Consider the following 57,671-nt stretch of genomic DNA (forward strand, 5'->3'; position numbering starts at 1 on the left):
CCGCCGATGCGCCCGCGCCCGCCCCGGAAGCCGCCGACGGCCCGGCCGGCGAGGTGGTGCACACCACCGACGACGCCGGCAACGCCATCGACGTGCACTACGACGAAGCCGGTGAGGTGGTCCTGGTCGAGGCCGACACCGATGGTGACGGCCAGATCGACACCGCGGCGGCACCGACCGCCGACGGCGGCGCGGTCATCGCCAGCGACCTCGACAGCGACGGCGTGGTTGACGAGGTCGCCCACCTCAACGCCGACGGCGGCCTCACCCAGGTCGATTCCTACGAAGACGGGCAACTGGTCACCCAGACCCTCGACACCGACGCCGACGGCGCACCCGACACCGTGCTGACCGACACCGACCGCGACGGCGCACCCGACACCCTGCTCGTCGACACCAACGCCGACGGGGCCATCGACGCCGTCGCTGTCGACACTGACCGCGACGGGCAATTCGACGCTGTCGCGCTCGACACCGACTTCGACGGCCAGGCCGATGTCTACGGCCAGGACACCGACGGTGACGGCGAACTCGACCTCTACAGCGACGAGACCGGCACCTACAGCGACACCCCGGACTCCCCCGAAGACACCACCCCCGGCGGCCACGACAGCGACGCCCTCGTCTGACCCCCGCCCGAGGTCAACCACAGCGATGCCCGACCCTCAGCTGGGGGTCGGGCATCGCTGTGTATGGGCTTGACGGCCTCGACGTCAGAATCCGCGGAAGATGCCGTCGGCGTCGGCGGCGCCGACGAACTCGGCGAAGTCCATGTTGGCCAGCGCGAGGTTGTTCTCGATCGACCACATCGCAGCGGGCACGACCCGCACGCTCCGATTCGAAGTGTCCTCGCCGTCGAGATTGATGGCCAGGATCGGGTGGTCGGGGTCGGACAGAGTCTGGGTATCGCACAGGAACACGTAGAACGGCGGCGGCTCCCCGATCGCGTGCGCCAGCTCGTCGACGGTGATGTTGTCGTAGGTGGGGTCATCGACCAGGGTGAGATCGGCAGAGAACCCATCGACAGGATCGGGAGCCAGCGCCGCATTCACCACCATCGTCCACGCCTCGGGATCGCTGAAATCACCACGAATCAACAGCGACAGGTTGGCCAAATGGTCGGCGTCGAGCGGCCCAGACACCGAGGTCGCAGAGTCGGCCGCCACGGCGGCGTCGATGCGCTCTCGCACCTCGGCGGGCTGGGCCGGGGCGTGTGACGCGGCCGGAGTGTTGCGGCCGGTCGGCGTGTAGCGGATGACCTCGAGGCCGGCCGGCCCGGGGATCTGCCAGATGTCGACACGCACCTGCACGGCGGGATCGGAGGGTCGCCGGTCCCGGCAGGACACGCGAACCATGTTCCAAGGACCAAAAATCGTCTGCACCAGAGGCTTGATGCGCTCGTGTTCGCTCGGCGACGACCACACCAGAGGCTGCATCGTCACAGGCAGGTAGCCGAATTCGGCGCCACCTTGCTCGACATGGACCCAGCCGTCGGCAGCATCCAACAGGGTCGGCTCAGCGTCGTGAGTGATGAGGTCGACGACCACCGGGGCCGGCGCATTAGGGATCAGGAACGTCAACTCGGGAAGCCGCGGCGGGTCGAACCCCGGCTTACCAGGTTCGTAGCTGAGCGTGTACTCCTTGGTGTCCTGAATGCCGATACTCAACCGATGCTGGCCGGTGTACCAGCTCTGATAATGCTCTGGCTCGAATGATGCGAATGCGCCAGTGAGAGCGATGAAATCAGCCGTCCGGTGTTCGTACTGCACGTGCTCCAGCTCCACAACCACTCCTCGTTACTGTCGACCCCCACAGCACGCTCTTCCAGCGGCTGCCCCAGCCGACACCCTAGGGCCGAACGGGCGGCGGTCACGCTGACGACACACCCGCCCAGCTGGTTGGCGTCAACAGGAGTCGTGCAGTCGGGAACATTCTCTGTGCCGCACCGCAACCAATCCTCAGTTGCTCACGCAGAGCACATTTCTCGCCCCGATGAACCGAGGCGGGACTGCCAGCAAGGGCGCGGCGATTCGCTGCGACAGGACCAGAGGACACACCGATGAACAAGACCGCCATGACCATTGCCGTTGCCGCCGTGTCGATGGGCGCCGTCGCGAGCGGGTTCGCCGCCGGTACCGCCGAGGCCCAGCCGGGGCATCAGCGCAGCTGGGTCACCGACGACGGCTGGAAGGCCTCGATCGCCTCCACCCACGAGAAAGTGCAGAAAGTCGCCCCGCTGTCCTCGGTGCCGACGTCGCGGGAAGCGTTCATGTCGATGCGGGCGGTGTCCACGCTGGCGCCACCGGCCGGGCAGGCCGGGTCGCCGATCACCGGTGAACTCGAGGCCGGGTACATGATCGGATGCGCGGTGCAGCTGGAATCGGTGACCGGCAGCGTCGGGGCGAGCCTGGGCATCGGCGGTAGCGGCGGCGGCGGCGTCAGCGCGACCGGACCCAGCGGCAACCTGTCGATCAGTCCGCAGGCACTGCTGCAACCGAGCCTGTCGGTGACGATGTCACCGGGCAAGATCACCACCATCGCCTTCGACAAGAAGGCCGTCGGCGCCGGACGTGCGTCGACCACCACCCGCGAAGGCCACATCAGCATCGACGGATGCGCCGGCCCGGTCGCGGTCCGCTCCTACGCCATCCTCAAGACCAGCACCCCGAAAGCCAACGACGGCAACGCCGTCTACGGCCGCGTCGTCTACCTGTAAACCAATCGGCCGGAATGTGCTGCCCGGCAGGAACATTTCACCACCCCGAGGGCAACCCATCTGTGGACGCACCACCGGCGGTGCGCCGCGCACGGTCTGCGACCGCAGACGTGCAGAACACCGAAGTCCAGTCGAGTGGCTGGCATGACGAAAGGAACACTCAGATGCGAGTACGTAAGACGATCGGTTCCACCGTGGCGGCCGTCGCCGCGGCCGGTGCGCTGTCGCTGCTGGGCGGCGGGCTGGCCTCGGCCGCCCCGATCGAGCTGCAGCACGGCGACGACGGGCTGACGACCTACGACTTCGGTGTCGACGGCCAGGACGTCATCGTCGGCGGCACAGGCAACTTCACCTGGCCCTGACAGTCAGCTCGGCTGCGCTGAACCGATCACTGCGGGTGGGCGTTCTTCGTCCACCCGCAGTCTTCGTTCAGTCGGTCGTCACCGCCCAGTGTCCGGCATTCGGGTGCCGGGACGGCAGCGGCGAACCGAGACGGGCTGCAGCGTCGGCGAGGATTGGCCACGGCTCGACGAGCTCGCACTGCCAGCATTCCCACGGCACCGGACCCGGTCCGAGAACATCGCCGAGCAGCGGGTGGCGGCTACGCGCAATGCTGTCGGCGGCCTTCTCCACGGCGGCCACGAGGTCCCATCTGGTCACGTCGGCGACATAGCTGGGCAGCTCGGCCGTAGCCTCTGCGACGGCGTCGGCCGAGCTGGGCTCGGTGGCCAGGATGTCGGCGGCACGCGAAGCAATCACCTGAGGGCGCGGCTCAACGGCCGCACAGACCGGGTGGATTGCTCGGTTAGCTCAGTGAAATCTGACCGCGATCGTGCGTACCCACGCAGCAAGAGTGTCGACGTCCCTCTGCGATAGGGCGACGACTCACCTCGAAGGACGGTCGACAGGTACGACAGTGGTCAATAGGTACGACCGTGCGGCACCTTTCCCCCGTTCGGACGAATCCAGGCTTGGGATTTGTCGCCTTTAAACCTCCTGTGCCATAGTTGCGACCGCTTCATTCTTGTGAATTGTCTACGTAGCGGTGTCGGGGGACATCGCCCTATTGGGCGTGCTACCGCTGACATCGCCAGGCTCCCCGGCCAATCCGGGGATGAGGGCGAGGATTCTGCGTGTCGAATCGGGTCGGGTTCCGGATCATTGCGGCGTTGGTGGCTATAGGCTCCTTGGCAGCCGCGGCGGGTGCAGCTGACGCTACGCCGACGCCACTGTCGTCGAAGTACGATCGGCTGGTCACCGATGATGGGTGGACGGTAACGCTCAAAGCTACTGAGCTGGTTGTCAATCCCATGTCCAATATTGCCAACGTAGCAACGTCGCGCGAGGGTTGGATCTCCTCCAAAGTGGATGCCTCGATTACCGGCAAGGGACGCCAGCCGATTCAGTCGGCGGTTCTGGAGCAGTTTCTCGTTATTGGTTGCCAGATCGACGTTTCTGACGGCGCAACCCTCGGTCTTGCTACTAGCTTCGGCCCTAGCGTCGGCGTGACGATCAGCGGCATCCCGGCGGGGAACCTCGGCGCAAGCGCGTCGGTGAGCCCATCAATCTCGACTAAGATCCGACCCGGACGAATCAACGAGATCTCGCTTGGCAAGAAGACCCTACAGACCGATCGGGCCTCGATCCGCGCTAAGCGGGTGCGTGTTGGGGTCGATGGATGCCTGGGACCCACGACCGTGCGGATCATCGCACGTCTGTCAGTGTCTTCCCCGACAGCCGACGACACCATCAATATCTTCTCTAGCCGCACGTGGCTCTGAGACATGCGCGTCCAGAAGGAAGTTTCAGTCTTTTACACACGCAGTCGATCTCAGATGGCGGGCCTGGCGGTCACAGTGGTGACGCTTCTCGCGACTCTCTGCGCGCTCGCCTCCCTAGCAGTAGGCCAGGGCGTTGCCTACGCCGAGACACCAGCAGAGCGTTGCGAGCGCGAGACCAACGCGTACAACAACGCCTGGAAGCAGGGTTGGGCTGCAAGCAACCCCGGTAAGAGTCCCAACGACGCCCCCCCACCCCCGGTGCCTTACGTCTGCCGTGACCCTCAAGCTACGCCTGAGAACACTCCCACCACACCTTCAGTGGTGGCTCCCAGCCTGCCGGGCGCGACTACGCCCACCACCCCTGGCACTGGGCCGAACATGACCGCCCACGCCCCTACCGACATTCCGCCACCAGGTCGTACACCCATCGTTCCGGTTCCGGAAACGCGGACTGTTCAACCTCCGGTCTCCAACACCGCGGTGCCTACCGCACCGACAGCTTCGCTCGGTGACGCTGTGGAGAGTTTGCGCCGTAACGCTGATAACAGCGGTTTGCCTCCGTACCGCGCATGCGGATCGTCTGCCGAGCGGAAGACCATCGGCGAGTACGACGTTGCCGGGGATCGGCGGGCATTCATGGTGTGCGGCAATCGTGAGTACGGATTCGAACACATCAAGGGTCGTCATATGGATGACTGGGCGAACAAGGCAATGATCACTGGTGACAAGTGGATGGACCTCATGGACTACACCATTGAGGCCACGTTGCGACACCCAGAAGCCACCTCGCAACGAGACGGCAAGACTTGCTATGCGCGCAAAATCTGGATGTATGACAAGCGCAACGGAGAGGTGACGGGCAAGTTCTTCTGGAGCCACGTCATCGTCAAAGACTCCAATGGAGACATCATCACAGCCTATCCGACCGGCTCAGGGGACCACCGATGCACGTCATAACGCGAGCCCGAACAATGACTGCCGCTGTGATCGCTCTCGCGCTATGCTTCTGCGCTGTCGCCTGCACTAGCGACGACGATAGCCCCAGCGTTTCCTCACTCAACGGAGCTTCGGTGTCAGAGACAACTTCGCCACCCAGTGGCGCCGACCTGACCGCACTACGGCGGCCCGGCACGCTCGATGAGGCGTTACCCGCCGCGTTGGACGGCTTGCATCCGGTGCTCCTGGAGGAGCCCGAACCCGCCCGATTCTTCACGACGATGTACACCCCCTCAACCACTTCCAACGATGTAAGAGCCAGCATCCTCGTCAGCACCCGGGAAAGCCCAGTCACCGCCGACACGGCGCGTACTGATGCGGAGCTATACCCAAGTCCTGCGTATACCTACACACCAGTTCCCAGCGATCGTCGTGCCTCATTTGGCCATCACTCCTTCGTCGCAGCCTCGCATGACGACCTGGATGAGTGGGCACTAACCGCCGACACGTTGTTCATCAAGGTCAAGTATCAGCCCGGATCTGTGTCCGAGACCGAACTGTGGACGCTGGCCGAGAGCATCCTGCGCGCTACGGACAGCACCAGGTAGACACCCACCCATCGACTGTTCGCCAGGGCGCCGGTTCAACGATCGGTGAGTCATTGCTCTAGAGCGGACCGACCGAAGTCTGCACGCTGAGGAGGAAATAGCAGAGATGGTTGGCGCGCCCTTCCCTAACCTCACAGAACCCGACTTAGAGAGCGACCCCGACGGCGGGTTCCCCGTCTACGACATTGTGTTTGAAGACAGGGTCGGCCGGTTGTGGGAAGACCCGAGCCACACGTCCGAAGACTCGCGGGTTGATCCGGCCAGCTGGGCGGCCCAGCATTCGGTCCCCGCGGGCCGGATCGGACCGGTCGGTCCGGGGATCGCGCCGGAGCAGTGGCCGCGCGATCCGACGACGGGGATGCCGATGATGCACGTCATCACCCTGTGGCTCCCCGAGCATTTCCGTCGGCGCGGCCCGGACCTCCCAGGGTTCGCGCTTTTTCAGGGAGCAGGCGAGGCTTTCATGCCGCTACCCGACAACCCGGATCCGGCCGATCCGTTCGTCATCGACCTGCACCACCATCGCCCCCACCCCCAACAGATTCTCCTCACCGACATCCTTGATCTCTACTTTGCAGCCATTTGGCTCACCGCCGAGGAACTCACCCGGATCGGCTCACCCCCGGCAGACCGCCGACGTCCCGGAGAACACAACCACGACGGACTACCCCGCCATGCGTGGAACCACGACGACCCCCCGCTGCTCGTGCGCCTCACGCCGCGCCGCCACGACCCCAACGCCGGCATCGCCCCCGTCGAACGTGACGCCACCACAGACACTCCGTACCTCAGCACGTGGGGCGACGGCGACCACCACGATTGGGCCAACAAACTCCAATGGTGGAATCACCTCGGCGGCACAATCTTTCCCTCCCAGTGGATTCCCGACGGACTCACCCCGTACTACCTCGACCTGATCGAACTTCCCGGGATGAACATCGGCACCGGCACCCTTCAGTACGACCTCGAATCGAACGTATTCGACTGGGCCTGTGGGTAACTGATGTTCCAGATTCACAGAATGCCGTCGAAGACCAGGCCTACCCAGATGCAATCGGCCGCCAGGCCGAAGGTCAGCCCCGCCCAGAGCGCGATCTTCTCTGCTGGTTTAGCACCAGCGATAGCGGCCACGAGGATGCCGAAAGCGACGAGCCCCAGCGGGAATACGACCACGATGAGGTAGTCGGGAAGCAGGAGCGCGCAGGCGGCGAGAACCAGTCCGGCGGTCGTGTAGACGGCGTAGCGCGGCCCGTCATCGAGCTGGGCGATCCGAGTGGCGACCGCACGGGCGATCGCGCGCTCGAGCGACTTCGTCATGCCAGTCCTTCACGGTGGGGTTGCCCGATCACGTCGACACCTCTACGCACTCAGTTGATGAGGCCGGAGCGGGTGAGGAAGGTGCGGGCATTCTCTACCGACGACAGTTCGGTGACCCTGAGGACCAGCCCGGTACCGGTGTTGGCGTACCAGATGGTGTATTCGTTGTCGCTGAGACTCGGGGTGATCTCGGCGGCGGCCTGGCGGTTGGTGTCTTCGACGACGGTGCCCTTGCCGGCACTGTAGACCCCGTTACGCAGGTTGCGGATCTCGCGGGTGGCTTCGTTGTCGTCGACGTTGATGTCGATCCGCAGTGAGTCCGATAGGCCGCCCTCGATTTTGAGGCCACTCAGGGTGCCGGCCTCGTTGAGGGTGCAGTCCAGTGTGAGGGCGCCGTTGTCGGTGAAGCTGCCGTTGGTGCAGTCGGTGATCTGGGATTGCAGGGCGCCGGGGAGTTGCTGGCGGATTTGGTCGGGGTCGGTGAGGATCGGCCCGCCGTCTTCGCCGGTGGGGCCGGCGGGGGTGGTGTCGGCGCCCAGGGTTTGGGTGGCCTGGGATGCATCGGTGGGGTCGTCGTCGCTGCCGCTGGCGGTGGTGACGATGGTGGTCACGATCGCGGCGGCGGCGGTGACGGCGACCGCCGCGGCGCCGATGCGCAACCAGCGTCGCCGCGTCGAGGCGGGCTGGGCTGGTGAGCCCAAGGTGCGGGGTTGGGTGTGCCAGGTCGGCATGAGGTCGGCGGCTTCGGGGATGCCGCGGGGCTGGGTGGGCGCCGAGTCCGCCAGCACGGTGAGCAGTGCACCTTGGGCGACAACGGTTTTGGGGTCGTCGAGGGTGGCGACGGGGCCGAGTTCGCCGAGGCGTTGCTGGATGAGGGGGATGCGGGAGGACCCGCCGGTGAGGTAGAGGGCGGTGRGTTGGTCGGGGTGGGTGAGGCCGGCGTCGGCGAGGGTGGTTCGGGTGAGGTGGACGGCGGCGTCGACGGCGGGGGTGATGAGTTCGTCGAACTCGTCGCGGGTGATCTGCAGGGTGGTGCGTTCATTCGGGCCGGGCACGGTGATGGTGGCCGACGGCGTTTCGGACAGCAGCTCTTTGGCCTGCTGGATGGAGTCCTGCAAGGACTGGATGGCGTCGATGGGGGCGGCGCGGCGCAGCCAGGCGGCGTGGTCGGGGTCGCGGTCGGCGAGGCGATCCTCGACCCAGCGTTGCAGCAGGGCGTCGAAGTTCTTGCCGCCCAGTCCGTTGTCGCCGCGGGCGGCGATGACCTGGAAGGTGTTGGTGGGGGTGACCTCGAGGACGGCGATGTCGAGGGTGCCGCCGCCGAAGTCGAACACCGCAATCCTGGTGCCGTGTTGCAGGGCGTGGGAGCGGGAGTAGTGCCCGGCCGCGGCGCGGGGTTCGGAGATCGTGGTGATCCGCTCGGCCGGGATGCCGGCGGCCCTTGCGGCGTCGGTGAGAACCTGAATCTGTTGGGGCGCCCACGCTTCGGGGTGGGTGAGCACGACCCGGTCGGGCATGGTGCCGGCGTGTGCGGCGACCCCGCGGCCGATGATGGTACGCATCACGGCGGCGACGAGGGCATAGATCGGCAGGGTGTGCCCGTTGGCTGCGACGGCCGGTTGCGCGCCGATGAGGCGTTTGGGTGAGGCGATGAACCCGGCCGGGTTCTGTGCGGCGGAGTTGAGGGCGGCACCCCCGACGAGGACGGTGCCTGCGGTGTCGACGAACACCGCCGAGGGCATCAGGTTGCTGGTGTGGGTCAGCGAGAGCGCTTCGATGCTGCGGCTGGTGGCGCCCGAATGCGCGGCCGCCGAGTTTGAGGTGCCGAAGTCGATGGCCAGAGACCAGGCATGGGTGGCAGATGTCTGGGTGGCAGATGTCATGGTGTCGGATCGTCCTGTGCGGGAGGGGGTGTCAGTGGCCGGCGGCCAGAGCGGTGTAGGTGCGGATGAGGGTGACCAGGGCGGCGTCCTCGGCCGCCGACCGGGTGGCCAGGGTGCGTTGCTGGGCGGCGGCCAGGCGGCGGTGGGCTTCGGCGGTGACGGCGGCCGGTGGTGAGTGGCCGTCGAGGCCGACGCGGCCGGCGGGGGTGGTGGCGGTGAGGATGGTGCGCAGTTCGTCGGTGACCGCGGCGTCGGGGTCGACGTCGAGCATGCGTTGGTAGTCCTCGAGCACGGTCACCGCGGCCAGGGCCGGGTCGGCGCGCAATCCGGCGGTCAGGGTGCGGATGTGGTCGCGGGCGGGATGGGTGAAGGCCAGTTGATCGAGGCGGGCCAGGATGCGGTGGGCGCGGTGCAGCATGGCGAACCGGCCGGTGGCCGCGGTCAGGGCGTGGCGCAGGGCGGCGATCCCGGATCGTTCGGCCAGCCAAGTGTTGAGCGCTGCGGCTCCGTCGGCGGCGATACGGCGGCCGTTGAGTACGCCGTACTCGCCGAGCAGGGCGAGGAGTTCACGCCGTTCGGCCGGCGGTACTCCCCCGCTGGTGGGGTCTTCGGAGTCGAAGATCCGCAGCACTTCTAGCGGCGCGATGTCGCGGAGCTGGGCGAGCAGCGCGGCGTGGCGTTCGGTCAGCATGCCGGTGTGGCTGGTTTGCGCCATCAGCCCGGACACCGGGACGATCGCGTGGACGATCCCGGCCAGCGGGCCGGCCATGGTGGCGGCGTGGGCGGCGGCGTGGGTGAGTGGGTCGCGGCGGCCGAAGGCGCCTTCGCCGAAGGAGTCGGCGCGCGAGAGCACCCCGAGCATGGTCAACGGGGTGAACGGCAGCCGGTGCAGGAACTCGATCTCATCGACGCGGGGTGCGGCGTCGAAGAGGAATACCGCGGCATCGGCATCGATGGAGGCGGTGCGGGTTTGTTCGAAGCCGTCGATCATCACTCGGCGGGTGGCGGCGTCGTTGGCGGCGGTCAGCGTCGACAGGCCGGGGGTGTCGATGAGGGTGAGTTCGCGCAGCGCCGCTGAGGGCAGCCACCGGTCGACGTAGGCGACCTCGGCTGACGGGATCGGTAACTCGATCCCTGCGCCCGGGCGCAGCGCGGCGCGGTGGCGGGTGCTGTCGAGGGCGAGGACCTCAGCCCGGGACGGGGACCCGTCGCGGTAGACGGTGACGACGTTGGTGGCCTCCAGGGCGGCGGTCTCGGCGACCGGGGCGCCGATCAGCGCATTAACCAGCGTGGATTTGCCCGCTTTGAGTCGGCCGACCACCACGACGCGCGGCGGTGACCACAAGATGGTGCCGATCGCATTGGCGTGATCGATGCAGTCCCCACCGAGCGCGGCCAGCTGGTGCAGCCCGCGGTCGAGCGTGGTGTGCACCGAATCTGGTGTCGCGCTACTCATGTCGGGTCTCCGTCGAGCAGTGCTTGGGCGGCGGTGATGCGTTTGTCGACGATGGCCAGGTTCGAGGTGAGGCGTTGGGTGGACTTTTCGCGGGTGGCGGCGTCGGCGGCCGCGGCCTCCTGGACGTGGGTGATGGTGGTTTGAAGCTGGTCGATGCTGGCGCGCAGGTGATCTCGGTAGCGGATGACGATGTCGGGGCGGGCTTGGGCGACGGCGCTGTCGAGGAGTCGGCCGGTGGCGGTCTTGGTGGCGGCCAACGTTTCTCGCAGCCAGGCCAGCAGGTTGGTTTTGCCGGCGCGGATCGCCCGGAAGCTCAAGTTCACTCCGACCCACACCGCGCCGATGACGGCGCCGACACCCATCAGCGCCGACAGCCCGACAAGGCCACCGAGGGTGGAGGACCCGACCACACCCATGGTCAGCAACGTCGGGTCGAGCAGCCCTTGGCGTTTGCTGGTGACCTGGTGGGTTTCGATCTTCTTGTCCTGCATCGAGGCGACGATGCGGTCGCTGATCTGTTCCCACACCGCGGGGTCGTCGGCGAAGCGTGGGGTGATGATCGTGTCGTGCAGCTCCTGCAGGAACCCGGCGAGGGTTTCGGCCATCGCCATCTGCAGATCGACCTGCATGTCGGCGGTGAACTTCTGTTCGCTGCGCCGCAACACGGCCATGCCGTTGCTGTTGATGTAGGTGGTCCACTTCTCGCGCACCCCATCGAGGCGGCGTTCGAGGTCATCGACCGCCGATTGCCGCAACAAGGTCAAGTCCCGGGCGAGGTATTGCTCCCATTGGCGTGACTGGGCCTGCAGGTCGGTGAGCCGGTCGCGTTCGGCGGTCAGATCCGGCAACGCTTTCGCTCCAGCAGCCAGCGCGGCGAGCTCGTCGGCGATGGTCGTGCGCACGGTGCGCAGCCCGTCCAGACAGGTGCGGACCGCATCCAGGTGCGGGGCCGCCGCGGCGGCGTCAAGTCGGTCGGTGATCGCCGCGCGCAGGGCGGCGATCCCGGCGTCGGCCTCGAGGCGGTGACGCGCCTGCGGGTCGGGGGTCTCGGCGGCCAGGACGGCGAGGAGGCTCGACACCCCGATCACCGGCACCGTACGCCCCAGGTGCTCGGCGATCAGGCGCTGGTTCTCGGCGACGATCGCCCGCCAGCGTCCCAGGTGTTTGTCGGTTTTCGTCACGGCCACAACAACGGCATCGACACCAGCGCTGGCCTCGCGGACGAAGGCCATCTCCGGGGCCGTGATCGGGGCAGAAGCATCACAGACCAGCACCAGCACGCACGCCTGCTGCGTGGACTGCGACGCCAGTTTCGCCAAACCGGGGTCCAGACCGCCGACACCGGGGGTGTCGATGAGGGTCATATCGCCCACCGCCGCCTCACGCAGCGCGATCGCCGCCGCAGTGGGCAGCTCCTCAACGCTGCGATCACACACCATCCGCCCGCCAGTGGTCACCCAGTCGGCCAGCTCGCCGATCTCAGCCGGCCGCGGGCCGGAGGGAAAGAACAACTCGGCGGCGTGGGCGGCGGGTAGATCACCGGTGGTGGTGACCGACACCGCAACCGAGGAGGTGACATCAACCCCCACCGGGCACAGGTCGCGGTAGCCGACCAGGGCGTTGACCAGCGAACTTTTGCCGCGCTGCACCTCGCCGGCCACCACCACGGTGCGCTGCGGCGCCCGATGCAGTTTCGTCTCGGCGAGGTCGGCGACGGCGTCGTGTTTGTAGGCGCGCAGCACCTTTCCCGCCTCAGCCACGACCGCCGCCGCGGCCGCATCGACCCCTGTCTGGGGTGCTGCGGGCGCGTTCACGCCGACCATCGTCTCGTAGCAGTGCCGCCGTTCCCCCGACCGGTCATGGAAAGCATGCTGGTCGAAGCGGCAGGGCAAACGCAAAACGGTGGGCGTCAGGCGCCGGCGGTGCAGGCCCAGATGATCGTGCGGGACCCCGGCCCGGACTCATTCGCCGCGGCTACCTCAGCGGACCGTTCGCCCGCGATGGCAGACCCGACTGTGTGGGCGCGAGGGTGGGCGCACTATTCTGCAGCCGAACAAGAGGATCGTGCAGATCCGGGTTTCGGGGGAACCGTTCGGGGTTCGCGCAGCAACTCACTGAGCAACACCAGTGTGTGCGGCGCTGGCCCGGGTGAGGTCGTTGGTCCTCCGCGGCAGGGGCTGCAGGAGAGAAACGAGACCCTGATGAAGCGTTGGTACCCACTCGCGGCCGCAGCCGCGGTCACCGCGGGCATGCTGGCCGCATGCTCCACCGGCGGCGAACCCGCCCCCGAATCCTCGACGCCCGGTAGCGCCGAGCCGACGGTCGATCTGACCGCGCTTGATCCGGGCGCCTACCCCACCGAACCTCGCCCACCGTTCGGTGTTGCCGACGACTCGCAACTGGTGCAGGTCGAAAGCCAGCGGATGGCGCAGTTCATCGTGGTGCCCTTCGAGGTCGACCCGGACCTGACCGCCCCGGACAAATCAAACGCACCGATCACCAGCCGCCGCAACCTGGTGCCACACATCAACGCCGACGCGGCGACGATCCCGGCCAACGACGCACTGCTTGGCGGTTTCTCGTCACTGTTCACCACCGCGCCGACCGAACGGGACAACCCGCGTGGCCTGCACAACATGGTGCTGCGCTACGAAACCGCCGCTGATGCCCGCGCCGCCGCACAGCAACTCGCCCAGGTCAGCGCCCGCCAGCAGAACAGCCCGGTCACCAGCCTGCCGGGGGTGGAGGGCGCCTGGGCCCTCGAGACCACCCGCAACGACAAGAGCTACTTCACGACCTACACCCCGCACGGGGTGTACGTAATCTACGAGTTCGCCTCCTCCCTGGCGGCCCACTCCGACCAGCTCGAGCCGATGGCCCGCAAAGCAATCACGTTACAGTCGGCGTTGATCGACCAATTCCCACGCACCCCCACGGCTGCGGAGAACGCCGCCCGCGGCAACGGCGAAGGTTTTCAGCCGCCGAAGATGGATGAGAACAGCATCCTCATCTACGCCCTGCCCTACACCGACACCGAGATGGAAAACGGCATCACCGGCCGGCCGCAGCAGAGCATGCGCGCGGTGTACGGGCCGCGCGGCTTGTCGCATTTCTCCAGCGACCCGGCCGGCATCTTCAACGACCTTCGTGCGGCCGGATCTACCGCGAACGCGATCGAGCGTTCCATCGTCTACCGCGCCGACACCGAGGAGCAGGCCGCCACGCTGGCCGCTACGAGCGAAGCCGACGATCAGAAGATCGACGCACCGCCCGGGCTGCCGGCCGCCAACTGCTCTGCCCAATCCAGCGCCGACGGCAAGTACACGATCTATCACTGCAAGGTGCAGGTCGGCCGCTACGTCGGAGAAGTGCAGTCGCCCAATAAGACTGACGTCTACCAGCAAGCCGCGGCTCAATATCTGATCCTCACCAAGGCCGACCAGAACGCCAAGTAGACGGGACGAAAGGCGACGATGACGCGCAGCTACCTCGGTCGCTCCATCGCCGCGGCCGCGGCGGTGACCGCAGTGCTGGCCGGCTGCACTGTCGACGGTCAGCCCAGCTCGGCAACATTCACCGACCCTGCCGTGCAGGTTGATGCCCTCGACACCGGCGACTACCCCACCCGGGCGCGAGCCCCGTTCGGGCGCGCGGTCACCGACCCCGAGCGGGTCGAGGCGACCCGGATGGCGCAGTTCGTGCTGGCGCCGTTCGAGGTCAATCCCGATCTCACACATGGGCAATGGCCTGTCGGCGAGCTCGACGACGCTGCCGGGATCGGTCGCGCGGTCGTCCCGGGCGCGGCCGACATTCCGGCCAACGCGGAGTTCGTCACCGGATTTGTCACCACCGCCGACAACGGGGATGCCAACGTCGGGGCTGCTCGTCACCTGCTGCGGCATGCGGTCCTGAAGTATCGCAGCCCTGCCGACGCCTCGGCCGCCGCTGAGCAAATGAGTGCCGCGGTCGCCGAAATCGACAACAAGCCCATCGTGCCGCTCGACGGGGCGCCGGACACTCGAACTGTCATCCAAGATTTCGGTGCGTCCACAGCGATCCTGGCTGTCACCGCTCACGACTCGTATGTGTTCTTCGATCGGTACTACGGCCCCACGACGCAGTTCCGCAGCGGAGAGTCGTTGGTGCGTATGGCCAACGCGATCACTCAGCAGAAGATTTTCATCGACGAGTTCACGCCCACCCCCGACGGTGAAACTCCGCTGATCGACCCCGACGCCATCCTCATCTACGCGCTGCCGTTCACCGCGGCCTACCTCCGGGCGAACCCCGACTCCCCTGACCGCGGAGCGGTGTACGGGCCCCGCGGCATCGCCCACACCAGCACCGACCCCGTCACCGACTTCCAGGTGCTGACCAGGATTGGCTCGGATGCCAACGCAGTGGAGAACTCGGCGGTCTTCCGCGCGGACACCGCCGAAGGCGCGCGCACCTATCTCGACAGCTTCCTCGGGTCCAACCGCACCCGCGGCTGGACCGGCGCCGACAGCCCACCAGGCTTGCCCACCGCCACCTGCCAAAAGCACCCGACAAGCCAAGCACACAGCTGCGCACTGACGGTCGGGCGATACGGCGCCCAGGTCATCGGCAACACCAAAACCGATGCTCACCAACAAGCCTCGGCCCAATACCTGATCCTGACGACCGCCGACCAACGAGCACACTGACCGACGACATCGCGCACGTCGTCATCTCCCCGCAGACAGAGGTGCCCGGACCCGCCACTGCGGGTCCGGGCACCGAACTCACCCCGGATGTCAGGGGCGGAAAACCTTCAGCTGCCCAGCGTCACCGATCGGATCACCGTAGCCACGACGGGTGAAGTCGTCGTTGCCAACTGGATCGCCGTACTCCGCACCGAATGTGAAGGTGAAGGGCTCCTGACTTTCGGTGGCACCCCCATGCACTTGGTGGATTCCGAAGTCCGAAACGAACGGGCCCGTCGCCGCGGTCGCGACACCCGCTCCAAGGCCGGCCAGCCCCGCAGCGAGCACAGCGCCGGCGAGCAGACGAGTCGAAGTTATTGCCATGAGAGTTGTTCTCCGTTCGAAGGAATGGGGCGGCCGCTGTTGCGACCCTTGCACCCCATCTGTTGCTACCGCACCACAGAAAGGTTCCCAGGCACATCTTCGAGTTCGCGGACTAACGCCGACCTATCGCGCGACGGCCCGTCGTCGATTATTGAGGTCGCGGCTCGGGGGCGGACGTCGCGCGAGCGATCCCCCACTGCTTCCACGACCTATCCATATCTGGCGTGCTGTGCATTGCCGGTCGCGGCCGCTGGTTCCATGAGGCTTTGCTTTCATTCCGACACGTCAGACTTGACCTTGACCCTGTAGGCGAGCTGGTCGGGATGAGCACGACATATCACCCGAATGGCGATAGTTGGGGTCGGGACCTGGGTGGCACGATTTAGATGGCGACGCGGCCACTTCTTGGATCGGAGCCCTGCCGCAGTTTGCCCGGACTAGTCACTGTTGCAGGTGTGGGCACTGATAATCGATTGCAAGGCGGCCCACGCTGGACGTCATTTGCAAACGATCCACAAGGCTTTCGGGTGAAGCAGCGAGGATCTTCTCGCGCTTCGCCGCAGCTAACTCTCGCCTCAGTCCAGGCGAATCGTCGATTTGGGCAAGCAAAGACTGCTTATACTGCGCGGGGTCGGCGCGAGCTTCGAACACTTCGGCGTCAAGAGTAGCCTGCGCTTCGATCCAATCCGCCCCGCCCTGCTCTGCAGCACTACATTCGTGGCGACCGATTCCACGAAGTAGGTGAGGGGTTCGTCCAAAGACTTCGCTGCCAGGAACTCCAAACCCTGTGGATAGCGTCAGGAAGCTGCCGTTAATCAGGTCGGGTGCCCATCCCCTCATCTGACAAAACGCGCGGGCAAAAGCTGCGTCGCCTCCTGATGGAACATCACGAAAGACTTGCTGAACTACCTGATCCAGCACAACAGCGTACTGACCATCGCCGACAATCTGGTCGGACACCCGCTGCTGCCGCATCGAAGCGAGATCAAAGATCGGCGCGTTGAGTGCCGCCTCGGCTATTTCCTCCGGTGTTGAGTTTACTCCCCGAGCATCAACACAGTCTTCGAATGAATCTCCAAGTACGACATCGACGGCCTCACTTGAGTCCGAGCTAGAAGAACAACCCGCAATCCAGATTACCGCCAATATCGCAAGAAGCAGCCCGAACCACGGAGTCCTAAAGCCTCTCCAATACCCCATACCCCACCCCGTTTCTAACCGCCCGAATCCGCAGTCACGGCGGTCTTGTATACCTGTCAGTCAATACCAGGGCCCCGTATATGCACCCCCACCGACACCAGCAGCGATGTACTCATTAGCTATTGGGTGCACACTTTGTCCACGAGTGCACGTTGTCCAGTACACGTTGATGCAGATGCCACTCGCCATGAGCGAGTGATTTTCGGATTCATGACCTACCCTGAGGAGCGCCCAACCCTCAGCGAGTTTGAAAACTGGGCGCAATGCCCAGTCCGTAGCAACCTCCTCTTTCGTTTGATAATCGACGACAGACCTTTGGTCCGACTTTGTCAGATACAGATAACGATCGCCAAGGAACGCTTCCTTTAACCGTAGACCCGCAACCTTAGTGCGATCGAGGTCGAAGACGACCTGCCCGCTCCCCAAGTCGACAATCGAGACATATTGCCCTTCCGAAGTGCTCGTGCCCCGCAGCAAGATTAGATCACCGTAGGTGTACCGGGAAGCTTGAGACCAGGTATTGAATGAACTGTCACCGAAATCGGAGTACGGCGCAATCGGTCCAACCAAGGTCTTGTTGCGAAAATCGAAATAGAAAACGCCCGGCCTACGTTCCTCGGGAATCGCATCTGTCCGCGGGCGGTGCTCCATCAAGATTCCAAACTGCGTAACCATGTAGGGTCCGACATTCCGGAACTCCCCAACTTCCGCACCGTCGCTGTCATAGAAGTGCATGTCTTTGACGTATCCCACACCGACCTGCCTGGACGTCGTGAGACTATACCCGCCGTAGTTCACACCCTGCGGTCCTGTATCAACGCCATCGTACGGTTTGTCATCTGGCCGAGTCTGACTTTTCAGAGAAAGAGTAGACGCGTCAAAAAAGGCCACATGATCGAGTGAAAAGCCAGCAGGATTGGCAGTAATGAGAGAAAACGCCCCCCCCAGAGGCGGGATGCAATGACCAATTGACACTATCCCCAACCGGCCATTCGAATTCTCTAGAATCTCTCAATTCGGCGCGCACGATATCGTATGACGACAATTCTGTGCGGATCACTTCTGGTTCGAGACCATGAGACGGCGTTCTCGTCTTGGTGAGATATATGGCTAGCGGTTTCCCGCTGGAGTCTTCTGTGACAACACAGGCCTGCTCTATGATCGTATCGCCCGACTTGGGCGTGGGGTTTGGCATGTCAACATTCCGCCCCTTTGAGATGTCAAAAAACTCACGATTGCTATTTCGCGGATCGGGTTCTTCCATTTCAGGGACGCATCCACTGTATACAGCGGTTCCACTGAAGTACAGATTGCTACCTTGCGGTAATGGGAACTTGGTCTCTTTAGTTGGTTTCAGCGTAGTAATTGTAGACTCGGCAGCGGCAGTCCTAGGCCCCGCTGTTTGTGGTTCGGCCACCTGAGTCGAACTGCAGGCACCCGCGGAGACCACCGCTACGACGATGAGCAACCGAACCGGAAGCGCGGATCGGAGCGATCGTTGTGCCGTAGGGTTGCCGCTTCCTGATGATCGACGAGACGAACCCGGCCGAATTACTCGCCCCGCCAACTGTGAGCGCTCTCGGAGCACTTTTAACTCCCTTTGGACACCGAATACAAGGGCCACACAGGGCCTTATGTGAGTGACCCGTGAACCCCGCTCCAAGATGACGATGCATGAGCACTTCGCTACACGCTCATGAGTCGCACGGTGGTCGGAAAGCAGAACACCCCACCCCTCAGGAGCGGCGATCTACTCCTGGCCCCTTTGTCAGTCGATCTGTTCGGTCGAAGACTTGACGACGTCGGCCCTCGAGAAACTAGCGCCTCGAGTTCCGTAGAAGTCAACCGACGACTATCGAACGTCTCTTCTCCCCTCGGCCAGGATGAGCAAGGCGCGCGGTTCGTCTACTGCAAATAGGCCGCGTAATGTGCGGATAGATGGGCTAGGTAGATCTAGATGCCGCCCCCTTTTCGGTAGGTGTTACTCCCCGACCGACGACCACTATTGTGTCATAGCTCACACCAGGGCCGGGGCCTGTCCGAGACATTGGGCACTGCAAAAGCTCGGATTGGACCACTTCGATGGGTGCGGTCACTGCTGGTAGGCAGCTACTAGCCAGCGGGTGAGTGGTCTTGCCAGAAAATTGAACCCGGTGTGCCAGCAGCGTCGCTGCGAGATCGCCAGTATGGTCGCGGCGATTGCGTCCAGATCATCCGTCGATCGCATGCCGGACGGCCGCCCGGTCAGCGTCAGCTCGCCCATGGTGACGCGGCCTGGTTTGGGGTGCGACACGGTTGGTGGAGCCGACGGCGCTTCAGGCCACGACCCCGACCACGCGGTCGTCGACGTCGTGACCCGCACCGAGATCACTGCCGAGAAAACTGACAGTTTCTTGAGCCGGCGCGAGAGATCCGGCGCCGATCCTGACGACCGCCGACCAACGAGCACACAGACCGGCGGAGTCCAGCTACGCGCCGGTCGTCGTCTTCTTGGTGCAGACACAGCGGTTTCCGGACCCGGCAGTCGGGTCCGGGCACCTACTAACCCTGCCGTCAGGGGCGGAAGATCTTCGGCTGCCCGGCGTCACCGATCGGGTCGCCGTAACCACGACGGGTGAACTCATCGTCGTTGTTGACCGGACCTCGGAAACCGGTAGGGATTTCGAGGGTGCAGGGCTCCTGGCTTTCGGTGGCACTGCCGTGCACCTGATGAACTCCGAAGTCCGAAACGAACGAATGGGCCCGTCGCCGCGGTCGCGACGCCGCTCCGAGGCCGGCCAATCCCGCAGCGGGCACAGCGCCGGCGGTCCAGACAGTCGAGGTTGTTGCCTTAGGTGGTTCTCCGATCGGGTGTAAGGTTCGCCGCTGCGGCGACCCTTACACCCGTCAGTTGCTGTGTAGTCACCTAAAGGTTCCCGAGTTTCGACGCCCGACACCCGACACCCGGCCGATCATCAACGGCCCGCCAACGGAGGTGCCAGCGTGAGCAGGCGTTCAATCCAGCCCAGCACTATCTCCTCGAACCACGCGGGAACTTCGGTGTGGCGTGACGTTGGACTGTCACGCGCAGTCCTGATGATCGCGGTGACACCTAAGCAGCCTCACTTGTCTGCATGTGACTACGCACCAACGAACGAGCCGACGGATAGTCGACCTTGCCGTTGGGCCGCGTCGGGAACCGCCCATACCGTGTCCGCGAGGGCGCTGCGATTGGCAGTGCGATCGCTTGCGGATCCGTTGCCACTCTGCCCGGACCCCGATACCTTCGCTTCCCTCTTTGCTTTCGCCAGCGAAGTTCTTCATCCCACCAGTCCCGAACCAGTCGATCGACAAGATGGCTCTGTGCCCGTCGGACCATTGCGCCGTAAGATCCGAATGCGACGGCTACTTCGTCCCACCTATTTCTGGATGGAGTCAGTAGGTTCAGCTCCCTGAAGTAGCGAAGCCACGCACGGACGCACCGGCTGGAGTAACCCGTGGCACTCACAAGACCGATCACGGATACGTGACCACCCTGCCAGGCTGCGTGGATCCTCTCGGCGATTCCGCCTAAACCTTCTCGCCAAACCCAGATGTCGTGGTGGGCATGGTGGAGTCGCAGGGTGGAGCTGGCAAACGGGGGGCGTGTTTCCCCTTGTGTTGCAGCTGTGTCATGCGGAACATGTGCGAGCTCCCAAGTTGCCGACTCTGTCCCCTGCGCCTCAGCGACTCGTCTGATCCAGCCTTCTGCCTGGAGGCGGTGAAGTGCCCTCGATGCTGTTGCAGCGTGAACGTTAGCGGCTTCGGCTAGCCGGCGAACGTCGATGTTCACGGTCGTTGTGTGCGCCTCAGCGCACACAACGAGGAGGCTGTGCAGGACCCGTTCAGCACTGGCCCACCCCTTTCGTGCCCAAGTTGCGGGATCTGAGTTCGCTGCAGCGAAGACAGCCTCGATGTGGGTGCGGACTGGGTCGTCGACGGTGTGGTCGCCTTGCGCTCGTGGCCACGCTGTCTCGGCAGCAGTGCGCAGTGCTTTGTGCCATTGCGTGAGGGCGTGCGCCTCGTTCTGGCGGAGGTCTTCGCGCAAGCGGACTAGTCCAGGCTTGTGCAGATGTTGAAGCACATCAGTCCAGCACCAACCGCTGGCGGCCATCCCGAGCATGATCGACCACGCGTGTGCCGAGCGATCGTCGGCGGCTGTGAGCCGCCTGACTAGGCGCTCAGCCGTAGTTGAGGATAGTTCGGTTCGCGCGCGATCAACCCGTGTGGCAGGCCCCTGCCCGACCAGACGTAGGCCGATAGTCGTAGTTCGCTGCCTGGAGTTTTGCCGCGCGGTTGTTGGGAACCTCGCTATCAGCCACTCAGCTAGGTCGGGTGGCGCCGGCCGAGCCTGCATGTCCCTGACGGCGTTGCCCAGTTCCCGTCCGGTCAATAGTGGGCTCGCGTTTCCGCCCGACCGGTGCACAGACCCGGGGATCCGAACTGCGCCCGACACGGGGTTGGTAAGCGGAGAGATGTCGAGGGTTGGAAGATGCGCGCGCAGCCTACGAGCAAGGTCGGCGACTTTCTCCGCGGGTATCCCTGGGTCAATGACGCGCACCCAGATGTGCCGCCCTCCTGAGGGCCCCGACTGCACTTGCAGGTGGCTCACACCCAAGTCGGTTAGGACGCCGGTAAGTACGTTGGCATCCACAGCAACGGCCTCGGGACCGTACGGTCCTGCATCCAGGTCGAATGCGAGCAGCGTGTACCGGGAATGGCGGTCCGCTAGATACGTCGCGATAGGCACCGGTGGCATTCGTTCTGGCCATGGTGCTGATCGGTATCTGTGTTCATTTGTTGCGTCGACACGCACTGTGGAGCGGGGCGACCACTGCCTCCATTCACTCAGCATGTCCACCCACTAGTGGGTGAGTGCTGCGGACGAATGCAGTCGATTCCCCGCGTGTGGTTGTGCGACACGCGGAGCACAGGGATTGCGGGCACTCCGAGAGGGCGCACGCTACCCTGAGATCTGTCCGGCAAGACAGTCCCTTCGGGGATGGGCGAGAGCCCGTGAGACCGAGCTGGTAACTCAGTCTCGAAACTTCAGATCAAGGACCCTCCGACTGGTAATCGGGGGGTCCTTGTGTTGGACCTCGCGCGTTATTCAGATGTCAGCGTTCGGAAGGTTCGGAGGCTCCCTTCTGGGTTGGCGATGCTAGGCGCGCAGCACGAAGCTGGCGCAGGGTAGGAAAGATCTGGTTCGCGCCGAAGGCGCGGCACCGGCGCTGATCGACCGTCGTCGGTAGTAGGGACCGACCGTGGTGCTGGGCTGAAGAACTGCGCAAGCTCGAGCACGATCTCCCGCAGGGACGATCGAGCCGCGGTGCAGTGGCCACGCTAGGACTGGCGCTACCTGCGCGTCCTGCAGTCATCACACCCCCTTGCTGGCTCGAATCACATCGGTGTAATTGTATGAGCGCGATTTCCGCGCGATTTTATGTTGGTGCTGGACGGCGGGTCAGGGGACATCAAGTAGGGCGGTTCTCTCATCTCCGCAGGTCATGGGCGTTGTTCGGCTGTATTTTCGCGCGAATTTATGCCACACTGGGTGGATGGATCGGTCCGCTGACGGCCGGCGTGGGCGCCTTGGCGCACCCACGCCAGTTCCGGCAGCTATCGAGAACCGGTCGACCAAAGCTCCGGTAGTGACGGCGTACTGCGCTGACCCGCAGTGCCGAAAGGAGTTTCGTAGGACCGCGGGTCGTGGTCGGCCTCGGATCTATTGCTCGGATGCCTGCCGGCGCTCCGCCGAGAACGCCGCTCGACGAATTTCCGCGCAACTTCAGCATCATCGCGAGATGGCGCAGATGCTCGAACGCGACCTTGCGGCGTTCGATTCGTCCGCGTCACCCAAGTCCACCCCGGAGCCCTCGTCAGTCGCTGGCTTAGACACAGCCGTTGCCCGCGCGGAAGGTGTGCTCCTGGGGCTTTCAGACGGGAGTGTTCTGGCAAGCGAGTTCACTCGCTTGCTGGACGCAGTTCGTGCTGCGCAGCCCTCGCAGCAGCAACATCGAGCGGGCTAACCGGCAGGCAATCAACAAGCCGTCGGCCTGTCGGTAGAAGCGGTACCGACTGAGTCACAGGCGCGCCTCAAGCGGGCCATCAGCAGTAGTTCGCCGATGGGTCAGAAAGGTCTACTCCGCCGCGGTTCTCCGCTCCCCCACCGGCCAGCGGTGCCGGTCGAGCGCCAGCGCGTGACTTCGATTATCGGATCACGACAGCATTTGAGCACCGTGACCTGCGCAAATCGAAACTGCCTCCCAGTTTCCCGCAGAACGACGAAACTGAGTTGTCCTATCCCCTAGGGCCAAAATGGGTGGCAGCTCGTCACGGTGCGATCTGGAGCCGTTAACGTAAGTCTGTCGTCTCAGCGCGTTAGCCAGGACTCCTGTCAGCCGCACTAAGCGTTCATTCTTGCTTCCTCAGCCCCAACGGGTCGTCGATACGCGGATGGCCCACCGTCAGAGTCGAACATCTCCCGCCGGCCCATACGGCCGACCCATACGGGTGTCATCCGGTTGGTGACGACGTCGGCTCAGTTCTCGGAACCCCACCGAAGCCATCACTCAGGGAGTCTTACGAAGTGCCGAGAGCTTTGTGGCATTGGGCCTAGCGGCCGAACTCGAGGGGGCCGGCGGCGACACCGGTGCCCCCGGGGGAGTGAGACGACTCGGTGATCTACGTAGAGCACGGATTGTAGGTGCCCGCCTGAGCTGCCGCATGTAGTTGTGGCACTGGTCCCCGGTCAGCCATCTGGTCATCCTAAGTCAGCCCGGTTCAGTTGTGGACCCACAAGAGCGGCCGATGTCTGTGTCGTGACCCAACAGTGGGGTCCGCCCGGCCATTCCAGAGACTTCGAGGACCGCTGCTACACGTTGCCGGATGGCTGCGTCGACGTAGACGAGCGATCGAGCAAGGCGGACGCCATTCCCCGGTCATCATTGGTGGGACGAAACTCGTCGTGAACGAGCTGCGCTGTGGTCTCATGTCTTTATGTCTCTGTGCACCCGTGTCGCGAATGGTCAGACCCGTCCCACCGGGTCAGGTCACGCAGACGCGCAAGTCTGCGCGGGGACCGCTTCATTGAGCTGTTGGCTCATAAGCCACTCAGCTGACAGCCGAGCTGTGTGGCTATGTCACCCAGCGCCTCGTTCTTTCACGGGTCTAGTCGAGAGCGCGAATCTCTCCCGGGTGCAGACACGATGCGTCTGTTTGTCCTGGGTATCGTATCCGCGATCCTGGTCTCCGACTTTCGTTCCCCGCACACGTGGTTACCGACCGCGTCGATGGCGAATGCCGTGCGCACAAACGGCCTGTTCAGCCCGTAATAATGCACGCATTACTTCGCGCTGCAATGCGCGCAGCCACGCGCTCAGTGCAGTCGACGAGACCGTCTAGGTGAATCGCGACAGCACTGTGGTCACGGAGCTATGCGCTACGCCCCGCAATGGGCCCCCTAGCACGAACCACAACACTCGAGGAAGTGCACCTTTGTTGGTTGCTGCCCGGATCTTCTGCGTTAATGGGCGCCACCAGTCAGACCGCACGCCGACAAATACGTTCCCCCGTCTATCGGGCCGTACTTTGCACTGTTCGGCGCGCCATACATACAGCGTGAAGTGCCGCACCGAAGTACGGGATGCGCCTCAGCGTCCAGACCCCCATACGCTGCGCAGCAATAAAACACGTAGCCACTCGACTACCAGAAACCATGTTGCACTCAGTACAAGGTCCTGTGAAGTGCTACGTACTGGGCTGCTTGCGGACGCTCGCAAGGCGACCTACGCGGCACAGAGCACTCATGTCCGCATGCATCGCCATATCTTGTTCCACGTCGCAAGCGTTGTGCGTCGAGATGTTCCTCCGTCTACCGGCTCCGCTGATGCGGTACATGTAGATCGATGTACATACCAAACTAGTGAACACATACCCGTGCGCAGTGATGGCAGCTCTGTGTAAGCAGTTATGTCTATACGTAACGCAGGACGTAGATATTGCATGCCGACCAGGGACATCGTCGTTGTTAACGCCTCGATCATTGCCAAGCTCAAGTGAGTATCTGCGGCGTCGCGCACGAGAGACCTCCCGGTAGAACGCCAAGTCGTCCGTAGCGTGTCGTACACCGCGCGAACCGATGTGCGCTGTTATCCTCTGCGCATAGCGGACCCCAATGCGCCCGGGAGGCACTGCCTTCCTGCGGTCCATGCGCACCACCCCATTGGAGGACTCAGTGCAACACCTATCTCAACCCGCACTAGCTCGGGTTGTCACGATCGCAAACGGCAAGGGTGGCGTCGGTAAGACGTCAACGGCGACAAATGTCGCTGGTTTGGCCGCTGCCGCCGGTTGGCACGTCCTGTTCATTGAGCTCGATCCGCAGGGCAACGCGGGACGCGACCTCGGCTACGAGATGGATGGGTCAGGCGACTCCGGACAACAGATCTTCGACGCGATCATGCAGGAGAAACCACTACGACCCAGTCTTGTCAACTACCGACCCAACTTGGACGTACTTCCAGGTGGGAGCGGACTCGACGATCTTGAAGCGATACTGATCGGTCGTTCTCAGCGTTCGCCAGGTTCACACAGGCAACTCGCAGATGCATTAAGCCCCATCGCAGATGATTACGACCTCATCATCATCGATACCCCACCTACACGACCCCATCTTCTACGGTTAGCGCTGGCTGCAACACGTTGGATCGTCATCCCGACGAAACCGGACGACTCGAGCATCGACGGCCTGCAAAAACTCGCTGACGAACTGGTTAGTGCCAGATCAACAAACCCCGACATCGAGGTCCTGGGCGCCGTGCTTTTCGGTATCGAGGCCGCTGCGAAAGCCATTCGTAGAGAGGCGCGGGCCAAGCTAGACGCAGCGCTCGGAGGAGTGGCCCCGCTGTTCAATTCCGTTGTGCGTCATAGCACCATGACCTCGGTTCAGGTACGGGAGAAGGGCTTGCTTGCCCACGAGCTGGCCGAGCAAGTCGACAACGCCGAGCCGTACTGGAAGGCCCTCAAGGAAGGCAGGCGGCCCGACCGTGTGCCAGGCACCGCGCCGTCTCTCGCAGAAGACTACGTCCTCCTCGCCCAGGAGATCCTCCAGGAGATCGACCGACGCGAGACCGAACAAGATTCCTCCGCGGAGCCGGCACACGAAGGAGCACCTGCCTGATGGCCACCGATCGCAAGCCTGTCACCGGTCTCGCGAGGACCGGTAGCGTCCCGGGGCCGCCGCCCCGTAGACCAACCACTCCTACAGCGGCACCGGCGGCGACCCCACCAGTACCCGACGGCCCAGCGCTACCGCACAATCGACCGCAACCGGCAGCGTCTACTCGGCCTGTCTCGCGAGGTGCCCGACGCCCGAAACGCGTCGAAACCCGCCCAGACGAGATGCTGGTGTCAGTCACCCTGTCGCTTCCCACGCCACTCTGCACAGCCACCAAGGCACACAACAAGCAGAACGAAACAACCATTGCCGGGACATTGATGGACGCGATTGTCGCCAATCACGACCGCTTGCCGGCGTTAGTAGAGAAGCTCAAACGCCAGCACCACGACGATGGGCTGTTCGTACGAATCGAAGCCAGACCAGAAGAAGAGCGATCTTCGCTGACGTTCCGGATGCTTGGTCGCAACCTGACTGTCATCGATCGCTTAGTTGTCGAAGTTGGTGCCGAGAATCGCTCGCAGCTGTGCAGGGCGGCTCTAGAAGCCCACCTCCAGTCTCAGTCGGTGGATTCGGAGTAAGCCGGTACACCCAATCCTCGGACGGTTCATCCCTGCCGGCTGGCGGTCCGCAGGCACGAGCTGCACACCCAAACCCGCGGCGTCCCTGCAGTCACGCGGGGGAGGGGTGATGGGTCCGCGCAACTAAACGCAGTTCGATAGGTGAGGGTCGCCGAAGGGCGTCTGATATCTGGGTTCGTATCAGAACGAAGCAACGGGCCCGCAGGGAATTGCCAATCCATACCGTTGCGGGCGAGCCTGGGACTCACCCGCTTCGACGGACGCGCAGAGAGCACGCCCTTTATTTTGGTCTAATATCGGTGTAACTTCGGTTTGCCACCACCAATGGCGTCTTGTGGCGCGGCGCGATGTCCAATGACTGCGCAGCCTAAAGACTGGTCTTGCCGGATCGTGCTCGCGGGTCGGGTTGGAGGTTGCAGTAGACCAACCCGGCCCGCTGGGCCACCGCACCTAGCAGCACCTGAGGAAACTCCAAGTTTGTGTCAGTCCGCTTGCTCTGACTGACTCGCTACGAACTCAGCGAACCGCGCTTCGTATCGCCGAACCTGAGGCATTGGCATCGGGTAGCCGGCTAGCCACCTCAAGTAGTTGAGGTCATCGCTGTCAGAGGTGGACTCGCCTTCCGGTGGTGGCATTCGTAGATGATCGTCAAGAACAAGGATTAGATCAGCGAGAGTGTCATCACGACGCGCTATTTCTGCTTGCCTGATTATCCACGCTCGGGTCAACCTGTCGGTCGCATGACGAAGATTCGCAACCACAACGCGCTGGTCCTCGTCGAGCGAAGGCGACAGGTCATCGACTGCGCGTACCTTCCGAGCGAGTTCGGCCAGCGCGTCGGTTCGAATGAACACGCCGTAAGCAGAGGGCGTCAGAGGACGTGTGGGGCGAGAAGAGACCGGATCATTCGTGCCCGGGGCCAGATCGGTCGTGGGTTCGTCCTGCAGAGGTACCGGGTCACCTCCCTCGAATGCGCGCGCGGCGCTTCCGGGGGACCACCGCAGCGGAGCGTCCAGCTTGGTCAACGTGACGAACCGCGGTTTAGCCATTAAACCTTGCTCGAGGCGTCGCATAGTCGGGTCACTCGGCCCGCCGGCGAGACTTACATCGGCTTGCGACATTCCCAGTTCCTGCCGGCGCCGTTGCACGAGGCGCCCAAAGCGCAAAGCATCGGCCACACCCGCACTCTAGGCGCTATAGACCGGTCCGGGGCGTGCCCCCTACGGTATGCCACCAATGATTGCCTAACTTCGGTTTTCAATCGGTCTACTGTCGGGTTATAGTACGTATCGACGGTCGATATTGATCGGTTACTGCACGGGTCAAGTTGCCGATTGAGCGGCTTTTGGCACCTGGCGAGACCCATGTACACCATGTAGGCACAGGGTCTCTGTCTCGAAGTTTGACCCCGGCCGGACGCTGCCAAGTTTGGCGACTCGAACGGCGTCCGGACCGGGTGATTACCAGCTCGATGCGGTAAGTGCGGGCATCGAGGCGGGCGTTGCTCAGTGTACCTGCGGGTATGCGCGGGCAACGGTCGTCTGGGTGGGCTGCTCCTACAGCTTCGAGGAAACCCTTGGAGTGAAGGAACTCGCATGACGAACCTTCTTGAGCCCGATCCTCGTGGGCCAGATTGGTCTGGGCGTGTCGCTGTCGACTTTCGATCGATGGCACAGGTCCCAGGCTCCGGAGAGGGACGGTCAGATTGCCGTCGAACAGTCCCTCTCCGGAGTGGTGGTTGGCGACTACGCGCGAGCGCGATTGATTTGCCGTCGAACGGCTCACGCGTGGTCACCCGAGGAGACAGCTCCCTGTCTGTCGATGGGGGGCTGTCCCGGTGACCAGTGTAGAGATGCATCGTCCTGTCCAGAGGGGTGGACAGGAGTCGCGACATTCGAGCTGGGCGGCGACCTTGGCAGTCATGGCGACGGCCGTCATCGCCCTGGCCAATGTCGGGGTCGGGAACGTGTCTGCCGCGCCGGCGCAGCCGGGGGGCTGCCCTGGTCTGATGGTGTATGCGGTGCAGGGCACCGGCCAGTCGTCGCCAGACGCCGATCCGTCGAAGGATGCGGGCTTCCTGTCTCAGATACTGCACCCGGCGATCACGGCCGCCCGCGGTGATATGGACCGCGCGTACGTGCCCTACGACGCCGGCTTCGGTGGTGCCGTAGCGGGCGGCAAGGTCCCGTACGAGCAGTCGGTTCAGGGCGCGGTCGCCAAGACACTGTCCTGGATCAAAGAGAAGGCCGCCGCGTGCCCGGCCACGAAGTTCGGTCTGGTCGGCTACTCCCAGGGCGCTCACGTCACACGGATCGTGTTGAACGACATCGTTGGTGGCAAAGCAGCGATCGGCGCCGACAAACTGGCCCTGCTGGCCAACCTCGGCGATCCCGGCCGTCCCGAAGGGGCTTCGTTGTTTCCCGGCAAGCCGGGGCAGACCTCTCCCGACCCGGTGCCGGGAACAAGCGGCACGAACGTATCCAAGGTCGTGGCGGCGTCGACGACCAACGCCCCGGGTGGCGGCATCGCTCCGGCCGGCGATGTCGAGGACACGTCGTACCAGGCCATCGCGGGACGCTATCTGTCCGCGTGCACGCCCGGCGACCTCGCCTGCGATGCCCCGGCGAACGCACCGCTGGCGCGGTTGGTCACCAACATCGCGGGTCAATCGGAACTCAACCCGGACGATCCGATCGGGTCGTTGTCGACGATCGCCGAAGCGCTGGCATTGACCGCAGTGAAGACCGCGGTGCCGGTGGTCAATGAGGATGTCCAGGCGCCGGAGAACAATCTCGAATCCGTGAGTTATCAACCGCGACAGACCCTGTCCGAGCGGTTGGCCGTGGCCTCAGACCCTCGTACGCCGTTGCCGAGTGTCCAGGACGCGTTGTCGGCGGTCATCAAGGTGGGCACGATCGGGTTCAACGCGGTGAAGACCGTTGTGCAGACAGTCGCCACCCCGAGCACCATCGCCGCGATCGCTACTGCGGGTGCTGCGAATCCACTGGCCATCGTCGGCATTCTGGGCGCAAAGCTGGGCCAGGCAGCGGTTACGCTGGTTCCACCGGCAACGCAGAAACGCCTTGTCTCTGAGGCGTTTACCGCGTTCAAGTCCGAGTTTCAGGCGAACTCCGACCTGTTCAAGGTGTCCTCGCTGTTGAAGTACTGGGATGCCGCCAAGCAGCACACGTCGTACTCGCAGGTATCGGCCACACCGACGGGCCAGCCCCCGACGAAGCTGATCGGGGATTGGATCGTGGCGGCCGCGCGCGACATCGCCGGCAAGGACGGCGGTTCGTCGAACTCGTCCGGTAGCGGCAGCGGCAGCGATGACTTTTCGTGGCTGTTCGGCGAGGGGTCCGGTTCGTCGACTCTTCCATCGTTGACCACGACGTCGTTGCCGCCGAGCGCTGCGACGTCGGAACCGGCGTATCCGTGGGAGCTCGACACTTCGTCACCATCGGCTCCGGCCGAGACCGTTCCCTCGGAGTCCTCACCGGTCCCGCAATCCACACCTCCTGGCGGCGCGTCCGGCCTTCCGCCGTTCCTCAGCGGGGCCTCGCAATGAGTCTGACCGTCCTCTCGGCCAGCCCTTCCCGCGTGTGCGGGCGCGGGTTGTGCCGCGCTTGTGGTGGTGGTCGAACCACCACCTCCAGCTAGACCCTTCCTCTCCACTAGCGCACTCAACGAATCACTCCGGAAGGAGCGAGTACATGTTCAGTGACAGTGCAATCCGGCCCCCGTTCGGGGGACATGCCTCTCACAACCCCGGCCATCCGAACCGTCCCATCAACCCGCAGGGTGGTGAGCCGGCGTGGTTGAGTCCCATCGATCTGATCACCGCAGTCACCGACCCGGCCACGTCGGTGGTCCTGACCGATGAGAACGGCTGCGCGTCGACTCGATGGGGGATGGGCAACGGCCTCAGCATCACGCGGCTCAAAGAGGCTTACGACGAACGGGCGCGGTGCGTACTGCCCGGTGACCGCGGCTACCGCCTCGACGCGAACAGCGTTGTGCTGGTGGTCGGCTCGAACGGCTCGTTGCCGGACGAGCTGCTGGTCGGCGCCACCTACCGCGACGTGTTCGACGACACGCTGCACACTATCGATCCGTTCTCGCTGACCGCGGTCCGGCGCGGTGTGTTCGGCGATGAACATCCCCTGCACTGGCACCTCGCCGCGTGCGATCGCTGGACCCGCGCATACCGCCACGGGAACGAGGTGACGTTCGGATGAGCACTGATTGGCAGAACGACCCGAGCGTGCAGTCCTGGCTGCACACCAGCGAGCCTCACTCCGACCAGCTCACGGAGTGGGTTGACGACCCGACGCGCCCCAAGCAGGACATCACAGCAGGGGGCGTTGACCAGGTCGACGACACTTACAGCTACGCCCAACTCGATGACGCTGAATCTGATGACGCCGATTTCGGGGAGGTCGCCGAGCCCGCAGTCGAGGAGCCCCCGTACACCGATAACGTCTATGCCGCAGCGCCATTCACACGAAGTGCGCCCGCTCCGACCCCGGTTCGACGTCGGGACCGCCGGTGGCTGCTGATCGTGGCGGCTGCCGTTGTGGTGGCGGTCATGGGGCTAGTGGCGATCGCAGTCATGATCCGGGGCCTGGTCAGCGGCGGCGGCGAGGACGGCATCACCGATCCGGTTGCTGCGATGGATACCCCGGACCCGTTCTCCGATGCGGTGGAATGCCCCTCGACCAGTGATGGAGCCACCACTACCGGCCGCGACCCGGGCGACCTGACGTCGGGGCCGAACGTGATCAAAGCGTTCAACTACGCCTACTTCCACTGGCGTTCGGGACCGGCCGCGCGGGCGATGGCCTCGTCCAATGTCGAGGGCATCGGCAGCGCGGTCGATTTGCAGTCGAGCATCGACACGCTCAATCCCCAAGCGCGGTACTGCCTGTCGATTGAGGAGACCGGTTCCAACACCTATCGCGTGGCGGTCACGTTGATCCTGCCCGACGGGACCCGCGACCCCGACCCCGATGTCCAGAACATCACCACCACCCAGATCGGCGAACGCACCTACATCGCGTCTGTCACACGAAACAAGAAATAGAAAGGTCACCCCCTCCCATGTACATCACCTCACCAGCGGTCACGTCTCCGCGGTTCGACACCCCGCCCCGGCGGTCGCGGGCACAACGCCGGCACCGCACCGCCCCACCAGCCACCCCATTCGTCGGGACAGTGCTTGCCGCGCTGATGGTTTCCGGTTCCTTCGGCGCCACCCTCCTGGTCGACAGCCCGGCCGCAGCCTACGAACAGGGCGGTATCGACCAGGGCGAGACCGACGATGGATTCGAGCAGGGTGGGGTCGGCGGTGGCGGCGACGACGCAACCCCACCGGTCGCACCTCCGCAGCAGACTGCGCCGAGCTACAACTACAACCCCGGTCCGGGCGCTATCCCGGCACCGCCCGGGGAAGCGCCATACCGGCCCTACGCCGATCCGCAGGCGTACAACCAGCCCAACTACGACACCGTCTACAACCCGGCGCCGCCGCAGGCCTACACCCTGCCCCGCCCGGTCGCGCCGGTCCGCCCGATTGCCCCGCCCCCGAAGACGTTGCGCGTGGGCAACTTCCTCGTCGAGGAAGACCAGCTCAAACGCGATGCTCCCTGGCTGACCGACCGTCAGCGGGTCTCGATCAACGAGTGGTCGGCCTATGGCGAAGCGAAGATCGCCCAGGGCCTCATCTCGGTCGGGGTTCCCGAGGACGAAGCGTCCCGCCAGGCTGCCGCCACCATCATCGGTGTGGCGCTCGGCGGCACCGCAGGTGCGGTCGCCCTCGGCGTGCCCGCCGCAGTGACCGGCGGTGTCGGTGGCGCGTTGATCGGTACCGGCGTGGGAGCCGTCATCGGGTCGACCATGGTGGTGCCCTTCCCCGGCGCGCACACCGGAACGGGCGCGGCGATCGGTGCGGCCGCCGGTGCGGCGATCGGTGCCGCGGCCCTGGGTATCCCCGCGGCGATCGTCGGCGGTGTAGCCGGTGGAACGGCCGGTGGACTCCTCGCGCACGCCCTGGGTGCCGGAGATCCGGGTGCGAACCCGCGTCAGCCCGGGCTGCCCGGCCAGCCCGACCCGAACCGCCGCGTCCCGCAACCGCCGCGTCCGCAATCGGCTCCGCTGCCCAATCCCGGCGCCAACCAGTTCGAGGTGCATCTGCCCGCCGGCCAAGCCGCCAAAGCTGGTCTGCCCGCAGTGCACTACCAGGTCAACGTCGGTGGCGATGTCAACGCCGAGACCACCATCGGCGACCAGACCTACACCGCCAACTGGACCGCGGAGCAGGCCGACGCCCCCTACAAGGCACTCGGTGGTGCCGCCGATCAGGTGCGCAAGACCGTCACCGACGCTGCCGTCGACCTCTCCCGACAGGCGGAGAAGGCAGTCCCGGGTCTCAAGGTCACCTTCCCGCAGCTCACGCCGAAGGGGGCATAACAACGATGGCCGCGAGTGTGGAGACGGTGTCGGCGCACAACGCCGGAGCGATTCGGGGTGCGTCGATTTTGCCGCCGAGCGCGTCGGAGATGCTGGGGCGGCGCACGACACGGTTACCGGCGCATCTGGTGGCGGCCGTGGGCTGTCATGGCGGTGCCGGAGTGTCCACGCTCGCGGCCCAGCTCGAGCATGTCGGCGATTCCGGCCAGTTGTGGCCAGGGCGGGCCGATGAGCCGCCGTTTGCGGTACTCGTTGCGCGGGAATCGGCGCGCGGCCTGGCCGCGGCGTCGCTGGCCGCGCGCCAGTACGCGACGAACAATGCGCCAGCACATGTGCAGCTGCTGGGGTTGGTGCTGGTAGCCGGGCGGAAGGGAAAGCCGACCGCCCGGCTCCGCCGCGATCGGGAATTGCTTGTCGGGTCCGGGCTTTTCGCGCACGTGTGGCACGTTGCCTGGCACGACTTCCTCGTCGACACCCCGCTCAACGAGTTGCCCTCGACCGGTCCCGACCCGGCCCCAGCGGCGCGGCGCACCGATCCGCGCACCGTCGTCGCCCCGGACATCGCCGCCGTCGGCCAGGGCCTTCGTGACGCCGCAGTCGCGGTGATGTCAGGCGACGCCGGCACAACCCCATAACGGCACAACTCCACAACCTCCACCCTCACGAGAAGGAAGAGATCATGCTCCAGTCCACGCTGGCCTCGGCCAAAGCCACCACCACCTACGTGGCGTTCAACCCCATCCCGATTCCCGGTTTGTCGGACCGGCTCAACACATTCGGCGGGTGGGTCACCTTCCTGGCCTACTTCGCCACCGCCGTGGCGATCGTCGTCGGCGGCGGCTTCATCGCCTTCGACAAGATCACCGACCGCGGTGACAACAAGGGCGTGAAGATCGCGATCGGCGCGATCGTCGGGACGATGGTGATCGCGGCCAGCGCCACGATCATCCAGGCTGCGGGCGGGCAGGGGTGAGCCGTGCGGACCGAAAGCTACAGCGATGAACACCACCATGACAGTGGCGTACGCGAAACTGCCTACCGAGGTGATGAACAACATCACCCTGATCGGCGGCTGGTTCGTGTTCGTAGCCAACATGCTCGCACTCGTGCATCTGGTCTTTCTGGGCGCCTCGATCGCGTTCGACAAGGTGCGCGAGCATCCACTCGCACAGATCACCGCGGGGGAGTGGTTCACCAAGATCATCTTCGGGGTGTGGGTGGTCGCGATCGCCGGCAACCTCGCCGCGGCGGTGCTGGTCTTCGGCTGATCGCCGCTCTCGTTGCCGCCTACGCGCTGGCCGGGTTGCTGACCGGATGCGGATCAGACCCCGACACCGCCACACCGTCGACGCCGCAACAGATTCCGTTGACGACGCCACCCACCGAGCTGCGATGGGTGGAGTTCAACGGCATGCGCATTCCCCAAGCCGCCGAAGGCCCCACCGAGGTGACAGATGCCGTCGCTCCGGAAGGGTTCGACCGCACACCGCCGGGAGCTGGGCTGGCCGCGGTCAATGCCATCGTGCGTCTCTCGGTTGCGCTCGATGACCAGTGGCCGCAGGTGGTCCGTGAACTCATCGCACCTGGACAAGCACGAGATGACTTCATCACCAACCGCATTCAGTTGTCGACCACATCGGGTGTGCCCGCTGGTCAGGCCCCGCAGGTGCAGGGCTGGAAACTGACCGCGTTCACCCCCGACAAGGCATCGGCCGACATCTACACCCGGCTGCCGGACGGCTCGATGACGGTCAACCACACCACGGTCGTGTGGGCGCCCGCGTTCGGTGATTGGCGGCTGCTGCTGCCCGACGCCGCGGCGGGCGCCTCACCGGTGGACGCGATCACGGCCACGCCGACCGACATGGTCGCACTGACAGGAGCCTAACCATCATGAGCACCCCTGATCCTCGCGAGGACCTCGGCCGCCTTGCGGCGCTGCACTCACTGCGCCAGTCCGGCGGCTACAAAGGCACCACCCTGGTGCTGTCGCTGCTGGTGTTGACCATCGTCATCGGCATGGCCGTGCTGGTCGCCGTCCGCGGCGACGATGACGATACGTCGGCTCCGCCACAGGTCACCGCCACGGACACACCGACGTCGGGTACGCCGCAAACCCCGGTCACCCGACTGCCCGACGACGCGTTCGGGGTGCCCACCACCGACACCCGCGGCCGCCGGGTGGAAACCCCGACCAACCCGCTCGGCCAGGTCCTCCCGCAGACCACCGATCCCTCGGACACCGATGAGCCTGAGGCTGTGCTCCCACCACCGGAGGGATTGATGTGGCAGCGCGTGTACGGCGCGACGATCCCGTTCTCCACTTCGGACGGTCCGACCGCGATCAGCACAGACGGGGTACCCACCGGGTTTGCCCACACCCCGCAGGGCGCGGCGCTGGCGGCCTGGCAGATCGGCCAGCGCGCCACCTGGGCACCTGATGATCAGAACGTCGCGCTCCTTGATCGCGCAGCCGTGGTCTCTGAGGCCGCTCGTCCCGAGGCCGACACTCTGCGCACCAATGGCGCGCAAGTCTATGCCGGTAACCCTGAGTTGCCCGCGCAGATGCGGGATGTGCCGGTCGCGGTCCGTATCACCACCTACTCGAAGGACTTCGCCCACGTCGAGTTCGCCCAACCTCTCAATCGTGACGACGGCTTCACCGCCATCTCGGTCGGTGTCGACATGGTCTGGCGCGACGGTCAGTGGAAATGGGTGGTCCCCGAACCCGGCAACGATCCCAGCCGCCTGCTGATTTCGACCACTGGCGATGGGTGGACCCCATGGTGAACCACCACAACGACTCTCACCTCTGGGAAACGCGTTCCGGCCGACGGGGGCGTCTGCGCACTTTTCTGACCGGCCGCCGGACCCATGTAGCGGTCGTGGTGGCGCTGATTGTCGCGACGGTGTCGTCGTGGGTCGGTGCCGGCAGGGCCGCCGCGAACCCGCTGTGCGACGTCGCGGGCCCGTTGAGCCGCGCGGTGTGCGGCGCCGCGGGCAACGCGGCCAGCAATGTGGCCGGCAGTGTGGTCGGCGGGTCGTTCGAGAAGATCGTCAACTCGTTGCTCGAGGGCTACCAGACGATCCTGACGTGGGCGTTGGCGTGGTGGATCAAGCTGCCGAACCCGCAGTTAGACAACAAGTCTTCCCTCATGCAGGAAGTGCACGACCACACTCTGCAAATCCAGATCGTGGGCCTGACGTTCTCGCTGATGTTCTTCGGCCTGCGGATGATGATCGACCGCAAGCGCTCCATGGCCGATGACGCTGAGGAGGGCTTCAAACTGATCTTCCGCTCGGCGATGGCCACCGCCGCGATCCCGCTGGCACTGACCGTCGGCGGGCAGATCGCCGACGGCATCTCCAACTGGCTGGTCAGCGAATCGGTGACCGCAGGCGGCGGCAACGGCGACACCATCAAGAACTTCCTCAAACTCAACCTGCTGACCAACTCCGCGCTGGGCACCACCGCCATCGGCATCTTCGCCCTCGTCGGATTCCTCGGCGCCTTTTTGCAGTTGGCGTTGCTGGTGGTGCGCGAGGCGATGTTGCTGCTGGTCGTCGCCGCGCTCCCGGTGGCCGCGGCATTCTCCGGCACCGGCCCCGGGTCACAGAGCTACCAGCGGCTCGTCGCCTGGTCGGTGGCGTTCCTGCTGTTCAAACCCGTCGGCGCGCTGACCTACTTCGTGGCTTTCCGTGCCGGAGCCTCCAAAGACAACGCCCAACAGGTCGTGCTCGGCATGGTGCTGATGATGTTGTGCGCGTTCGTGTTACCCGCACTGATGCGCCTGATTGCCCCTGCTGTGGCGAGCATGGGTGGCGGCGGCTCGGGTGCCGCGGCAGCCGGCACGGCCATCGGTGCCGGCGTCGCGGCGGGCAAGGTCGCGGCCATGGCTGCCTCGGGCGGGGCGACCGCCGGGGCCAGCGGCGGTGCGAGCGCGGGCGGCATGTCCTCGATCGCCGGTCGCGGCGGCGGTGGACCCTCGGGCGGTATCTCCACGGCATCGGCACCCTCACCACCACCGCCATCGGGCGGTGGCGGACCCGGCGCGCAACCCGCCCTCTCCGGCGGCCAGGGCGGACAGGCCAGCTCCGGCGGCGGTGGCGGCGGCGGTCCCACCTCCGGGCTGGGCGACGCGATGGGATCGGCCGGCGGACTCGCCGGGGCAGCCATGCAAACCGTCGCCGACAGCGTCGAATCCGAAGTCGAATCCACCAGCTCCGACCCGTCACTGAGTAGTCCGCCGCCGATGCGCTCGGGTTGGAACGAACACGCCATGGCGCACTAGCCGCCCACCCCATCTCTCTGACTGTCGAAAGAGGTTGTCATGACAGACAAAGCGAGCACCCGCCGATTGCTGTACCGCCCGGCCGCGGCGTTCCGGTCCTCCGGCGCGTTCGGGTTCACCATGTTCTCGACGATGGTGCTGCTGGTGTTCATGTTCGTCGCCGTTGTGGGCCTGATGCTGCCGCTGCCCGGTGTGATCAAGTTCTTCGGGCTGCCGTTCACGCTGGCAGTGCTGTTTGTGCCGCTGGTGGTGTCGCTGCGGGGCCGCTCAGCCTGGGAGTTGGGCATGGGTGCACGCTCGGTGTCGAAGGCCCGCTGTGCCGGTGAAACTCTGCTGCGGTCCGGGCCGTTCACGATGATCCCCGACGGCACCCCACTACCGGGGCCGCTGGCGACGGCCGAGACGTTCGACTTCTCACCCGGCGACGGGTCGGCACCGTTCGGTCTGATCAGGTTGTCGTCGAAGAACTTCTACACCCTGGTGCTGCGGACCTGGCCCCAGGGCGGGGAGTGGAATGACCAGCCTGTGCGCGATCGCTGGGTCGCCCGCCTCGGCGACATGCTCACCTTCCTCGGGCAATCGCCGGACTTCGTGGCCGCGACGATCACCATGGAGACTCTGCCCGAGTCGGGGATGCGGGCCTCGACAATCGTGCGGTCCCGGCTCAAGGACACAGCACCGGCGCTGGCCCGCAAGATCATCATCGAAGCCACCGAAGCGGTACCGACCGCCGAAGTGCGCCTGGAAGCCCGGATCGGATTGACCTGGCGCGCGGACACCATGCACCGCAAACGCGATGCCACCGACATGGGCAACGAGTTGGCGCGTCGTCTCGGACGGATTCGGGACTACTGCCACGCCGCCGGTCTGCGGGTGCGGCCGATGCTCGAACGCGAAATCTGCGCGATCGCCCGCCGCAGTTTCTCCCCGGCCGACGAGCTCGACCTCGAGATCGGTCTGATGAGCGGTGAACCGATGCGCCTGCGGTGGGAAGACTGCGGACCGACCTCGGCCTCAGACCAGCACGGCCGCCTGCTTCACGATGCGGCGCAGTCGATGTCGTGGACGATGCGCAACGAACCCGAGGCGCCGTTCGATTCCAACGTGCTTGCTGATCTGCTGTCCCCGCACAGCGACGTGCCTCGCAAGCGGGTCACCTTCGTCTACCAGCCCTACACCCCGGCCCAAGCCACCACGATCGTCAACAAAGACCACAACGATGCCCGCCAGGCTGTGCGCACCCACGTCGGCAAACTGCCCGAACGCGCATTGGTGCGCCTGGACAGCGCCGAAGGCGCCCGCCAGGAACAGGCCCGCGGTGCGGGCGTGACCCGGGTGTCGATGGTCGTGACCGCCACCTGCCCGATCGGCGCCGATACCCAGAAGATCGACACCCTCGTCACCGATCTGGGCCTCTCGGCGGCCACCCCACTCGAACCGGCCCGCGACGAACAACTCGTCACCTTCTGCGCCGGACTGGGTTTCGGTGTCGTGCTCTCCGAAGAGAGCACCGTCTCCGACAAGCTCGCCGCCTAACCAGGACAGAAAGGACCACCCTGCGATGCCGACGCTCCCGGCCCTGACCTCGCTGCTCCAGCGCTCACGCGCCCGCCTGTCCACCTCGGCGACGACGCTGCCCCAGATCAGCACCGTCCTGTCGATCACCGAGCACCGCTCGGCCGGCGGTCACGACTACGGCCTGATCCGGGCACACGCCACCGGCCACTACACGGTGATCCTCGCCGCGACCGGCGCGACGCTGCGCGACTGGCAACAGCTGTGCGACTTCACCCGCATCGACTTCGGTGCCGACGCCTGGGATGTCGTCGCGGTCACCGCCGTCGCCGATACCTTCCCGCGCACCGACACCGCCCACCGGCAGTGGATGGACACAGATCACCACTACCGCCTCGACGTCGCCGACCTCGCCACCGACACCTATCTGGCGGTGACGTTCGTGGCGGCCACCTCAGCAATGAAGTCCACACCCGACGAAATGGCCGTGGAAGTGGGCCGGCGTTTGCACACCCTGATCGGGTCCCTGCACGCCGCCGGGCTGCCCACCACACCGCTGACCGCAGCGCAGGTCGCCGCGGTCGGGGTGCGGGCCTACCGCGGCGGTCTGGTCGATGACGCAGCGCCCGCGTTCGCCGACATCGCGCCGGACTCGACACCACACCGGGTGCGGGATGTGTTCTGCCACAACGACCTGGTCTCGGCGACATGGGTGATCGCTCCGCACGTGCTGGAACCGCCCCACGCGATGGGTCCGGTACTGGGCCAGCTGCTCGAGCGTGACCCGACCACCCCGCGCACCCGGTTGGCGATCACCTGGCGGGCGACCCGGATCGCCGAGACCATCGCCCCCGACGACCCGATCCGGGCGACCTTTCAGCCCACCCTGCAGCGTTTCGGCGCGACGCTGACGATCACCGAGCCGCGCCCTCGTACACCGTCGTCGATCCCTCGTGCGCCGTCAGTGGACGCCCTGCGTGCCCGGTTGCCGCTGTTCGCCCGCCTCGGCGTGCGCAACGGCTACGACCGCCACGCCGAACTGTTCGCCGCCGGCATCGGACTCGGGGTGTTGCTGCCCGAACACGGCGACATCACCGACGAAGCCCTGCGCCACCGCCACCGCTAACCGATTGCGAGACGCCCCACCATGACTGTCACTGACCTCCGCACACCCACCACCGCCGCCACTGACGGCGACACCGCGCCCTCGACGTTGCGCCTGGATGCCGGTGCCGCCTCGGCCACCCGGCCGAGCACCAAAGAACGCTCGGCCAAACCGACCACGTTCTACGACGACGACACCCGTGAGGACCTGCTCGACACCGCCCGCAGCGGTGGAGTCAACGGCTACCTCGCCCGACAGAAACTCGGCAACGACGCCCGCCGGCGGGAAAGCCACGAAGCCGCCATTGCCCGGCCGATCCAGTTCGACGTGCCCGCCCTGATCCGCACCAACCGGGGCTTCGACGGGCGTGGCGGCGGCCGCGTCGCCCACGTGCGCCGACCCAACGAACTGCGCGGCACCACCGCGCACGTGCCGGGGTTCTACCCGTTCCCCATCGGCGCCTCAGCCCCCCTGGACGGCGCGCCCGTCGGCTCGCACCTCGACACCGGACAACCCGTCGGGTTCGACCAGATCGGCTGGTTCGAAGCCGGACAGATCACCGCACCCTCAGCGATGGTGTTCGGCCTCAACGGATTCGGCAAAAGCACCCTCAACCGGCGCATCGTCTGCCACGACCTCGCGACCGGGGTCCGCCCGCTCATCATGGGCGATCACCGACCCGACTTCGTCAACATGATGCGCCAGATGGTCCTGCACGACGACAACGGCCGGGTGCAGTACCGCGAGGACGGCATCACCCCGGTCACCCCGCAGGTCACCAGCGTCGGATTCGACTCGCCGATGAACCCGCTGGCCGTGGGCACCTTCGGCAACCTCATCGCCCGACTGCCCGCCGCGGCCCGCCAGCTCGCCGAACGCGAAATGCGGGCACGCCAGGTCACCGCCGCCACCGGCCTGCTCGAGATCAGCTCCGGACGTCCCATCGCTCCGCACGAGGAGACGCTGCTCACCACCGCCCTGCGGGTGCTCTACGGCACGGCCAACGAGTTCACCCTGACCAATGCGCCCCTGCCGGGCGATGTGCTCAACCTGCTGCGCCAGGTCCCGCAGACTCTCATCGACGCCACCGCCCGCGACGCCGACACCAATCCCGAACTGCGCCGCGCCCACCAAGACCTCCTCGATGCCTCCGGCGCCCTGGGGCGTCGACCCCACGACGCGATCGCCGTCGACCGCTACCTGCTGCTGACCGAAAACCTGCGCCAGTCACTCGACCAGCTGGTGTCGGGGCAGTTCGGCGAGATCTTCAACGCCCCCACCAAAGAGCCCATCGACATCGACGCCCTCGGGGTGTGCGTGGACATGTCCCGGCTGCCGGCCAACGCCCGCAAGCTGCGCGCCGCAGTACTCCTGGCGTGCTGGTCGGACGGATTCTCCGCCGTCGAAGCCTCGCATCTGCTCTCCGATCACGGCCTGCAAGAGCCCCGCAACTACGACCTGGTGTGCGACGAGTTCTCGCTGGTGCTCGGTGTCGGCAACGGCATCGTGTGGCGCGTCGACGAAGTGACCCGCGTCCAGCGCGAACAGGGCACCGGCAGCCTGTTCACCACCCACACCGTCAAGGACCTCCAAGCGTTCGACTCGATGGAAGATCGCCAGCGCGCCATGGGCTTTCTCGACCGCGCCCGGGTCAAGGTGTGCTTCCCGCTGCCCGAGGACGAAGCCTCGCTGATGGAGGGCAAGGTCAACCTCAACGAGAAAGAAGCCGCCACCCTCGCCGAGTGGGCCACCACCACCCGCGGCATCGACGACCCGGTCGTCTCCGAGATCAGCGAAACCGACTGGGCCGACGGGGTCCGCGCGACCGGCACCGAAACCAACACCGTACCGCCAGGTATGGGCAAGTTCCTGATCAAAGAGGGTGAGCAGCCCGGTATCCCGGTGCAGATGCGGTTGACCGCCACCGAGCGCGCCACCGAGATGCACAACACCAACAAGCGCTTCAACCGCGGCCGCGGCGCCAAATCCGGATCCGCGGCATGAGCACCGACAGCGACCCGGGGGTGGCCACCCCGATCGACCCGCAACCCAGCGCCTGGGAACAGGTGCAGGACTGGGTGGTCGAACCCAACCCTCGCCGCACCGCCCACTCCGAGGAAGTCCGGCGACTGGCCGTGCGCGCCGTCGCCGAGCTACTCGCTCGCACATCGCTGTCGCTGACCGCCGCGGCCGCCGACGTCGCCGCCAACATCGGCGCCGGCACCAACAGCGTCATGCGGTGGTGCCGGGCAGCCGGGGTCGGCCGCGACGTCACCGCCCGCGACCGCGAATGGGCCACCCGCCTCGACGTCATGCGCTCGATGAACAAGGCCCTCACCGAGCACGTCCGCGACCTCGACACCACCACCGCCGACTATCGGGGTCTGCCTCGTGGGTGAGGGCAACGCCTCCAAACTGCTGGTGCCGCTGCTGGCACTGGTGATGGGGTTCTTCGCCTCGTGCACGGTCATCATCTCCGTGGCCGGCGACGACGACGCGTGTCTGCCGCTGACCAGCGGCATCGACCAACCCGCCGACGCCTCCCTCTCACCCGGCGCCAAGGTCAAGCCGATGAAAGTCAAGGACTTTCAGATCACCTCCGGCTACGGCCCACGCGACGGGGCGATGCACGAAGGTATCGACCTGGCCGGGGCACTCGGCGCACCGATCTATGCCGCCGCCGACGGCACCGTCACCGCCGCCGGGACCGCCTCGGGGTTCGGGCACTGGATCGTGCTCACCCACAACATCAACGGGCACGTGTGGTCCACGGTCTACGGGCACATGTTCGCCGACGGCGTGCTGGTCAAAGCCGGCCAGAAAGTCACCGCCGGACAACACATCGCCAAGCTCGGCAACGACGGCCAATCCACCGGCCCGCACCTGCATTTCGAGGTGTGGGATGGCGGGCACCGCGACTTCACCGGCGGCCGCTCGGTCGATCCAGCCGGGTGGGTGTCGACCAGCCCCGAACCCGGCGCCGCCCCGGCCGGACGAGCTCCGGCCCAACCGGGCGGGCCGCGGGTGCTCACCGCACCCCGGGTACTGCCCGCCGCCGACGTGGTCACTGCCGCCGACTGGGATGCCGTGGCCAAGCACGAATCCGGCGGCAACTGGAAGATCAACACCGGCAACGGCTACTACGGCGGATTGCAGTTCGCGGCGTCGACCTGGACCGGCGCTGGCGGCGGACAGTACGCGCCGACCGCCGACAAAGCCACCCGCGAACAGCAAATGGAGGTCGCCAACCGCGTCCTGGGTTCCCAGGGCTGGGGCGCCTGGCCGACCACCTCGAAGAAGGCCGGGGTCACCGGCAAGAAACCCGCTCCCGCAGGCACGTTCCTCAACGCCGCCGCGGTGCCGCCACCGGCAGGCGCCCCCAGCGGCCCGCCCGCACCGTCGGCGCCGTCGGGCCCGCTGCCGCCGCTGCCGAAGTCCAAGGGCTCCGAAGCGCACTTCCAGGTCGACACCATCCGCCTCGCCCGCGCGATCGCCGCCAAGTTCCCCCAGATCCAGACCATCGGCGGCTGGCGCGCCGACGGCGGCGGCTACAACGACCACCCGTCCGGCCGCGCCGTCGACGTCATGATCCCCAACTACACCTCCGCACAAGGGATCGCGCTCGGCAACGCCGTCAACAAATACATCCTCGACAACAAGAAGCACTTCAAGCTCGAGTACACGATCTGGCGTCAGACCTACTACCCGGCCGTCGGCAAGTCCAACATCATGAACGACCGCGGCGACCCCACCCAGAACCACTTCGACCACGTCCACGCCACCGTCGAAGGCCACGGCATGCCCCGCGGCAATGAGGTCTACACCGCCCCCGATATCACCGGCGGGATCAGCGCCGACGAGAGCGCCGACTGCGGCCCGGTCGAGAACCAGCACGGCGGGGGAGTCGACAACCTCGCCGCCGGACGCGTCCCACCGGCCTACGAGCCGTGGTTCCGCAAAGCCGGGGTGCTCTGCCCGCAGATCAGCTCGGCATTCCTCGCCGGAATCGGCAAGCAAGAGACCGGATTCAACGCCTCCCTGGTGTCCCCCGCAGGCGCGAAAGGACCGATGCAGTTCATGGACTACACCTACCCGTCCTGGGCCAAAGACGACGACGGCAACGGCCGCGCCTCGGCCACCGACATCGGTGACGCCGTCATGGCCGCCGGCCGGTTCTCGTGCGCAAACGCCAAACAGATCGACGCCGCGATCGCCTCCGGACGGGTGAAGGAACCCGCCGAGGGCCGCGAAATTCTCTACGCCTACGCCTACAACGCCGGAGTCGGCGCGGTCCTCAACGCCGGCGGAACACCCACCGGCGGCGACTACGACACCCAGACCCGCCCGTACGGCCAGAAAGTCATCGCCTACGCCAAACAGTTCGCCGATCAAGGACTTCCGGAGAAGAACCGATGAACCACCACCCCCATCGCCACCTCCTGGTCGTCCTCGCGATCGTGCTGATCGCCGCACTGGCCGGATGCTCCGGCAGCGACGACACCGCTGAACCCGCACACGGCCACGATGACCACGGCGAGCACTACAGCAGCCCACCGGGCCTGCCCGATCGCGACGAACCGATCGGGGTGTTCACCACCACCGTGACCACCATGTTCAGTTGGCAACCCGCCACCGACACCTCACCCACCGACGCGCTGCGCCGCACCCGCGCCACCCTCACCGGCCAGGCACTGGCCTCGGCGGACAGCCCCGCCACAGTGCGGCCCAGCGCCCAGTGGGGCGCCTGGAAGCACTCCCTCGACGTCATCACCGCCCGCGTCGAGGGCGCCTCGGCAGTGCTGATCTCACCGCAGAAGGCCAGTGCGCACGGCACTGTCACCCAAACCGTGCTCGGCATCGACGCCACGGTGACCTCCTACCGAAAGTTCGCCGTCACAGCCGAACTCGTCCGCATCGACGGCCACTGGAAGGTCGCCACCTACCCCCGCGCCGACACCTGACCCGCCGACCGCCCAACACCGCCCCTCGAAGGAAGGCACACCATGCTCGACCCACACAACGTCACCCAGGACAACAGCCGCGAAGTCGACGACATCTTCGACGAAATTCGCACGATCATGCGTCACTCCCGCCGTCGCGCCGACGACGCGCTGCGTGAGGTCCGCAACCAGCAGCACAAGCGACGTGCCCGGCAGACCCGCGCCCAGCAACGGCTGAACTCCGCGCGCGCCACCGGCGCCCGTCCGCCCCGCTACACCGACACCAGTGCCGAACGCCACCCGCTGACACCGGATCTGATGGCGCGCTGGGCCGGAGCGCACGCCGCCGCCGACCTGGCCCGCGAGGCCGCCGCCGAGGCCGCCCGCGGCGGTGACACCGCCCGGGAAGCCCAGACCCAGGCCACCGTGCAGCGCGCCGAGCAATGGGCGCACGCCTGGGATGAGCGGCTACGTGAGGCCGGCGTCGACCCCGACACCATCTCTGGTCGCGACCGCGACAACGACCTCGGCGAGGTCGCCGACACCGATCTGCTCGACCAGGTGTCGACCGCGGCCGCGAACTATGCCATCGACGTCGACGACGCTGCGTCAGCGGGCGGGCACCGCTCGACCAGCGAGCTCATCGCCGACACCGAACCCGCGCCCGAAGCCGCGTTGATCGCCGCCGGCGACAGCGGCTGGCAGATCACCCCGGCACCTGACGTCGGCGCCAGCGTCTCCCTCGACACCGGAGCCCAGCTGTGAGCACCACCCATCGCCGCGACCGCGGCCAACACGAGTCCATGGTCGGCTACTACCTCGCCGCAGTCGTGTTCGCGCTGCTGGCGATCGTCTACGTGTGCTGGCGGGCGGGTTGCTGGCTCACCGGTCAGCCCGGCCCAGTGCTAATCAACCCGGCCACCGCCGCCGTCGACGGCACATTCCAGTGGCCGGTGGCCTCCACCGTGCTCCTCGTGGTCGCGGTCATCGCCGCCGCCGTGGTGACCGTCATCGTGGCGCGTCATCGCGCCGCCACCGCCGTGCTGCGCGAGTTCGACCAGGTGGCACAGTTCCTTCCCCGTCCCCGGGAACTGCACGCCATCACCGCCCGCGACGCCAAGCACTCCGCGCAGCGCCTGCGTGGCCGCGACGCCATCACCGGGCACCTCGACTACGGGCTCGCGCTGGGATCGCTGATCGGATCAGGAAAGTCCGCGCTCTACATGAGCTGGGAATGGGTCGGACTCATCATCGGCGGACCCCGATCAGGCAAGACCACCGGCTACGCCATACCCATGATCTGCCAGGCACCCGGAGCCGTGTTCGCCACCTCCAACAAACCCGACATCTACGACGCCACCCGCTGGGTACGCGACCGCAACGACCTCACCACCCACGCCGCCAAGGCCGACACCACCCGACAAGGGCTGCGCGCACTATGGGCCTACCGCACCCAGCGGCGCGAACCCCCACGCACCCGCGGCACCATCTGGCTCTCCGACCTCCAACACATCGCCGGCACCCAGGGCCAGCAGTGGTGGTGGGACCCGTTCTGGTGCGTGCACGAACTCTCCGACGCCCGCGAGCTCGCCGCGATCTTCGCCGGAGCCGAAACCGCCGAAGGATCACGCCTCGACGCCTACTTCGACGGCGGCGCCAAAGAACTACTGGCCCTGCACATCCTGGCAGCATCGGTCGGTGGGGGAGACCTCAAACACGTCGACGGCTGGCTCACCGACCCCACACTCAAAGTCGCCCGCCAAGTCTTGACCCGCCACGGCCACCACGACGCCGCAGCCAAGATCGACACCGCCGCCAACCTCAACCCCCGCCAGCAAGACGGCCTCTACGACATGGCGCGCCGGTTCATCAACGTCATGACCGTGCCCGCCTACGCCCGATCAGTCCTCCCACCCCAACGGGTCCGGTTCGACGGCGATAACACCGTCGGCAGCAACGACATCCGCCACGACCTGCCCAAGTTCGATCCGCAAGCGTTCGTCACCTCCACCGACACCATGTACGCCCTGTCGATGGAAGGCGCCGGCGCGGCCACCGCCCTGACCACCGCCCTGGCCGACACCATCTTCAAAGCCGCCGTCGCCCAAGCCCGACGCAACGGCGGACGGCTGCCGGTGCCGGTCGTGGCGGTGCTCGACGAGGCCGCCAACGTGTGCAAACTGCCCGAACTGCCCGACTGGTACTCCCACTTCGGCAGCCAGGGCATCGTCATCGTCACGATGCTCCAATCGCTGGCCCAGGCCGCGAAAGTGTGGTCCAAAGACAAACTCGACATGCTCGTCGACTCCTCGAACGTCTACATCTACGCCGGCTCATCGAACAACGAGTCCTACCTGTCCGGGCTGAGCCGCATGATCGGCCAACGCGACGTCCGCCGCCGCAGCCGCTCGCATTCCAGCTCAGGTTTGGGATCGACCAGCACCAGCGAATCCTGGTCCAGCGAACCCATTCTCGGGATCGACGACCTCAAAGCACTACCCGCCGAACGCGCAGTGCTGGCGACCTCCGGCAACCGCACCGTCGTCACCACCAAGAACTCCTACTGGCTCGGCCCCTACGCCGAACTGATCGACGCCTCCAAGAAGGCCTGCGGGGCAGAACGCGCAGCCCAGCAGGCCGCACTGTCTGCCTCACCCCAACCCGCCGCCCTCCGCGAAAGGACTTCCCGATGACCACCCCCGCCACCGACACCCCAGACGACGACCCGCGCGCGCACTGGCGGTTCACTTCCGGCGCCGACTGGTTCACCAACTGGCTCAGCCACATCAAGGCTGGACGTTTCGACCGCGACACCCGCTGGTGTGCGCAGTGGTGGCGCCACGACGAAGTCGTCATCCGCCTCGAGGAGCTGTGGAAGGCCTGGGAGACTGCCCGCCTGAGCGAAGACCCCGCCGCCCTGTCGTCGTGGTGGACCGCCCACCTCGACGCCCACTGGCGAGCACTCACCGCGGGCAACGGGCCGCTCTATCTGTGCACACCCGACAAGCACACCAACACCGAGACACTCACCGACACCTGCACCCCACCACCGCCGGGATGGTTCGACCCACCCGTCGACCACACCACCGCCGCATAACGCCTGAGAGAGCCATGTCATGCCGCCACTGATCCATATAGCGCTCGTCGGGTGCTTCGTGCTGCTGGTGGTCCTGACCATCACCGGGGCCATCGTCGTCACCAAAGCCACACTGCGCCAACGCCGCACACCCCCCTCACACCACCACGAGTCTGACCACGACGGAACACCATGACGACTAACCGACACCCACACAACAACGCCCCCGAAGGAGGCCAGTCGTGATCGCCATTCCTCTCGCGTCGTTTCCGCCGAGGCAACCCGGTCGCCAACCACGCCACCCACGTACGAATCACCACGTATCCCGCACCGCCGGTCGAGTGACCTGATGCCTGAACCAGGCGACGGCGAGGACCCGCCGTGAGAAGACTCAGGCCCTGACAGGTGCTGGACACACCTGCCAGGGCACTGATCGGCCAGAGATCGAGCCTCTGACCAGTGAGAAACGATAACCACCCCCGCGAGGGCCGGCGTTGGCCGGGCCGGGCGGACCTCACTTTGGTAGGAGCTCGACGCATGGCGCGTAACGCCACCCCTGACGACAACACCCCCAATCTGTTCGATCTGCTCGCCGACACCGACCCATCGAGGCAGCCGATGTCGGCACCGCAGAGCATTATGGATACCCACACTGAGGAGGACACCGATGTTTCACGATCTGCGCACGGCACTGACCGAGCGGTACGCCCAGGAACTGACGCAGATGGACCGCACGGAGTTCGAGGACTTCCTGACCGCCGAGGCGAACCGGCTGGAAGCCGAGATCGCTCAGACGCAGTCACAGACCGAGCTCGCGATGATCGCGGCGTGGAAAGCCGACCACGAGGGCAACGACCCGGACGTGTTGACGACGCAGCGGCTGTACCAACAGGCCCGGCACTCCGCGGAGGAGACGGTGCTGGCGACGCTGTGGGAGGGTCATCGCAGTCCCGAGGACGAGGACCAGCCGATCGAACCGAACCCGGACACGATGACCGGGATGCAGCGGTGGCTGACGCCGTGGGCGATCGAGGCGACTCGCGAGACCGAACAGCTGACCGAGCGGGTGTGGCCGGATCAGACACCGCGGTTTCAGGTGTGGGCCGAGCAACTGCTGCAAGCCCGTCTGACCGACGGGCTGGCGGTGCCCGACGGGCCGGAACATCCGCTGGTTCCGGAACTGACCGCGATGGTGGCCGCGGCGCTAGCCGATCAGGCTCGCGCCGACGCCGAGCGCGCGCAGAGGTAGTCGACGACGGCCAGGGACTGCTGTTTGAGTCCCTGGACGATCTGCGGATCCCGACTGACCCGGCCGTCGTCGACCCAGGCGGGACACCGCTGCCACCGAAGGCCGACGACGTGCTGCCGCAGGTCCCGCAGTCCGAGACCGGGCTGCCACTGACGGCGTGGGCCAGCACCCGTGTCGCCCCGGCACGACGCCCGGACGGCTCGGTGGTCTACATCAAGGCCGACCATGTGGTGGCCGGTCTCGAACCAGACCCCACACCCGATTCAGAGGCGCCCGCTCTCGCTCCCGAGCCGGAGCCGGAGCCGTCGAGCATCGCGGCCGTCGACGAGGCCACCACCCTCTCACCAGCCGAGGTGGGTTCTGCGACCCGGTTCACCCATCCAGGGACGGTGTTGGTGCCGTCGGGCGCCAAAGCCCGCGCCCGCGCCAACATCGCCGCACTCGAGGTCCTCTCCGAGACCGCCCGCACCGGACGCCCGGCGACCACGGCCGAGCACGAGGTTCTGGCGCAGTGGTCGGGCTGGGGTGCCGCGGCCGACATCTTCGATGAGTCCAAGTCGGAGTGGGCACCCGAGCGCGAGCAGCTGCGCGCGCTGCTGGATTCCGAGCAGTGGCGCCAAGCGAAGGCCTCCACGCTCAACGCCCACTACACCGATCCCGCGATCGCCCAAGCGATGTGGTCGGCGATGGCGCGCGCCGGGTTCGACGAGGGGCTGGTACTCGAACCGGGCTGCGGCAGCGGCACATTCATCGGGCTGGCACCTCCCGGTGCGCAGATGGTGGGTGTGGAGCTCGATCCGACGACCGCCCAGATCGCCCATCTGCTCTACCCCGACGCGCAGGTGCGGTTGGAGGGCTTCGAGACCACCCGCGTCCCGGACGGATCGTTCGCCGCGGTGATCGGCAATGTGCCCTTCGGTGGGTTCACGGTGCACGACCCGATCCACAATCCGGCCCGCCACCGCATCCACAACCACTTCCTCCTCAAGTCGCTCAACCTCACCGCCCCCGGCGGATACGTCATGGCGATCACCACCGCCGGCACGCTGGATGCGGCCTCGGACAAAGCCCGCCGAGACATGCACGCCGTCGCCGACCTCGTCGGCGCAGTGCGGTTGCCGTCGACGGCGTTCGAACGGGTCGCCGGCACCCAAGTCGTCACCGACGTCCTGGTGTTCCGCCGCCGCGAACCCGACGCCGCCACGCCTGCGGACGCCGACTGGCTGCATTCCGACCTCGTTGCTCTCGCTGACCGGACCGGCGAGACCACCGAGATCGGCATGAACCGCTACTTCACCACCCACCCGGAACACGTGCTGGGCACGATGCGTGTCGATCGCGGCCTCTACCGCGACGGGATGCTCGTCGTGGCCGCCGAACCCGGCGGCGATGTCGCCGCCGACCTCGACGACCGGCTGACCGGCATCGTCGACGCCGCCCTACAACGCGGCGACGGGCTGTTCCTCGCCGACGACACCGCCACGGCCGGAATAGAGTTCACCGCCGGCGCCCTCGACACCGACGCCCTCTATAGCGAGGACATTCCGATCGGGCACGTCAGCTACGACGAGACCACCGGGGTGTTCTCGCGGCGCGGGATCGGCGGCGACGAGCCGATGAGGGTGCCAGCCACCCGCGCCACCGAGACCCGGCATCTGCTACGGCTGCGGGACCTGTTCGCGGCCACGATCGCCGCTCAGCGCACCCAGAGCAGCCGCGCCGAGCGAGATACGCTGCGCGCGGACCTCAACGAGGTCTACGACGCCTACCTGAACACCTACGGCCCGGTGAACCGAGCCAAGCTGGTGGGCGGCAAGGAACGCACCGCCGAGCAGGCCGCCAAGAAGTTCGCCGAACTCGAAGCCAAGTGGCGCGCCGCGCACCGCGACGCCGACGGCGCCGACTATCCCGGGCCGCTGCCTGAGGATGTGGCGGCCGACCTCGAGGAGAAAGCGTGGCAGGTCAGCGCACCCTCGCGACGTCAAACCCATCTCGAGGCCGTCCGCGCGGATCCCGGAATGGCCGGCGTGCTGGCGCTGGAACGCTACGACGACGAAACCGGCACCGTCAGCAAGACCGCGGTGTTCTCCCGCGACGTCGTCGTCGCTCCGGTCCCGGTATCGCGCGCCGACACCCCCGCCGAAGCGGTCGCGATCAGTCTCGGTGAACGCGGCCGAGTCGATCTCGACCGCGTCGCCGAACTCCTCGACCAACCCACCCAGCAGGCACGCGAGTCGATCCGCGGCCTGGTCTACGCCGACCCGGACATGCCCGAGGACCTGGTGCCCGCACCCACAGCGTTGTCGGGCAACGTGCGCGCCAAACACGCCCGCGCCGCCGAAGCTGCCCGCACCGACCCCGGCAACCGCGATTGGGCAGAACTAACACAAGCACTGGCGCAGGTGATTCCAACCGACAAGCAGCCCTCCCAGATCGGGTCGGTCAAACTCGGACCGACCTGGATCGAGCCGCGTGACTACGAGGCGTTCGTGCGCGAGACCTTTGGTGCCGCCAACGTCCGGGTGTCACGCGCTGCGGGTAGCTGGGGAGTCGAAGTGCCACCCTTCGAACGCAACAGCACCGTGATGCGCACCGACTACGGCGCCGACAATGCCGACCTCGACAAGGCGCTCGACGCGGTCGACCTCACCGAGATGCTGCTCAACCAGCGCTCGATCGTAGTCAAGAATTCGGGGCGGGCGCAGGAAGAGGGTGCACCGGAGGTCGATGCCCAAGCCACCATCCTCGCCCAAGTCCAAGCGGAGAAGATCACCACCGAGTTCCGGTCGTGGCTGTGGTCGGACGATGAGCGCCGCGACCGCCTCGTCGCCGAGTGGAACCGCCGCTTCAACACCTGGGTTCGGCCCGAACACGACGGGTCCAGGCTGGTGCTGCCCGGGTTGTCTCCGGTGTTCGAGCCGCACCCCTACCAACGCGATGCGGTGGCACGCATTCTCGCCGAGCCGACCGTGCTGCTCGATCACGTGGTCGGCGCCGGCAAGACCGGCACGATGTTCATGTCGGCAATGGAACTCAAACGCCGCGGCCTGGTCACTCAACCGTGGATCGTGGTGCCCACCCACCTGATCGAGCAGTTCGGCCGCGAAGTGAAGATGTGGTACCCCGCGGCGAACGTGCTCGTGGGACGCAAAGGCATGTCGGCCGAGGACCGCCGCGTGTTCGCCGCGCAGACAGCGACCAGCGACTGGGACATGGTCATCATCCCGGCGTCGGTGTTCGAGGCGATCCGGGTCCACCCGCAACGCCGTGTCGACTACATCGCGAACCAGTTGGCTGACCTCGACGCCGAATTGTCCGCGGGCGTAGGCGAGATGACGCATGCGACGGTCAAGAAGATCGAACGGGCGAAGAAGCAACTGCAGAAGCGTCTCGACGCCGCGACCGATCAGGCCAAGAAGGACCACGGGGTGTTGTTCGAAGACACCGGCGGGGACTATCTGTTCGTCGACGAGGCCCACGAGTACAAGAACAAGGGCCGCCAGTGCGCCATCGACTCGCTGTCGCTCACCGGGTCGAACAAGGCCGAGGACCTGTCGATGAAACTGGACTACCTGCGTGAACGTCGCCAACACCAGGCGGCCGCGGCCGGGCGGGTCATCGCCCCGGGCGCTGAGCGGGTCGCGACGTTCGCCACCGGCACCCCGATCGCCAACTCACTGGCCGAGTCGTGGGTGATGCAGCAGTACCTGCGCCCCGATGTGCTGGAGGTGGCTGGGGTCCGCTCGATCACCGACTGGGCGGCGTCGTTCACCGCGACCCGCTCGGAGACGATCCCCAACGCCACCGGCACCAAACTGCGTGTCGTGTCGAAGGTGTCGGCGTTCGCCAACCCCAAGGAAATGTTCGCCATGGCCGCCCAGTACACCGATGTCGTTGTCCGTGAACAGGTCCCGGCAAACCTGCCCGTCCATGACGGGCGGCAGATCATCACCAGCACACCCGGTCAAGAGCGACAGGACTTCATCGCCGACCTGGACCATCGGGCCGACCATCTCGACCCACGCCGCGCCGACATCGACAACGTGCTCAAGATCCTCAACGACGGCCGCAACGTCGCCCTCGACCCGGTACTGGGCAACCTCGAACCGGATCCGGGAAATACCCGCGCCGACGCGGTCGCCGAACAGGTCGCCCGCATCTACCACGCCACCGCCGACAACGAGTACCTCACCGAGGAAGGGGAGCGGTCCCCGATCCGCGGGGCGCTGCAACTGGTGTTCTGCGACCGCGGCACCCCGCGACCCGACGGTCCGTCGGTGTACTCCAACCTCAAAGACCTTCTCGTGGAGCAGCACAACTTGCCCGCGGAGAAGATCGCGTTCATCCACGACGCGAAATCGCCGTCGCAGAAACTGGCGCTGCAGGCCGACTGCCGAGCCGGGCGGATCGCGGTGCTGGTCGGGTCGACCTCGAAGATGGGTACCGGCATGAACGTCCAAGGCCGCCTCATCGGTCTGCACCACATGGACGTGCCGTGGCGGCCCGCCGATCTCGAGCAACGCGAAGGGCGGATCATCCGCCAAGGCAACCAAAATCCGCGAATCGAGATTCTGAACTACGTCACCGCCGGCACCACCGACACCGTCATGTGGTCGAAAGTCGAATCCAAGGCCGCGTTCATCGAACAAGCCAAACGCGGGCAGCTCGACGACGTCGCCGAAGTCGACGACATCGCCGACGACTCACTATCTGAGGCTGCTGCGGCGACCAAAGCCGCCGCGACCGGTGATGAACGGTTCCTCGAAATGGCCACCCTGGAAGACGAGGTGAAAAGCCTGTCCGCACTGGCCAGCGCGCACGCCGACTCCCGCTCCCACGCCCGCCGGGTCGTGGCCGCGGCCGACCACGCCATCCCACGCTTGGAAGGCAGCATCGACAAACTCGACGCTCTGCTGGTCGGGCATCAGGAGTGGATCGATGCCGGTAAGCAGTTCGTGGTCACCGGAGACAGGTCCCGGGCTCAGCGTCCGGAGCGATCTGAGGCGCTGTTGTCGCGGGTCACCGCGGTCTATCACGAGCTCAAAGGTGCCGGCATGAAGCAGTCGATGCCGATCGCGTCGATACCGTCGGGGCTCCAGGCGCACGCCTCGCGCGAGTTCGCCCAGGACAAGATTCATGTGTGGCTCGATTGCCCTGGGCGGCCGGGGTTCACTCTCGACGCCTCCCAGGTGTTCACCACCGCCGAGCGGCGCACCGCGACCGCGTCTGGGTTCGCTACGCGCCTGGAGAACCTGTACGCCGGGCTCGACGACACCCGCGCCCAGATGGAGGCTGACATCGCCAGCTACCGACGGGAAGTCGAGGTCAACGCCCCACGCATTGACGCACCGTTCACCCGGGCTGAGGAGTTGCAGACCAAACAAGTGCGGCTACGACAACTGCGCATGGAGGTCGAACAGGCCCAACAGTCCGAGGAAGCGGTCGCCGCCCGCCAAGCCGCCGAAGAACGGATGCGCAGCGCCGGTCGCGAACCCGGCTGGAGTCTGGAACTCAACCCGACACCGGTCATGGTCGAAGAAGCCGGACTCGACCATGCCGATGACTACGTCGCCGCGATAAAACGCAGTCACCAACACCAAGCAAAGCTGTACCAAGCCGAAAAAGGCACCGCGACAGCAGAACCGGGGATCGGAACGCTGCTCGCCGACACCCGACCAGCACCGGACGCCGAGCGCACGCAGGGCACGGACTCCCAGCAACCGCCCCACGATCCGCTCGGTGACGGCACACAGCCCCAGCGCGACCCGGACCTGGGCCTGTGAGTACGACAGTGACGTTCGCCGCGTTCCGAGTCAGGCGTTGGCGGGTGCGAGTTCGCTGCCGCACCCCCGATGCGGCTCTCGGCCCTGCGGGCAAGCAGATCGAGCAGGCCGCCTCGGACCTGACTCGACAAGGGGCAACCGCTCTCAACAACCTGCCACGTCGAGATCATTTGGCCCCCAGGAGCACAAGCCCGCCCCGCGGCGGTGACCGACCGGACAGGAGTGGCTCGCCACGCGCTACCAGCCCCGCCTGTCCCGGGTTCGTGATAGAAGCGAACCGCCACACCCGCGCACCCATCACTAGCAACCGATACCGAACAGGACGTGACTTCATGCCTTTGCCAACGGCTCGACTCTCCACCGCCGTCAAGACCATCGTCGCCGGACTTCTCATCACCGCCGGCCTCGCCACTGGTCTCGGCCTCGGTAGTGGTCAAGCACACGCGAAGATCGACGACGGCCGATACAAGTTCCAGCTGGTCATGTACGGCGTCATTCCCTACCCGGAATCGAACGCGCGAGTGATCGGCAACCGTCTGTTCCAAGACGTCTACGGCGTCGGGCCGTGGAATGCCACCAACAGCCACATCACCCAGACCCGCAACGGCGGCATCGTCTCGATCGCCGGTGACCCAGTCGCGCACTGGTACTCCCGCATCGAACTACGCAAGACACCACACGGCTACAAAGGTGTTCTGTTCGCCGGCGGTGTCCCCACCGGCGACGTCTACCTACGTAAAGTCCGCTGACCACACAAGGGTCGCGCAGGAAGTGCCTGTGCGACCCCTGCCGTTCGGTGCGATCGGGCGGACCGGCGTTGTTGGGCGGGCGGTGCTGGCCAACAGTGACGTTCACCGCGTTCCGACTGAGGCGTCGACGGGGCGGACGTCCTGTCACTACCATTCGCGATGACAAAGGTTGGGGTTATGAAAGGGAATACACGGTGCTGACGAGGTCGGGGATACGCGCGGGGGTGGCGGGTGCGGCGCTCAGTCTCGCGGTAGCTACCGGTGGGGCGATACTGACGGGTCCGCCGGCACAGGCCGCGCGGATCGTCGAGACCTCGCAACCGGGGGTGGTGGTGATCGAACTCAGCCACGCCGACACCGTGGCCGCCGCCCACCTCGGCGCCGGACGGGTCATCAACGCCGTTCTGGGCAACGACTACTGGGGTGTCATCCTCGACAACGACTCCCGCTATCGGGCAGGGGCGTACTACCGTCCGGACAAGGCCGCCAGCTGGAATGACGTGACCGGCCACCAGGTCATCTCCGAGGCCGCCGCCCACCCGGGCGGGCGGGTCGTGGTCGCGGTCTACGTTGATCGAACCAGGAGCCTGAACGGACATCCGCTGTGGATACAGCAGGTCTGGTGAGCGGCGTGACGAAGAGGGAGTGGACGTGCCGTATCTCGGGTTGATCTACCTGGTGATCCTGGTGATCGCGCTGATCGACATCATCAAAACCGACGACGCCGCCGTGCGCGGGCTGCCCAAGTTCGCCTGGGTAATCCTGGTGGTGATGCTGCCATTGGTCGGTGCGCTGGTGTGGCTTGCGGTCGGACGCCCGGCCGCTGATGAGCGACCACACCGGCAGGATTCGGGTGCGGCCAGCGAGTTCCCGGAATACGACCATCCGGGCCGCTACGTCCCGCAAGACCCTGAGGCAGACCGGGAGTTTTTGCAGCAGTTGCGAGATCGCGCCGAGAAACAACGTCAGACCGCCCGCGAACAACAACGCGCCGCCGACCGCACTGACGACGGCGATCAGCCACCGGCCACTTCATAGAGCCTGAAGTCGCGAGCAGGGTGAGGTACGCCGGTTAGGTTGGTGGGTATGACGTCGTGGTCGCAGATTCGGGGTTTATCCTTCGGCACGATGGGTCGAACGGCCCGTGGCACCGTGTATTCCAGTGACGGGACAGCAAGTTCGGTGTGGTTCGCTCCGCCCACGTCGTGGCGGATGGAGAACGCTGACGGGTCACCCTCCTATATCGAGAGCGCCACCGATGAGTACGTGTTCGGTGAGGACGGCGTCGCCGTGCATACCGCGAAGCACCCGAACCGCCTTGTCGCAGTGACGGGCGTGTCTGCAACGGTGTTGTTCACCGCGTACCGCAGTTGGACCCCAATGGAGTTGACGGGACGGCCACCGCGGTTCGGTGAGCCGAAGCAGTTGATCGAGGCCGAGGTTCGGGGCCGGCGGGGTTGGCAGGTGGAGTTCGACGATTCCTACGGCGGTCCCACGATCACGGTGGTGATCGACGCCGAGTTGGGGATCGCGCTCTCATGGAGGCAAGGCGAGCAGTGGATGCAGATGGAATCGCCGGTGCTCGACGAGGACTTCGACCCCGCCCTGTTCACCTGGGACGGACCAACAGTCGAGTTCGAGGAGTACCTCGAGTCACGAGAACAGCTCGAACACCAGCAGAAGATGCAAGAACTGATGGATATGCCGCCGACCCGCATCGGGTGGGTGCCGATGCAGGTCACCGCGTCACCAACAGAAGGTGACCCCCTGTC

Annotated in this window: 45 protein-coding genes (1 of these 45 running past the window's edge); 36 read left to right on the forward strand and 9 right to left on the reverse strand. The window is 65.9% G+C overall.

Going from position 1 to position 57,671, the window contains the following annotated elements; genetic code table 11:
- On the forward strand, positions 1-629 hold a 629-nt coding region (locus tag CA982_RS20675; protein ID WP_086537120.1), incomplete at its 5' end, for a hypothetical protein.
- An 84-nt stretch (positions 630-713) separates the two neighbouring features.
- On the opposite strand, the gene CA982_RS20680 is transcribed toward CA982_RS20675, so the two are convergent.
- On the reverse strand, positions 714-1,784 hold the full coding sequence (locus tag CA982_RS20680) for a DUF6924 domain-containing protein (RefSeq protein WP_049942646.1): 1,071 nt from the start codon (positions 1,782-1,784) through the stop codon (positions 714-716).
- A gap of 275 nt (positions 1,785-2,059) precedes the next feature.
- On the opposite strand from CA982_RS20680, the gene CA982_RS20685 reads away from it, so the two are divergent.
- Together CA982_RS20685 and CA982_RS20690 are read left to right on the forward strand one after the other, a co-directional pair.
- On the forward strand, positions 2,060-2,716 hold the full coding sequence (locus tag CA982_RS20685; protein WP_014928979.1) for an MspA family porin: 657 nt from the start codon (positions 2,060-2,062) through the stop codon (positions 2,714-2,716).
- 164 nt (positions 2,717-2,880) lie between these two features.
- On the forward strand, positions 2,881-3,078 hold the full coding sequence (locus CA982_RS20690) for a hypothetical protein (RefSeq protein ID WP_044508779.1): 198 nt from the start codon (positions 2,881-2,883) through the stop codon (positions 3,076-3,078).
- A gap of 67 nt (positions 3,079-3,145) precedes the next feature.
- On the opposite strand, the gene CA982_RS20695 is transcribed toward CA982_RS20690, so the two are convergent.
- A complete protein-coding gene (locus CA982_RS20695; protein ID WP_086537121.1) occupies positions 3,146-3,475 on the reverse strand; it encodes a hypothetical protein in 330 nt (109 codons plus the stop codon).
- A 374-nt stretch (positions 3,476-3,849) separates the two neighbouring features.
- Here CA982_RS20695 and CA982_RS20700 point away from each other — a divergent pair, with 374 nt between their 5' ends.
- The 4 genes from CA982_RS20700 (at position 3,850) to CA982_RS20715 (ending at position 7,041) form a co-directional block, all read left to right on the forward strand.
- Positions 3,850-4,497, forward strand: coding sequence for an MspA family porin (locus CA982_RS20700; RefSeq protein WP_014928980.1), 648 nt, complete (start codon positions 3,850-3,852; stop codon positions 4,495-4,497).
- Between the two features lie 378 nt (positions 4,498-4,875).
- Entirely contained in the window at positions 4,876-5,454 is a 579-nt protein-coding gene (locus CA982_RS26435) for a hypothetical protein (protein ID WP_144066071.1), read from the forward strand.
- Positions 5,455-5,567: 113 nt separating this feature from the next.
- Positions 5,568-6,041, forward strand: coding sequence for a hypothetical protein (locus CA982_RS20710; protein ID WP_144066072.1), 474 nt, complete (start codon positions 5,568-5,570; stop codon positions 6,039-6,041).
- Between the two features lie 106 nt (positions 6,042-6,147).
- Positions 6,148-7,041, forward strand: coding sequence for a hypothetical protein (locus CA982_RS20715; protein WP_014928983.1), 894 nt, complete (start codon positions 6,148-6,150; stop codon positions 7,039-7,041).
- A 14-nt stretch (positions 7,042-7,055) separates the two neighbouring features.
- Here CA982_RS20715 and CA982_RS20720 read toward each other — a convergent pair whose 3' ends face one another.
- Genes CA982_RS20720 through CA982_RS20735 form a run of 4 tightly spaced genes read right to left on the reverse strand, consistent with a single transcriptional unit; the run spans position 7,056 to position 12,520 of the window.
- Positions 7,056-7,358, reverse strand: coding sequence for a hypothetical protein (locus CA982_RS20720; protein ID WP_044508785.1), 303 nt, complete (start codon positions 7,356-7,358; stop codon positions 7,056-7,058).
- Positions 7,359-7,408: 50 nt separating this feature from the next.
- Positions 7,409-9,241 carry an Hsp70 family protein gene (locus CA982_RS20725; RefSeq protein WP_086537123.1) on the reverse strand — a complete coding sequence of 611 codons (1,833 nt, stop codon included), beginning with the start codon at positions 9,239-9,241 and terminating at the stop codon, positions 7,409-7,411.
- A gap of 31 nt (positions 9,242-9,272) precedes the next feature.
- On the reverse strand, positions 9,273-10,697 hold the full coding sequence (locus tag CA982_RS20730) for a GTPase (RefSeq protein ID WP_014928985.1): 1,425 nt from the start codon (positions 10,695-10,697) through the stop codon (positions 9,273-9,275).
- A complete protein-coding gene (locus tag CA982_RS20735) occupies positions 10,694-12,520 on the reverse strand; it encodes a dynamin family protein (protein ID WP_014928986.1) in 1,827 nt (608 codons plus the stop codon). Before CA982_RS20735 ends, CA982_RS20730 begins: the two co-directional genes overlap by 4 nt.
- Positions 12,521-12,565: 45 nt before the next feature.
- On the opposite strand from CA982_RS20735, the gene CA982_RS20740 reads away from it, so the two are divergent.
- Positions 12,566-14,152, forward strand: coding sequence for a DUF7373 family lipoprotein (locus CA982_RS20740; protein WP_144066073.1), 1,587 nt, complete (start codon positions 12,566-12,568; stop codon positions 14,150-14,152).
- 18 nt (positions 14,153-14,170) lie between these two features.
- The gene (locus CA982_RS20745; protein WP_014928988.1) at positions 14,171-15,382 is read left to right on the forward strand and encodes a DUF7373 family lipoprotein; all 1,212 of its coding nucleotides are present in this window, start codon (positions 14,171-14,173) and stop codon (positions 15,380-15,382) included.
- An 804-nt stretch (positions 15,383-16,186) separates the two neighbouring features.
- Here the strand turns inward: CA982_RS20745 and CA982_RS26440 are convergent.
- The 3 genes from CA982_RS26440 to CA982_RS27215 form a co-directional block, all read right to left on the reverse strand.
- Positions 16,187-16,720 carry a hypothetical protein gene (locus tag CA982_RS26440; protein WP_144066074.1) on the reverse strand — a complete coding sequence of 178 codons (534 nt, stop codon included), beginning with the start codon at positions 16,718-16,720 and terminating at the stop codon, positions 16,187-16,189.
- 285 nt (positions 16,721-17,005) lie between these two features.
- Positions 17,006-17,680, reverse strand: coding sequence for a hypothetical protein (locus CA982_RS20755; protein WP_144066075.1), 675 nt, complete (start codon positions 17,678-17,680; stop codon positions 17,006-17,008).
- Positions 17,681-20,036: 2,356 nt separating this feature from the next.
- Positions 20,037-21,818 (reverse strand): MarR family transcriptional regulator, encoded by a 1,782-nt coding sequence (locus CA982_RS27215; protein ID WP_014928992.1) that lies wholly within the window; start codon positions 21,816-21,818, stop codon positions 20,037-20,039.
- Positions 21,819-25,172: 3,354 nt separating this feature from the next.
- On the opposite strand from CA982_RS27215, the gene CA982_RS20770 reads away from it, so the two are divergent.
- The 27 genes from CA982_RS20770 to CA982_RS20905 all read left to right on the forward strand — a co-directional run.
- Positions 25,173-26,144: a ParA family protein gene (locus tag CA982_RS20770; protein WP_044508797.1), complete on the forward strand. Its 972-nt coding sequence runs from the start codon at positions 25,173-25,175 to the stop codon at positions 26,142-26,144.
- A gap of 227 nt (positions 26,145-26,371) precedes the next feature.
- On the forward strand, positions 26,372-26,722 hold the full coding sequence (locus tag CA982_RS20775) for a hypothetical protein (protein ID WP_144066077.1): 351 nt from the start codon (positions 26,372-26,374) through the stop codon (positions 26,720-26,722).
- Between the two features lie 1,921 nt (positions 26,723-28,643).
- On the forward strand, positions 28,644-30,290 hold the full coding sequence (locus CA982_RS20785; protein WP_044508694.1) for a cutinase family protein: 1,647 nt from the start codon (positions 28,644-28,646) through the stop codon (positions 30,288-30,290).
- A gap of 145 nt (positions 30,291-30,435) precedes the next feature.
- A complete protein-coding gene (locus tag CA982_RS20790; RefSeq protein WP_014928866.1) occupies positions 30,436-30,960 on the forward strand; it encodes a hypothetical protein in 525 nt (174 codons plus the stop codon).
- Positions 30,957-31,805, forward strand: coding sequence for a DUF8176 domain-containing protein (locus tag CA982_RS20795; RefSeq protein WP_014928867.1), 849 nt, complete (start codon positions 30,957-30,959; stop codon positions 31,803-31,805). Before CA982_RS20790 ends, CA982_RS20795 begins: the two co-directional genes overlap by 4 nt.
- A gap of 146 nt (positions 31,806-31,951) precedes the next feature.
- Positions 31,952-33,190: a hypothetical protein gene (locus tag CA982_RS20800; RefSeq protein WP_341865042.1), complete on the forward strand. Its 1,239-nt coding sequence runs from the start codon at positions 31,952-31,954 to the stop codon at positions 33,188-33,190.
- A 5-nt stretch (positions 33,191-33,195) separates the two neighbouring features.
- Positions 33,196-33,825: a hypothetical protein gene (locus CA982_RS20805; protein WP_049942638.1), complete on the forward strand. Its 630-nt coding sequence runs from the start codon at positions 33,196-33,198 to the stop codon at positions 33,823-33,825.
- A gap of 44 nt (positions 33,826-33,869) precedes the next feature.
- Entirely contained in the window at positions 33,870-34,163 is a 294-nt protein-coding gene (locus CA982_RS20810) for a hypothetical protein (RefSeq protein ID WP_044508698.1), read from the forward strand.
- A 25-nt stretch (positions 34,164-34,188) separates the two neighbouring features.
- Positions 34,189-34,458 (forward strand): DUF8064 family membrane protein, encoded by a 270-nt coding sequence (locus tag CA982_RS20815; RefSeq protein ID WP_044508700.1) that lies wholly within the window; start codon positions 34,189-34,191, stop codon positions 34,456-34,458.
- Complete coding sequence (locus tag CA982_RS20820) at positions 34,404-35,078, forward strand: DUF8175 domain-containg protein (RefSeq protein ID WP_144066078.1); 675 nt, start codon at positions 34,404-34,406, stop codon at positions 35,076-35,078. Before CA982_RS20815 ends, CA982_RS20820 begins: the two co-directional genes overlap by 55 nt.
- Before the next feature lie 5 nt (positions 35,079-35,083).
- Complete coding sequence (locus CA982_RS20825) at positions 35,084-35,980, forward strand: DUF8175 domain-containg protein (RefSeq protein WP_014928870.1); 897 nt, start codon at positions 35,084-35,086, stop codon at positions 35,978-35,980.
- Positions 35,974-37,482 carry a TrbL/VirB6 family protein gene (locus tag CA982_RS20830; protein WP_014928871.1) on the forward strand — a complete coding sequence of 503 codons (1,509 nt, stop codon included), beginning with the start codon at positions 35,974-35,976 and terminating at the stop codon, positions 37,480-37,482. The genes CA982_RS20825 and CA982_RS20830 overlap by 7 nt, the downstream gene beginning before the upstream one ends.
- Before the next feature lie 39 nt (positions 37,483-37,521).
- A complete protein-coding gene (locus tag CA982_RS20835) occupies positions 37,522-39,018 on the forward strand; it encodes an SCO6880 family protein (RefSeq protein ID WP_014928872.1) in 1,497 nt (498 codons plus the stop codon).
- 25 nt (positions 39,019-39,043) lie between these two features.
- Positions 39,044-40,123 (forward strand): hypothetical protein, encoded by a 1,080-nt coding sequence (locus CA982_RS20840; RefSeq protein WP_014928873.1) that lies wholly within the window; start codon positions 39,044-39,046, stop codon positions 40,121-40,123.
- Between the two features lie 21 nt (positions 40,124-40,144).
- On the forward strand, positions 40,145-42,106 hold the full coding sequence (locus tag CA982_RS20845) for a hypothetical protein (RefSeq protein ID WP_014928874.1): 1,962 nt from the start codon (positions 40,145-40,147) through the stop codon (positions 42,104-42,106).
- A complete protein-coding gene (locus CA982_RS20850) occupies positions 42,103-42,501 on the forward strand; it encodes a hypothetical protein (RefSeq protein WP_014928875.1) in 399 nt (132 codons plus the stop codon). Before CA982_RS20845 ends, CA982_RS20850 begins: the two co-directional genes overlap by 4 nt.
- Positions 42,494-44,518, forward strand: a complete 2,025-nt coding sequence (locus CA982_RS27085) for a transglycosylase family protein (RefSeq protein WP_014928876.1) — start codon at positions 42,494-42,496, stop codon at positions 44,516-44,518. Before CA982_RS20850 ends, CA982_RS27085 begins: the two co-directional genes overlap by 8 nt.
- Positions 44,515-45,063, forward strand: coding sequence for a hypothetical protein (locus CA982_RS20860; protein WP_014928877.1), 549 nt, complete (start codon positions 44,515-44,517; stop codon positions 45,061-45,063). Before CA982_RS27085 ends, CA982_RS20860 begins: the two co-directional genes overlap by 4 nt.
- Positions 45,064-45,105: 42 nt before the next feature.
- Positions 45,106-45,807, forward strand: a complete 702-nt coding sequence (locus CA982_RS20865) for a hypothetical protein (protein WP_014928878.1) — start codon at positions 45,106-45,108, stop codon at positions 45,805-45,807.
- Positions 45,804-47,735, forward strand: coding sequence for a type IV secretory system conjugative DNA transfer family protein (locus tag CA982_RS20870; RefSeq protein ID WP_014928879.1), 1,932 nt, complete (start codon positions 45,804-45,806; stop codon positions 47,733-47,735). The genes CA982_RS20865 and CA982_RS20870 overlap by 4 nt, the downstream gene beginning before the upstream one ends.
- Positions 47,732-48,139, forward strand: coding sequence for a DUF4913 domain-containing protein (locus CA982_RS20875; protein WP_014928880.1), 408 nt, complete (start codon positions 47,732-47,734; stop codon positions 48,137-48,139). The genes CA982_RS20870 and CA982_RS20875 overlap by 4 nt, the downstream gene beginning before the upstream one ends.
- A gap of 646 nt (positions 48,140-48,785) precedes the next feature.
- Positions 48,786-49,367, forward strand: a complete 582-nt coding sequence (locus CA982_RS20880) for a hypothetical protein (protein WP_086537126.1) — start codon at positions 48,786-48,788, stop codon at positions 49,365-49,367.
- Between the two features lie 110 nt (positions 49,368-49,477).
- Positions 49,478-55,150 carry a helicase-related protein gene (locus CA982_RS20885; RefSeq protein WP_086537127.1) on the forward strand — a complete coding sequence of 1,891 codons (5,673 nt, stop codon included), beginning with the start codon at positions 49,478-49,480 and terminating at the stop codon, positions 55,148-55,150.
- A gap of 332 nt (positions 55,151-55,482) precedes the next feature.
- Complete coding sequence (locus CA982_RS20890) at positions 55,483-55,899, forward strand: hypothetical protein (protein ID WP_044508706.1); 417 nt, start codon at positions 55,483-55,485, stop codon at positions 55,897-55,899.
- Positions 55,900-56,093: 194 nt separating this feature from the next.
- The gene (locus CA982_RS20895; protein ID WP_144066079.1) at positions 56,094-56,525 is read left to right on the forward strand and encodes a hypothetical protein; all 432 of its coding nucleotides are present in this window, start codon (positions 56,094-56,096) and stop codon (positions 56,523-56,525) included.
- Between the two features lie 25 nt (positions 56,526-56,550).
- Entirely contained in the window at positions 56,551-56,937 is a 387-nt protein-coding gene (locus tag CA982_RS20900; RefSeq protein WP_044508815.1) for a PLD nuclease N-terminal domain-containing protein, read from the forward strand.
- Between the two features lie 468 nt (positions 56,938-57,405).
- Positions 57,406-57,671, forward strand: partial view of a DUF6924 domain-containing protein gene (locus tag CA982_RS20905; protein ID WP_244176410.1) — the beginning only. Its footprint extends 1,129 nt past the window's final position; only the first 266 of its 1,395 coding nucleotides appear in the window; it begins with the start codon at positions 57,406-57,408; the stop codon falls past the right edge of the window.

This window comes from Gordonia lacunae (assembly GCF_002149015.1).
Classification (GTDB): domain Bacteria; phylum Actinomycetota; class Actinomycetes; order Mycobacteriales; family Mycobacteriaceae; genus Gordonia; species Gordonia lacunae.

Excerpts from the sequence above, each read along its gene's own strand:
- CA982_RS20800 (WP_341865042.1), top strand. The coding sequence starts at position 31,952 with ATGGTTTCCGGTTCCTTCGGCGCCACCCTCCTGGTCGACAGCCCGGCC.
- CA982_RS20740 (WP_144066073.1), top strand. The coding sequence starts at position 12,566 with ATGCTGGTCGAAGCGGCAGGGCAAACGCAAAACGGTGGGCGTCAGGCG.
- CA982_RS26435 (WP_144066071.1), top strand. The coding sequence starts at position 4,876 with ATGACCGCCCACGCCCCTACCGACATTCCGCCACCAGGTCGTACACCC.
- CA982_RS20685 (WP_014928979.1), top strand. The coding sequence starts at position 2,060 with ATGAACAAGACCGCCATGACCATTGCCGTTGCCGCCGTGTCGATGGGC.
- CA982_RS20810 (WP_044508698.1), top strand. The coding sequence starts at position 33,870 with ATGCTCCAGTCCACGCTGGCCTCGGCCAAAGCCACCACCACCTACGTG.
- CA982_RS26440 (WP_144066074.1), bottom strand. The coding sequence starts at position 16,720 with ATGCGGCAGCAGCGGGTGTCCGACCAGATTGTCGGCGATGGTCAGTAC.
- CA982_RS20880 (WP_086537126.1), top strand. The coding sequence starts at position 48,786 with ATGTTTCACGATCTGCGCACGGCACTGACCGAGCGGTACGCCCAGGAA.
- CA982_RS20720 (WP_044508785.1), bottom strand. The coding sequence starts at position 7,358 with ATGACGAAGTCGCTCGAGCGCGCGATCGCCCGTGCGGTCGCCACTCGG.
- CA982_RS20890 (WP_044508706.1), top strand. The coding sequence starts at position 55,483 with ATGCCTTTGCCAACGGCTCGACTCTCCACCGCCGTCAAGACCATCGTC.
- CA982_RS20815 (WP_044508700.1), top strand. The coding sequence starts at position 34,189 with ATGAACACCACCATGACAGTGGCGTACGCGAAACTGCCTACCGAGGTG.
- CA982_RS20830 (WP_014928871.1), top strand. The coding sequence starts at position 35,974 with ATGGTGAACCACCACAACGACTCTCACCTCTGGGAAACGCGTTCCGGC.
- CA982_RS20790 (WP_014928866.1), top strand. The coding sequence starts at position 30,436 with ATGTTCAGTGACAGTGCAATCCGGCCCCCGTTCGGGGGACATGCCTCT.
- CA982_RS20755 (WP_144066075.1), bottom strand. The coding sequence starts at position 17,680 with ATGCACTTCTATGACAGCGACGGTGCGGAAGTTGGGGAGTTCCGGAAT.
- CA982_RS20860 (WP_014928877.1), top strand. The coding sequence starts at position 44,515 with ATGAACCACCACCCCCATCGCCACCTCCTGGTCGTCCTCGCGATCGTG.
- CA982_RS20745 (WP_014928988.1), top strand. The coding sequence starts at position 14,171 with ATGACGCGCAGCTACCTCGGTCGCTCCATCGCCGCGGCCGCGGCGGTG.
- CA982_RS20730 (WP_014928985.1), bottom strand. The coding sequence starts at position 10,697 with ATGAGTAGCGCGACACCAGATTCGGTGCACACCACGCTCGACCGCGGG.
- CA982_RS20845 (WP_014928874.1), top strand. The coding sequence starts at position 40,145 with ATGACTGTCACTGACCTCCGCACACCCACCACCGCCGCCACTGACGGC.
- CA982_RS20770 (WP_044508797.1), top strand. The coding sequence starts at position 25,173 with ATGCGCACCACCCCATTGGAGGACTCAGTGCAACACCTATCTCAACCC.
- CA982_RS20805 (WP_049942638.1), top strand. The coding sequence starts at position 33,196 with ATGGCCGCGAGTGTGGAGACGGTGTCGGCGCACAACGCCGGAGCGATT.
- CA982_RS20825 (WP_014928870.1), top strand. The coding sequence starts at position 35,084 with ATGAGCACCCCTGATCCTCGCGAGGACCTCGGCCGCCTTGCGGCGCTG.
- CA982_RS20785 (WP_044508694.1), top strand. The coding sequence starts at position 28,644 with ATGGCGACGGCCGTCATCGCCCTGGCCAATGTCGGGGTCGGGAACGTG.
- CA982_RS20715 (WP_014928983.1), top strand. The coding sequence starts at position 6,148 with ATGGTTGGCGCGCCCTTCCCTAACCTCACAGAACCCGACTTAGAGAGC.
- CA982_RS27215 (WP_014928992.1), bottom strand. The coding sequence starts at position 21,818 with ATGCTGAGTGAATGGAGGCAGTGGTCGCCCCGCTCCACAGTGCGTGTC.
- CA982_RS20690 (WP_044508779.1), top strand. The coding sequence starts at position 2,881 with ATGCGAGTACGTAAGACGATCGGTTCCACCGTGGCGGCCGTCGCCGCG.
- CA982_RS20865 (WP_014928878.1), top strand. The coding sequence starts at position 45,106 with ATGCTCGACCCACACAACGTCACCCAGGACAACAGCCGCGAAGTCGAC.
- CA982_RS20795 (WP_014928867.1), top strand. The coding sequence starts at position 30,957 with ATGAGCACTGATTGGCAGAACGACCCGAGCGTGCAGTCCTGGCTGCAC.
- CA982_RS20735 (WP_014928986.1), bottom strand. The coding sequence starts at position 12,520 with ATGGTCGGCGTGAACGCGCCCGCAGCACCCCAGACAGGGGTCGATGCG.
- CA982_RS20840 (WP_014928873.1), top strand. The coding sequence starts at position 39,044 with ATGCCGACGCTCCCGGCCCTGACCTCGCTGCTCCAGCGCTCACGCGCC.
- CA982_RS20875 (WP_014928880.1), top strand. The coding sequence starts at position 47,732 with ATGACCACCCCCGCCACCGACACCCCAGACGACGACCCGCGCGCGCAC.
- CA982_RS20835 (WP_014928872.1), top strand. The coding sequence starts at position 37,522 with ATGACAGACAAAGCGAGCACCCGCCGATTGCTGTACCGCCCGGCCGCG.
- CA982_RS20850 (WP_014928875.1), top strand. The coding sequence starts at position 42,103 with ATGAGCACCGACAGCGACCCGGGGGTGGCCACCCCGATCGACCCGCAA.